This window comes from Neisseria uirgultaei (assembly GCF_962719845.1).
In the GTDB taxonomy this organism is placed as follows: domain Bacteria; phylum Pseudomonadota; class Gammaproteobacteria; order Burkholderiales; family Neisseriaceae; genus Neisseria; species Neisseria bergeri.
On the sequence record NZ_CAUIYF010000005.1, the window covers coordinates 1 to 57671 of the forward strand.

Annotated in this window: 51 protein-coding genes, 1 pseudogene and 1 riboswitch (1 of these 53 running past the window's edge); of the genes and pseudogenes, 31 read left to right on the forward strand and 21 right to left on the reverse strand. The window is 51.2% G+C overall.

The window, feature by feature from the left end; translation table 11 throughout:
• Positions 1 to 113 precede the first annotated feature (113 nt).
• The 4 genes and pseudogenes from Q9J32_RS04165 to Q9J32_RS04185 all read left to right on the forward strand — a co-directional run.
• Positions 114 to 1400: a YadA-like family protein gene (locus tag Q9J32_RS04165; protein ID WP_304675365.1), complete on the forward strand. Its 1287-nt coding sequence runs from the start codon at positions 114 to 116 to the stop codon at positions 1398 to 1400.
• Between the two features lie 254 nt (positions 1401 to 1654).
• Positions 1655 to 2575, forward strand: coding sequence for a glycosyltransferase family 2 protein (locus tag Q9J32_RS04175; protein WP_304675366.1), 921 nt, complete (start codon positions 1655 to 1657; stop codon positions 2573 to 2575).
• 129 nt (positions 2576 to 2704) lie between these two features.
• A complete protein-coding gene (locus tag Q9J32_RS04180; RefSeq protein ID WP_304675368.1) occupies positions 2705 to 4366 on the forward strand; it encodes an electron transfer flavoprotein-ubiquinone oxidoreductase in 1662 nt (553 codons plus the stop codon).
• 77 nt (positions 4367 to 4443) lie between these two features.
• A pseudogene (locus tag Q9J32_RS04185) lies at positions 4444 to 4506 on the forward strand (transposase); the annotation flags it as partial.
• A 147-nt stretch (positions 4507 to 4653) separates the two neighbouring features.
• Here Q9J32_RS04185 and Q9J32_RS04190 read toward each other — a convergent pair.
• From Q9J32_RS04190 to gcvT, 10 genes are all read right to left on the reverse strand, one after another.
• Positions 4654 to 5148: a nitrous oxide reductase accessory protein NosL gene (locus Q9J32_RS04190; protein WP_301883922.1), complete on the reverse strand. Its 495-nt coding sequence runs from the start codon at positions 5146 to 5148 to the stop codon at positions 4654 to 4656.
• The gene (locus Q9J32_RS04195; RefSeq protein WP_003709598.1) at positions 5145 to 5975 is read right to left on the reverse strand and encodes an ABC transporter permease; all 831 of its coding nucleotides are present in this window, start codon (positions 5973 to 5975) and stop codon (positions 5145 to 5147) included. Before Q9J32_RS04195 ends, Q9J32_RS04190 begins: the two co-directional genes overlap by 4 nt.
• Entirely contained in the window at positions 5972 to 6868 is an 897-nt protein-coding gene (locus Q9J32_RS04200) for an ABC transporter ATP-binding protein (RefSeq protein WP_003709597.1), read from the reverse strand. The genes Q9J32_RS04195 and Q9J32_RS04200 overlap by 4 nt, the downstream gene beginning before the upstream one ends.
• A gap of 57 nt (positions 6869 to 6925) precedes the next feature.
• The gene (locus Q9J32_RS04205; protein ID WP_301883927.1) at positions 6926 to 8281 is read right to left on the reverse strand and encodes a nitrous oxide reductase family maturation protein NosD; all 1356 of its coding nucleotides are present in this window, start codon (positions 8279 to 8281) and stop codon (positions 6926 to 6928) included.
• A 172-nt stretch (positions 8282 to 8453) separates the two neighbouring features.
• Entirely contained in the window at positions 8454 to 10415 is a 1962-nt protein-coding gene (nosZ, locus tag Q9J32_RS04210; RefSeq protein WP_301883930.1) for a TAT-dependent nitrous-oxide reductase, read from the reverse strand.
• Between the two features lie 126 nt (positions 10416 to 10541).
• Entirely contained in the window at positions 10542 to 12848 is a 2307-nt protein-coding gene (locus tag Q9J32_RS04215; RefSeq protein ID WP_301883933.1) for a NosR/NirI family protein, read from the reverse strand.
• Positions 12849 to 13095: 247 nt separating this feature from the next.
• Positions 13096 to 14343, reverse strand: a complete 1248-nt coding sequence (gene hemA, locus Q9J32_RS04220) for a glutamyl-tRNA reductase (protein WP_301883935.1) — start codon at positions 14341 to 14343, stop codon at positions 13096 to 13098.
• Between the two features lie 145 nt (positions 14344 to 14488).
• A complete protein-coding gene (gene gcvH, locus Q9J32_RS04225; RefSeq protein ID WP_301884161.1) occupies positions 14489 to 14875 on the reverse strand; it encodes a glycine cleavage system protein GcvH in 387 nt (128 codons plus the stop codon).
• Between the two features lie 51 nt (positions 14876 to 14926).
• Positions 14927 to 15466 (reverse strand): hypothetical protein, encoded by a 540-nt coding sequence (locus Q9J32_RS04230; RefSeq protein WP_308446880.1) that lies wholly within the window; start codon positions 15464 to 15466, stop codon positions 14927 to 14929.
• A 147-nt stretch (positions 15467 to 15613) separates the two neighbouring features.
• The gene (gcvT, locus tag Q9J32_RS04235; protein WP_301883939.1) at positions 15614 to 16714 is read right to left on the reverse strand and encodes a glycine cleavage system aminomethyltransferase GcvT; all 1101 of its coding nucleotides are present in this window, start codon (positions 16712 to 16714) and stop codon (positions 15614 to 15616) included.
• A 212-nt stretch (positions 16715 to 16926) separates the two neighbouring features.
• A riboswitch (glycine riboswitch) is annotated at positions 16927 to 17023 on the reverse strand.
• Between the two features lie 202 nt (positions 17024 to 17225).
• On the opposite strand from gcvT, the gene Q9J32_RS04240 reads away from it, so the two are divergent.
• The 12 genes from Q9J32_RS04240 (at position 17226) to nqrM (ending at position 28350) form a co-directional block, all read left to right on the forward strand.
• On the forward strand, positions 17226 to 17708 hold the full coding sequence (locus Q9J32_RS04240; RefSeq protein ID WP_107818519.1) for an Lrp/AsnC family transcriptional regulator: 483 nt from the start codon (positions 17226 to 17228) through the stop codon (positions 17706 to 17708).
• A gap of 42 nt (positions 17709 to 17750) precedes the next feature.
• Positions 17751 to 18356: a DUF1415 domain-containing protein gene (locus Q9J32_RS04245; RefSeq protein WP_107818518.1), complete on the forward strand. Its 606-nt coding sequence runs from the start codon at positions 17751 to 17753 to the stop codon at positions 18354 to 18356.
• A complete protein-coding gene (locus Q9J32_RS04250) occupies positions 18353 to 18712 on the forward strand; it encodes a YbaN family protein (protein ID WP_107818517.1) in 360 nt (119 codons plus the stop codon). Before Q9J32_RS04245 ends, Q9J32_RS04250 begins: the two co-directional genes overlap by 4 nt.
• 348 nt (positions 18713 to 19060) lie before the next feature.
• Positions 19061 to 20482: a sodium:proton antiporter gene (locus tag Q9J32_RS04255; protein ID WP_301883942.1), complete on the forward strand. Its 1422-nt coding sequence runs from the start codon at positions 19061 to 19063 to the stop codon at positions 20480 to 20482.
• Between the two features lie 244 nt (positions 20483 to 20726).
• Complete coding sequence (locus Q9J32_RS04260) at positions 20727 to 22070, forward strand: Na(+)-translocating NADH-quinone reductase subunit A (RefSeq protein WP_301883945.1); 1344 nt, start codon at positions 20727 to 20729, stop codon at positions 22068 to 22070.
• 2 nt (positions 22071 to 22072) lie between these two features.
• On the forward strand, positions 22073 to 23305 hold the full coding sequence (locus Q9J32_RS04265; protein ID WP_301883948.1) for an NADH:ubiquinone reductase (Na(+)-transporting) subunit B: 1233 nt from the start codon (positions 22073 to 22075) through the stop codon (positions 23303 to 23305).
• On the forward strand, positions 23298 to 24074 hold the full coding sequence (locus Q9J32_RS04270) for a Na(+)-translocating NADH-quinone reductase subunit C (RefSeq protein WP_301883949.1): 777 nt from the start codon (positions 23298 to 23300) through the stop codon (positions 24072 to 24074). Before Q9J32_RS04265 ends, Q9J32_RS04270 begins: the two co-directional genes overlap by 8 nt.
• On the forward strand, positions 24074 to 24700 hold the full coding sequence (locus Q9J32_RS04275) for an NADH:ubiquinone reductase (Na(+)-transporting) subunit D (RefSeq protein ID WP_002214361.1): 627 nt from the start codon (positions 24074 to 24076) through the stop codon (positions 24698 to 24700). Before Q9J32_RS04270 ends, Q9J32_RS04275 begins: the two co-directional genes overlap by 1 nt.
• A gap of 3 nt (positions 24701 to 24703) precedes the next feature.
• Positions 24704 to 25297: an NADH:ubiquinone reductase (Na(+)-transporting) subunit E gene (gene nqrE / locus Q9J32_RS04280; protein ID WP_002223986.1), complete on the forward strand. Its 594-nt coding sequence runs from the start codon at positions 24704 to 24706 to the stop codon at positions 25295 to 25297.
• Positions 25298 to 25310: 13 nt separating this feature from the next.
• The gene (gene nqrF / locus Q9J32_RS04285) at positions 25311 to 26528 is read left to right on the forward strand and encodes an NADH:ubiquinone reductase (Na(+)-transporting) subunit F (protein ID WP_301883954.1); all 1218 of its coding nucleotides are present in this window, start codon (positions 25311 to 25313) and stop codon (positions 26526 to 26528) included.
• Between the two features lie 525 nt (positions 26529 to 27053).
• Positions 27054 to 28109, forward strand: coding sequence for an FAD:protein FMN transferase (locus Q9J32_RS04290; protein ID WP_301883956.1), 1056 nt, complete (start codon positions 27054 to 27056; stop codon positions 28107 to 28109).
• Positions 28110 to 28134: 25 nt separating this feature from the next.
• Complete coding sequence (gene nqrM / locus Q9J32_RS04295) at positions 28135 to 28350, forward strand: (Na+)-NQR maturation NqrM (protein ID WP_301883957.1); 216 nt, start codon at positions 28135 to 28137, stop codon at positions 28348 to 28350.
• Between the two features lie 123 nt (positions 28351 to 28473).
• On the opposite strand, the gene grpE is transcribed toward nqrM, so the two are convergent.
• The gene (gene grpE / locus Q9J32_RS04300) at positions 28474 to 29061 is read right to left on the reverse strand and encodes a nucleotide exchange factor GrpE (RefSeq protein WP_301883958.1); all 588 of its coding nucleotides are present in this window, start codon (positions 29059 to 29061) and stop codon (positions 28474 to 28476) included.
• Positions 29062 to 29244: 183 nt separating this feature from the next.
• On the opposite strand from grpE, the gene cysE reads away from it, so the two are divergent.
• On the forward strand, positions 29245 to 30063 hold the full coding sequence (gene cysE, locus Q9J32_RS04305; protein ID WP_003675836.1) for a serine O-acetyltransferase: 819 nt from the start codon (positions 29245 to 29247) through the stop codon (positions 30061 to 30063).
• 45 nt (positions 30064 to 30108) lie between these two features.
• Here the strand turns inward: cysE and ubiB are convergent, their stop codons facing one another.
• From ubiB to Q9J32_RS04330, 5 genes are all read right to left on the reverse strand, one after another.
• Positions 30109 to 31620, reverse strand: a complete 1512-nt coding sequence (gene ubiB, locus Q9J32_RS04310) for a ubiquinone biosynthesis regulatory protein kinase UbiB (protein WP_301883962.1) — start codon at positions 31618 to 31620, stop codon at positions 30109 to 30111.
• A gap of 34 nt (positions 31621 to 31654) precedes the next feature.
• Positions 31655 to 32119 carry a peptidase gene (locus tag Q9J32_RS04315; RefSeq protein WP_301883965.1) on the reverse strand — a complete coding sequence of 155 codons (465 nt, stop codon included), beginning with the start codon at positions 32117 to 32119 and terminating at the stop codon, positions 31655 to 31657.
• Positions 32116 to 32262 carry a hypothetical protein gene (locus tag Q9J32_RS04320; protein ID WP_003709540.1) on the reverse strand — a complete coding sequence of 49 codons (147 nt, stop codon included), beginning with the start codon at positions 32260 to 32262 and terminating at the stop codon, positions 32116 to 32118. Before Q9J32_RS04320 ends, Q9J32_RS04315 begins: the two co-directional genes overlap by 4 nt.
• A 16-nt stretch (positions 32263 to 32278) precedes the next feature.
• Entirely contained in the window at positions 32279 to 32617 is a 339-nt protein-coding gene (gene erpA / locus Q9J32_RS04325) for an iron-sulfur cluster insertion protein ErpA (protein WP_002219692.1), read from the reverse strand.
• 132 nt (positions 32618 to 32749) lie between these two features.
• The gene (locus Q9J32_RS04330) at positions 32750 to 33436 is read right to left on the reverse strand and encodes a S24 family peptidase (protein WP_301883969.1); all 687 of its coding nucleotides are present in this window, start codon (positions 33434 to 33436) and stop codon (positions 32750 to 32752) included.
• A 186-nt stretch (positions 33437 to 33622) separates the two neighbouring features.
• On the opposite strand from Q9J32_RS04330, the gene Q9J32_RS04335 reads away from it, so the two are divergent.
• From Q9J32_RS04335 to Q9J32_RS04385, 11 genes are all read left to right on the forward strand, one after another.
• On the forward strand, positions 33623 to 33895 hold the full coding sequence (locus tag Q9J32_RS04335) for a hypothetical protein (RefSeq protein WP_003709535.1): 273 nt from the start codon (positions 33623 to 33625) through the stop codon (positions 33893 to 33895).
• Between the two features lie 207 nt (positions 33896 to 34102).
• Entirely contained in the window at positions 34103 to 36031 is a 1929-nt protein-coding gene (gene dnaK, locus Q9J32_RS04340) for a molecular chaperone DnaK (protein ID WP_301817850.1), read from the forward strand.
• 366 nt (positions 36032 to 36397) lie between these two features.
• Positions 36398 to 38317, forward strand: coding sequence for a TonB-dependent receptor (locus Q9J32_RS04345; RefSeq protein WP_301883970.1), 1920 nt, complete (start codon positions 36398 to 36400; stop codon positions 38315 to 38317).
• 57 nt (positions 38318 to 38374) lie between these two features.
• A complete protein-coding gene (locus Q9J32_RS04350; protein ID WP_301817848.1) occupies positions 38375 to 39352 on the forward strand; it encodes an ABC transporter substrate-binding protein in 978 nt (325 codons plus the stop codon).
• A 591-nt stretch (positions 39353 to 39943) separates the two neighbouring features.
• Positions 39944 to 40591, forward strand: a complete 648-nt coding sequence (locus Q9J32_RS04355) for a DarT ssDNA thymidine ADP-ribosyltransferase family protein (protein ID WP_301817847.1) — start codon at positions 39944 to 39946, stop codon at positions 40589 to 40591.
• Between the two features lie 2 nt (positions 40592 to 40593).
• On the forward strand, positions 40594 to 41301 hold the full coding sequence (locus tag Q9J32_RS04360; protein ID WP_301817846.1) for a DarT1-associated NADAR antitoxin family protein: 708 nt from the start codon (positions 40594 to 40596) through the stop codon (positions 41299 to 41301).
• A 218-nt stretch (positions 41302 to 41519) separates the two neighbouring features.
• On the forward strand, positions 41520 to 42317 hold the full coding sequence (locus Q9J32_RS04365) for an ABC transporter permease (RefSeq protein WP_301817875.1): 798 nt from the start codon (positions 41520 to 41522) through the stop codon (positions 42315 to 42317).
• Entirely contained in the window at positions 42317 to 43009 is a 693-nt protein-coding gene (locus tag Q9J32_RS04370; protein ID WP_301817874.1) for an ATP-binding cassette domain-containing protein, read from the forward strand. Before Q9J32_RS04365 ends, Q9J32_RS04370 begins: the two co-directional genes overlap by 1 nt.
• Before the next feature lie 296 nt (positions 43010 to 43305).
• On the forward strand, positions 43306 to 43920 hold the full coding sequence (locus Q9J32_RS04375; protein ID WP_032804110.1) for a CadD family cadmium resistance transporter: 615 nt from the start codon (positions 43306 to 43308) through the stop codon (positions 43918 to 43920).
• A gap of 336 nt (positions 43921 to 44256) precedes the next feature.
• Positions 44257 to 44544, forward strand: a complete 288-nt coding sequence (locus Q9J32_RS04380) for a barstar family protein (protein ID WP_003712505.1) — start codon at positions 44257 to 44259, stop codon at positions 44542 to 44544.
• A 94-nt stretch (positions 44545 to 44638) separates the two neighbouring features.
• Complete coding sequence (locus tag Q9J32_RS04385; protein WP_301817845.1) at positions 44639 to 45736, forward strand: NnrS family protein; 1098 nt, start codon at positions 44639 to 44641, stop codon at positions 45734 to 45736.
• 46 nt (positions 45737 to 45782) lie between these two features.
• Here the strand turns inward: Q9J32_RS04385 and Q9J32_RS04390 are convergent, their stop codons facing one another.
• Complete coding sequence (locus Q9J32_RS04390) at positions 45783 to 47972, reverse strand: primosomal protein N' (protein WP_301884163.1); 2190 nt, start codon at positions 47970 to 47972, stop codon at positions 45783 to 45785.
• 41 nt (positions 47973 to 48013) lie between these two features.
• A complete protein-coding gene (locus Q9J32_RS04395; protein WP_304675370.1) occupies positions 48014 to 48682 on the reverse strand; it encodes a hypothetical protein in 669 nt (222 codons plus the stop codon).
• 254 nt (positions 48683 to 48936) lie between these two features.
• Between Q9J32_RS04395 and Q9J32_RS04400 the strand changes: the two genes are divergently transcribed.
• The gene (locus tag Q9J32_RS04400; RefSeq protein ID WP_304675113.1) at positions 48937 to 49728 is read left to right on the forward strand and encodes a DsbC family protein; all 792 of its coding nucleotides are present in this window, start codon (positions 48937 to 48939) and stop codon (positions 49726 to 49728) included.
• 274 nt (positions 49729 to 50002) lie between these two features.
• Here the strand turns inward: Q9J32_RS04400 and Q9J32_RS04405 are convergent, their stop codons facing one another.
• Positions 50003 to 51937: a MacB family efflux pump subunit gene (locus tag Q9J32_RS04405; protein WP_025457861.1), complete on the reverse strand. Its 1935-nt coding sequence runs from the start codon at positions 51935 to 51937 to the stop codon at positions 50003 to 50005.
• A gap of 70 nt (positions 51938 to 52007) precedes the next feature.
• Positions 52008 to 53183, reverse strand: a complete 1176-nt coding sequence (locus tag Q9J32_RS04410) for a MacA family efflux pump subunit (protein ID WP_301884166.1) — start codon at positions 53181 to 53183, stop codon at positions 52008 to 52010.
• A 225-nt stretch (positions 53184 to 53408) separates the two neighbouring features.
• On the opposite strand from Q9J32_RS04410, the gene Q9J32_RS04415 reads away from it, so the two are divergent.
• Together Q9J32_RS04415 and adhP are read left to right on the forward strand one after the other, a co-directional pair.
• Positions 53409 to 53798 (forward strand): type IV pilin protein, encoded by a 390-nt coding sequence (locus tag Q9J32_RS04415; RefSeq protein WP_301883983.1) that lies wholly within the window; start codon positions 53409 to 53411, stop codon positions 53796 to 53798.
• A gap of 280 nt (positions 53799 to 54078) precedes the next feature.
• Positions 54079 to 55125 (forward strand): alcohol dehydrogenase AdhP, encoded by a 1047-nt coding sequence (gene adhP / locus Q9J32_RS04420; protein WP_301883991.1) that lies wholly within the window; start codon positions 54079 to 54081, stop codon positions 55123 to 55125.
• Positions 55126 to 55442: 317 nt separating this feature from the next.
• Here adhP and smc read toward each other — a convergent pair whose 3' ends face one another.
• A protein-coding gene (gene smc / locus Q9J32_RS04425; RefSeq protein ID WP_301883993.1) for a chromosome segregation protein SMC crosses the window boundary here: on the reverse strand, positions 55443 to 57671 show its 3' portion. The gene runs 1257 nt beyond the window's last position; 2229 of the gene's 3486 nt are visible here — the last part of the coding sequence; its start codon lies beyond the right edge, outside the window; it ends in the stop codon at positions 55443 to 55445.

Here is a 57671-nt window from a genome sequence, read left to right on the forward strand (position 1 = left end):
AAAAAAAAAAAAAAAAAAAAATGGATAAAATAATACAACGTATTATTTACAGAGTAAGGGTCTGAATATATAATCGGAGGATTACGTTAGCGTTAACTCTAATTGGTACAATCATGACCCACTCCGACAAAAAACATACGGCAATATCCAAACTCATCCTCACAGCAGCAGCCACAGGAATCGGCATATCCGCCATACCATACGCTCAGGCTGACGACAATAAGGTAACGACGGTTGGAAAGCTGGTTATAAACCCAATAACTGATGATGGCAACAATAAAAAAAATGTTGGCAATTGGAATTCGGGTACATATGAAATTGAGGAGACCATCATCGGCTATAACGGCGGTGGCACCTTGATTACCGAGATTGCAAATGGTGAGATTGGTTTGGGATCGACTGATGCGGTTACCGGAGGTCAACTGTATTCCTACGTACCTGAAAAGATTGAGAAAAAGCTTGAGGAATTTATTCAAGGTTTACCTGATAAAGTTGATTCTGAATCAGACGTTAAAATTGAATATTCATCCGATAATGAACGACTAACCCTAACCCTTTCCGACAAATCGAAAGAGAAAATGAAAGGCGATAAAGGCGAAAACGGCAAATCTGCCTACGAAATCTGGAAAGAACAGAACACAACCCTTGACGACACATCCGAAGCCGCCTTCCTGAAATCCCTTAAAGGCGAACAGGGTGAGAAAGGTGCACAAGGCGATAAAGGTGAACAGGGCGATAAAGGCGATAAAGGCGATAAAGGCGAACGCGGCCTACAAGGCGAACGCGGCCTCCAGGGTGAACGCGGCCTACAAGGCGATAAAGGTGAGCAAGGCGAACGCGGCGCTAATGGCGAAAACGGCAAATCCGCCTATGAAATCTGGAAATCTTTAGATACTGAAAAACGTGCTAATAAAACAGAACAAGACTTTATCGACTCCCTCGGGGGGGGATTTACCCGAACCGAAGAATCGGACGGTACCATGCTGACCGCCAAAGGTACAATTACTAATGAACGCCCCAATGGCGAAGTCCGTATAAGCGGCTTGGCGGCAGGCAGGATTTCTCCATCAAGCTCAGACGCAGTCAACGGCGCACAGTTGTTTGAGGTGCATGAACGGATTTCCTCTATAGAGCAAAAAGTCGACAAGTTGGATAAATCAATGAACGGCGGTATCGCCAAAGCAGGAGCGGTTGCACTCCTTCCTCAACCGACTTATGCAGGACACTCGATGGTATCCGCTTCTACGGCACACTACAATGGTGAACAGGCTCTTGCAATCGGTTACTCCAGCCTCTCAGATAACGGCAAAGTAATCCTGAAGGCAGGTGCTTCGTTCAATTTCTCCGGCAACAATACCAAAAAACCGTTATTTGGAGCGGCTGTCGGCTATCAATGGTGATCTTCCGCCATCAATACCTATTGGAACACAGCCTATAGTAAAAATGCCGCACTTGCAGATAAGTGCGGCATTTTGGATTTTGTATGCAGGCCATATCCTAAAGTTGCCCATCTGCATACTTCGCCTTTTATAGTGGATTAAATTTAAACCAGTACAGCGTTGCCTTGCCTTGCCGTACTATCTGTACTGTCTGCGGCTTCGTCGCCTTGTCCTGATTTAAATTTAATCCACTATACAACAAATTAAGGATTCAGATGTACTCCAACGATAAAGCAACCTCCGATAATCTACCCAGTATCAGCTTCATCCTGCCCGTCTATAATGTTGCACCCTATATCCCCCGCGCGCTCGAAAGCATATTGCTTCAAACGGTACGCAAAGAAATTATTTTGATAGATGACGGTTCGACAGATGGCAGTGCGGAAATCCTGGCGAAATATATGCACCAATATCCCTTTATTACCGTTGTCAGCAGCCAAAACAGGGGCGTGGCGGCGGCACGCAATGCCGGATTAAAACTTGCAACGGGGGATTTCATCATGTTCTTAGACCCTGATGACGAACTTTACCCCATAGATTTCGGTTTGTGGGCAAGACTTGCTCAAGATAACGGACTTCAAGCGATTAAAGGCGTATATCTCCGTCCTCCTTATGAAGAGGGGAAAAATATGTTGAGGTGTAAGCCCGTTTTTCAATTTAAAGAACAGCACAATGGGAAAATCTCATCTATGCAGGGGATATTGATGCAGAGTCTGCCTCATCACTGGCCTCTACACAATATGTGCTTTATGATTGACCGTCGCCACCTTGTCGCTACGGGCGTTACCTATCGCAACGGTATGCGTTTTGGGGAAGATATGGTTTTCATCTCTGAATTTCTGCTTGCAGGCGGAAAAGTCTTGGAGGTTGACATTCCCTTTTTTATTTACCACCGCAGAGAAGGAAGTCTGACAACCGCCCTACCCGACCACAGGCTGACCGATTACCTTCACAATCTGCTTACCTACCTCGTACCGCTGATGGAAAGGCAGACCGATTCAAGATACGCAGAAACTGTCCGTCAAATCCTACTGATTGAATTCGATAAAGTTGGCAGAATTGTCAAAAATATCCCTGAACTGAAGAAAGAATATGACAGCCTCTTTACGCAACTGCCGGATAAAAAATATCTTTGACCATATGGGGGCAAATGCCGTCTGAATGCCTGAGAAGCTATTTCAGACGGCATTGTTTTATTTGGTAAGCAACTGTCTGCGTTGTATAATTGCCCGTTTTATAATCGATAATAAATCATAGGAACCGCCATGACAGAATCCATCACCCGCGACAGTATGCAATACGATGTCGTGATTGTCGGCGCAGGCCCGTCGGGTTTGTCCGCCGCCATCAAACTCAAGCAGCTTGCCGAACAAAACGGGCGCGAAATCAGCGTTTGCGTGGTGGAGAAAGGTTCGGAGGCGGGCGCGCATTCGCTGGCGGGCGCGGTTGTCGATCCGATTGCGTTGAATGAGCTAATTCCCGAATGGAAAGAAAAAGGCGCGCCGCTGACGCGCACGGTAACGCAGGACAAGGTGTTGTTCCTGACGGAGAAAAAAGCCTTCAATCTGCCAGTTACTCCTAATTTCGACAATCATGGCAACTACATCGCCAGCTTGGGCGAAGTCGTGCGCTGGTTGGCGGAGCAGGCGGAAAATATGGGCGTGGAAATCTATCCGGGCTTTGCCGCCGCCGAAGTGCTGTATCACGAAGACGGCTCGGTCAAAGGTATTGCGACCGGCAATATGGGTGTGGGCAAAGACGGCGAGCCGACCGATTCATTCCAGCCCGGCATGGAGCTTTGGGCGCAGCAAACCCTGTTTGCCGAAGGCTGCCGAGGTTCGCTTTCCAAGCAAATCATCGAACGCTTCCAACTCGACCAAAACAGCCAGCCGCAAACTTACGGCTTGGGCATTAAAGAAGTTTGGGAAGTGCCGTCTGAACAGCATCAGCCCGGCTTGGTGGTACACAGCGCGGGCTGGCCGCTGGACAGCAAAACCTACGGCGGCGCGTTTGTTTACCATTTCGACGACAACAAAGTCGCCGTCGGCTTCGTGGTCGGTTTGGACTATCAAAACCCGTATCTGTCTCCGTTTGAAGAGTTCCAGCGTTTCAAAACCCATCCTGAAATCCGCAAAACCTTTGAAGGCGGCCGCCGTATTGCTTACGGCGCGCGTTCGCTGATTGAAGGCGGTTTGCAAAGCCTGCCGAAGCTTTCGTTCAAAGGCGGCGTTTTAATCGGCGATGCGGCGGGTTTTCTGAATATGCCGCGCATCAAAGGCATCCATACCGCGATGAAGTCTGCCATGCTTGCCGCCGAAGCCGTGTTCCCCTTGTTGGAAAACCTTGAAGAAGTGGAAAGCTTCGACAGTGGCAAAGAAGCGGCGGATTATCAGCAACGTTTTGAACAAAGCTGGCTGTATCAAGAGCTTTACGCCGCGCGCAATGTCCGTCCGTCATTCAAATGGGGCGTTTACCTCGGCTCGCTTTATACAGGCATCGACCAGATGATTTTCAGAGGCAAGGCCCCGTGGACTTTGAAACATCACGGCAAAGACAACGAGCAGCTCAAAAAAGCCGCCGAATGCAAGCCGATTGATTATCCGAAACCCGACGGCGTGTTGACCTTTGACCGCTTAAGCAGCGTCTTCCTCGCCAATCTCGCGCACGAAGAAAACCAGCCCGACCATTTGGTGTTGAACAATCCGCAAACGATGATAGATGTGAACTATAAAGAATACGCCTCACCCGAAACGCGCTATTGTCCGGCCGGCGTGTATGAAATCGTCGAAGAAAACGGCAGCCCGCGCCTGCAAATCAACGCCGCCAACTGCGTTCACTGCAAAACGTGCGACATCAAAGACCCGACGCAAAACATCACTTGGATTTGTCCCGAAGGTGCGAGCGGGCCGAATTACGGCGGGATGTAAACCTTATTCCACCGTTACGCCCGGTCAGGAATAAGGAATGGGGCAGTTGTTCAAACCTGCCCCGTTTGAACCCATAATATAGTGGATTAAATTTAAATCAGAACAAGGCGACGAAGCCGCAGACAGTACAAATAGTACGGAACCGATTCACTTGGTGCTTCAGCACCTTAGAGAATCGTTCTCTTTGAGCTAAGGTGAGGCAACGCTGTACTGGTTTAAATTTAATCCACTATAAAAATGCCGTCTGAACCTTGGCTTCAACGTTCAGACGGCATTTTTGTTTGGATTTACTTGAAAATATAAGCATCAGGCATATCGTCGAAACCGACAACCTTACCGCCTTTATCCTTTGCAAATTTTTCAGCCTGCTCCTTGTTGCCGAACGGCAGCGCGTCTTCCGCACCCATACCGCCGATAAAGCCGCTGTCAATGACATAAAAGGCTTTTTTCGCATCTATCCACTCCGTGTCGGCATTGGGATTCGTCCAATCGGTAACATTACCCATATCGGTAACGTAAATCACGCGTATGCCTTTAGGCTCTTCGGGCAGTTTGGTATAGCCGAACATCTGCTTGATGGTGGAGAACCAAACGGGCTGATCGGGTTTGCCGTTCAAGAAAATCTGGGCTTTGGGGCCGTTGTGTTCGGTCAGGTTCATACTGCAATAGTGTCCGACCGAACGGTCGCTAATCTGCTGAGGTAAAGGAGGCGCCGCCTCTTCCGCCTGCCGGCAGGCACTTAAGGCGAAAACGGCAACAATTGCCAACAGGGTTTTTTTCATATTTGTCGCTTTCTAAAAATTCCGGCTGCCAAAACAAGCGGAATGATAACCCATAAAACCTGCGCGGTCAGCAAAACGGGGACGGTCAGGCTGATTTGTCCGCTCAAACCCGCCATACCCGCATACATAGCCGTATTTTCGTAACCGGTCAGGTTGAGCAGGCGGTAAATGTCGGTGGGATTGAACAGCAGCACCGTTTCAACGACGGGCGCGGTGATAACCTGTTTTGAGTCGGCAACCAGAATACCCAAAAGGGCCATATCGAAGATGACGACGAAAAACAACCACACACCGATGGAAATACCGGCCGCTGTCCCCCGTTCTTTGACTTTCGCACTGATCAAGTAACCCATAGACAGAAAAGCCGCACCGAGGATGACGCTGGCGGCAATCAACAGCGCAAAGGGTTTCCAAGCGGCGATGTCGAAACTGCCGTTGGCAAGTTGCAGCGTAATGCCTGCCAATCCGTAGCCTGCCGTGGTGGCGAGTGCGAGGATGATGAGATGTCCGACAAACTTGCCGGCAAGGATTTGGTTGCGCGAAATGGGATAACTCAACAGCAACGCCATCGTACCGCGCTCAATCTCCCCAATCAGTGCATCGTAGGAGAGCAGCATGGCAATCAGCGGAATCAGGAAAATAGACAGGCTCGACAGGCTGACGACGGTAACGGTCAGCGGATCGACCTTGACCGAACCGGTGGGCGAGCTGCCGAGAAAACCCAAAGAAAGGGCGAGTGCGGCAAGCAGGAGGGCGGCGGCAAGCACCCAGCGGTTACGCAGGCTGTCGCGGACTTCTTTGCCGGTAATAATCCAAACGGGGTTCATACGTCCTCCCTTTTCAAGAACTGTGCATACATTTCGTCAAGCGTCGGCGTGTGGATGTCGAGATAGGCAAGGTCGGACAGGCTGCCCAGCTCACCCAAAAGGTTCATGCGTTCTTCCGCCTGACATTGTGCCCGATAAGAAATGCCGTCTGAAAGCGGCTGCCAGCGGCTGCTCAAGGTGCGCGGTGCATTGAGGCGGATATTGACGGTCAGCGGCAGTCCGCTTTGAACGTGCAATTCGTCCATACTGCCGTCAGCAACCTTAACGCCGTTTTTCATCACGATAATGCGGTCGGCGTGCCCGTCCAACTCGGCAAGGGCGTGGGTACTGAGCAATACGGTCGCGCCGCGCCCGTTGAGTTCGCGCACGACTTCGTAAAACATTTGTCGTGATGCAGGGTCAAGGCCGGTTGTCGGTTCGTCAAACAGCAGGACTTTGGGTTCGCCCAGCAGGGCTTGTGCCAAGGCAAGGCGTTGGCGCATCCCTTTAGAATAAGTGCCGACGCGGCGGTGTGCCGCCTGGGAAATGCCGACACGCTCAAGCAGCCCTCGGTTCTGCGTGAGCGGCTGTTTTTTAAGTTTCGCGTAAAAATCCAGCGTTTCGATGCCGGTCAGCGAAGGGTGCAGCGCAACGGTTTCGGGCAGGTAGCCGATTTGGCTGCGAAGCCGCGCCCCCGCTTTGCTGCCGGTACGTTCGCCCAAAAGCATCACTTCGCCTTCGGTCGGGGTAATCAGCCCGAGTATCAGCTTCATAATGGTGGACTTGCCCGCGCCGTTGTGTCCGGCAAGCCCGACGCTTTCTCCTGCCTTCAAAACCAAATCGACTTGGTTGACGGCTTTTTGCGCCCCGAAGCGTTTGGTTACCTTCCTCAATTCGACATGATGTGTGGTCATGGTTGTTCCTTTTGTGTTTTCAGACGGCATTTGAATCCGGATGCCGTCTGAAGCAGACTAGTTCAAAGAACCGTTTTCCGCCCTGCCCCACTCCGACTGCCGCGTTTCGGCTTCTTTGAGCAGCTCGTCCTTCATCGCCTGATAACGGGTTTGAATTTTGGGGGCATAAGGCTTCATCAGCGGTTTGCTGTCCACCACGCCGCCGGGCAGAACGGCAGGAAACTGCGCCTGCGCCCATTTGACGATGCTGATTGCGGGACTGTTCATCAAGAGGCGCGATACGGGCGCGCGCCAGATGATTTGGTCGATGATGCCGTTGGGACGGTACGCGCTGTCGCCGAAGCCGTCGCCGTTCAAATCGAACGCGCTGTTGTCGCTCCAGTAGTTGCCGTGTCCGCCCTCGCTCCAGTCGAGAAAGCGCGTGCTGACGTATTTGACCTGGCTTTCGTTGTTGATAAAGGAATTGTCGTGCAGGGACGTGCCTTCGATGGCGGCGGTAAAGTGTATGCCGATTTGGCAGTTTTCAAAATGATTGGCGGACAGTTTGTCGTAGTTGGCATTGTAGGCAAAAACGCACTTGCCCGCCTTGTTGATAATGTTGTCGTGAATATCGGAATAGTTGACATAGTTGAGCATAATGCCCTGATCGCGGCTGCCGACGGCGATATTGTCAAACACTTTGAGCCGTTCGGAAAACATCAGCACATAGCCCATATTGTTGCCCACGGAAATATTGCCGCTGACTTCGCTGTCGTTGGTGTACATATAGTGGACGGCGAAACGCAAATCGCTGAAGCGGTTGTTTTTATAGGTGTTGTGCGTGCTGGTGTTGGAAAAAATGCCGTCCCGCCCTTTGGAAATGTCGTTGCCGACGACTTGCGCGCCGGGCGCGTTCCAAACGGTAACGCCGTTGCCGCGCTCATTCACGCGCAAAGTCGCGTCGCCGACGATTTTATTCTCGCGCACCATCGCATCGGCAGAACCGTGCAGATAGACACCGACCGAATTATCGAAAATATTGTTGTGTTCAATCAGGGTGCGCGGAGCGGTTTCTTCGAGATAAATACCGGCATCCATTGCTGGCAGGCTCATACCGGAACGGGTAACGGTCAGGTTGCGGAGCGTTACGTCTGGCGCATGTACGGCTATGGTGCGACCGCTCCTGTCCCCTTCGATGGTTGCAGAACGGTCGGCAGGCCCTTCAATCGTAATCGGTTTGTCGATATAAAGTTTGGTTTGATATACGCCGGAAGCCAGTTTGAGCGTATCGCCCGCCCGGGCGCGGGCAAAAATTTCGGCAAGGTTGTCTTGCGGGGAAACGTGGACGACGGCTGCCGATGCCGTCTGAAAAATGCTGCCGGCGGCAAGTATCAGCACGGCCTTCAGCCATATACGGAGCGCGGATGTGTGCATAGTGTCCCTCTGTTTCGTTCGGTATGGCCGAACAAAATAAAGCATCATTCAAATGTGCCTGTTTTTATAGCGAAACCGCCTGAAACGGTACGGCAAGCGGTTTGGCTATAAATGCCGTCTGAAGACCTGTTGCCTTCAGACGGCATTCTCCATATTCAGCCGTCAGACTGCATTATTTGGGATGAACAATCATCTGACCGGACATTTCCATGTGCAAGGCGTGGCAGAACCATTGGCAGTAGTACCAGTGCACGCCCGGACGGACGGCTTTGAAGGTTACGGAAGAAGTGGCTTGCGGGCCGATTTCCATAGCGATGCCGTAGCCTTCCAAAGTGAAGCCGTGGGTCAGGTCCTCGATGGTTTCGACGTTGGTAACGTATACGGTTACTTCGTCGCCTTGATTCACTTCAAACTGAGGGATACTGAATGCAGGCGCAACGGCAGTCATGTACACGCGTACTTTGTTGCCTTCGCGTACGACTTTGGCGGCTTTTTCCAGCTCGACACCGTCTTTTTTCGCCTGTTCCAAAGCATCCTGCCAGAACCAAGGGTCTTTACGGTCCCAAGTTTTGCCAGGGTTCAGTTTGGACGCGGCAACCAAACACAAGTCGTGCGGTTCGGCAAAAGTCGGATTATCGTGTACCAGACGCATTTCGTCGCCGGAGATGTCGATCAATTGGTCACACTCAGGTTTCAAAGGACCGGCATTCAAGAAGCGGTCTTTAGAGAATTTGTTCAAAGACACCAGCCATTGACCGTCGGCTTCTTTGGTTTCGCCCATGGTCGTATGGTTGTGGCCCGGTTGATAGTGAACGTCGAGTTTTTGTTTGATCGGATCGATTTTCTCGCCTTTGTAGGCTTTGATCGCATCGTCAATATTCCATTTCACCATTTGGCTGTCGATAAACAATGTCGTATAAGCATTGCCGCGACCGTCAAATGCAGTGTGTAACGGGCCGAGACCCAGTTGCGGTTCGGCCACGACCACATCGCGCTCTTTGATTTTGCCTGCAAACAAATCGTCCAGTTTGCTGACATCCAATACGGTAACGGTTGGAGACAGTTTACCGTTGAGCATGATGTATTTACCGTCAGGGCTTGCGTTACAGCCGTGAGGAGAGTTCGGCACAGGGATATAACGCGTGTATTTGGATTTGGCTTCAGCGCGACCGTCCAGCATTTTCACGCCGTTCACTTCTTTGAAGTCGCCCGCTTTGATGCCTTCTTCGATGGCTTTCAGGTCGAAAACGACGCACCAGTCCTGCTCGTTGGAAGACGCACCTTGTACGGTCAGCGCGCGCTCGGAGTTGTAGCAGGTGGCAAAAGAATATTTGCCTTGATAGTCGGCATCACCGTTGTCCAGGTTACCGTCAACCAATACTTGCCATGCGATCTCCATGGTTTCGCCGTCGATGGCGGTGTACACGGCATTCCAGGTTTTTGCATCATCCAATTTGCCTACGCCGCTAACAGGAGTAATGTGTTCGCCGTTGGCAAAGACATAACCGGTTTTCGGATAACGTTGCGGACGCAGACCGTGAATACCTGAGGCATTAGGGATGTCGATGATTTTGTCGGCCTTCATCACATCCAGACGCACGCGGCAGACGCGGTTGTTTGCCTTGTCGTTGGCATAGGCATAGCGGCCGTCATAAGTTTGGTCGGTAAACGACAAGTGCGGGTGGTGAAGGTCGCCGTTGGGATAGCAGCGCAGGCCGCTGTCTTGTAAGAATTTACGGGTTTCTTCGGTAATATTGCCGTTGAGGACTTTCAAGCTCTCATTGGTACGTCCCCAACCGGTCGCGCTGTCCATATTGAACACGGGGATACGCATCAGTTCGCGCATGGAAGGCAGACCAATCAGGCGCATCTCGCCGGACTGACCGCCGGAAAGGAAGCCGTAATATTGGTCGAGTTCGCCCGGACCGACTTCGGAAGACAGTTGACCTGGTTTGGCTTCACCATGCTCCTTGGCGGCAGGGGCGGCACCAGAAGCGGCAGCCTGTTCGCCGTCTTTAGAGCAACCCGCCAAACCCAACAGGCCCGCACCGGCAATACCTGCACCGGAAGCAGCGGCCGTACCTAAGAATGAACGACGGCTCAAGCCGTTTTGTTCTAATTTTTCGTCTGACATACAACACTCCTTGGATAAAATACGGCAAACCGGTTTTCAGACGGCAAGCCGATGGGAAAAATTTTATTATCCTTCCGGGGAAACCCTGCCTGCCTGACACTTTGGCTTCAGGCTTCCCCTGGATGCTTATTTTTCAGATTGCGCCGTTTCGGGTTTGACAAAATGGACAACCTGTTCCTGCGGCTGCTTGGAGACACTTTCCAATTCCCCTGATTTTGCAGCAGCCTGTTTTTGTTTTTTCTTATTCACTGCCACAACTTGCGGACAGCGCGTATCGTGGTGGTACATGACTTGACAATGCAGACACTGGATACATTCGTTCGGATGGATATCTCCCTCCGGGGCAATCGCTTGTACAGGGCATTCATGCGTACAAATTTGGCAGGGATTACCGCACATTTTATAACGTCTCAGCCAATCAAACACGCGGAATCTGCCCGGCAGCGCGATGCCCGCACCCAAAGGACACAGATAACGGCAGAAGAAACGTTCGATAAACAGCCCTGCAACCAAAAGAGCCACGGCAAAGGCGACAAACCACCACTCGCGTACAAATTTCAAGATAATCGCCGTTTTGAAGGGTTCGACTTCGGCAAATTTTTCCGCCGTACCCAAATCATACAGGGAGATTGCCAATAGTCCGAAGAAAATCAGGTACTTGATAACGCTCAAACGGGTATGCAGCATATGCGGCACGGTAATCTGTTTCACACCCAGTTTTTTGGCAATCCGGTTAGTCAATTCCTGTAATGAGCCGAACGGACACAACCAACCGCAAAACGTTCCCCTGTTCCACAGCAGCATAGTTGCAGCCGTGAACAGCCACAGGATGAACACAATCGGATCCATCAGGAAAAATTCCCAATGAAATTCGGTAAGGATGGCTGAAAACAGCGTCAGCGTATTGACGACCGAAAGCTGCGCCTGTGCATACCAGCCGATATAGAAGAGCGTGAAGGTCAAAAAGGCGAGGCGAAAGCGGTCGTACCATTTTTCGTAACGCACAATCCAGTCTTGGAACAAAAACACCAGTAACAATATGGTCAGTGCAATGCCGACAACGATAATCTGCCCCTGTTTCGCTTTCCAAATCTGTTTCCATAATTGATTGGATACACCGTTTTCAGATGCCGCATCTTCGGCAATGCCGTCTGAAGCGGCATCGGATGCCGCGGCAGGTACGGCTTCGACAGGCGCGCTGATTTCTACGGGCGGTGCTTTAGGATCATCGACATAATAACCCTGAGGCAGTTCGTAATCCAAATCGGCGGTAACGAAAGCTTTATCGTTCACGCTCAATACGCGCTGAACCATTAATTGCAGCCGCCACGGCTCCGCACCGTCAAACGCTACGCCTTCAGGGATGGTAAACCAAGAAACTTCTTTAAAACGCGGCGAACCGGCGGCAGACAGTGCAACTACGCGTTCGTGTTGGGCATCGGTAAAACGGAAGCTGTTCTCTCCCTGAATCATCTCGATACGGTCGAAAATACCGCCGCGCACATAACCCGAACCTTTCCAAGAATAACGGCCCTCTCCGGCAACCAAAACCGCCTGCTGCCCAGGTTTCAGCCGTTTTTGCAGATGCGCCCAGCCGTCCTCACCCAGCAAGCTTTTACCAATGGAAGGCTGGCTGACCAAGGCAACATACAAATCAATAAAGGTATCGTCAGGATCGCCCTGTTCGGCGTGATCGGCCACGCCGGCCTTGCCGCCTTTCTCAAACAGTTTGTTGATTTGATCGAGCGTGATGTGCAGATGGCCGACGGCCTTTTGTTTCAAAAGTTCGTCCCAAGACAAAATATCCTGCTTGTCGGGATTTGCCATACGGCGCGGACGGGTTTCTGCCGCAGGCGCGGCTTCCTGAACATCGGAAGCGGATGCCGTCTGAAGAGCCTTATCCGAACCCAAACGGTATTGGTTGGCAATGACCTTGTACGAACGCTGGATACTGTCGTTAATCACCATCAGCGTAACAGTCGCACCGCTGATAATGTCGCCCGGCGCCACGCCCGGAGTCGGCGGATTTTTAATAAAGTTCAGACCGATATATTTGTCGATGAATTTATCGACACGCGACTGCGGGATACCGATCAGCATAATCGGCTCGTGATGATCGACCAGTTTCGCCCCTGCTATCGTGCCGTCGTTTGCCAACGCCATCAGCGTATCGATCGGTTTGCTCGAATAACCGCGCGTATTAACCACATCGGTTGTAATATAGACCAAACCGAGCTGCTCGTCGCCTTTGTAAACGCGGGCGACCATGGGCTTACCTTCCGGTTTGCCGTAACGGTCCGCCCCCGGAAAGATTTCCAAAGGCTGTATTTTCGCCAGAAAATCAGGCAGACGCTCCGCATAAGCGGGCAGTGCCGCCGTCAAAAAGACAAAGGCGGCAAAAAACGCCGTTATCCGCGCCCGAAACGCAGACATACGCCGGATTGAAAAACAGGACATAGCTATCCCCGATATACCGATACTCTTTAATATTGATATTATATGAATCATCTATCGGCGATTTTTTGATGCAAATCAAATTTACAAATCTTAAAACCAATCCGCATACGGGATAATACTTTGTAATTACATCGATATAATGTGGGATTTCACGATGTTGTCAGGCGGCACAAAAATATGCCGTCTGAAACCCCTTCAGACGGCATCCTTTTCCGGCGCACCGTTATTTGTCCAAATGATAAATCTGCGCGACGGCATGAACCAAATCTTTATCTTCTTCCCCCGCCTTATTCAAGGTTTGGGTCGGCGAATGCAGCAGCTTGTTGGTCAGTTGGACGGACAGCCGTTCCAAAACCTCTTCTGCCGTTGCGCCTTTGGCAAGCTGTTTCATCGCATTTTCCAACACCTGCTTGCGCGCTTTCTCGCCCTCGTCCCGCAAGGCTTTAATCAAGGGGACACTCTGCCTGCCCTGCTGCTGCCGGACAAATTCGGCAACCTTCTCGGACACCAGCGTTTCGGCGGCGGCGGCGGCCTTCTGCCTTGCCTCCTTACCGCTTTGGACGATATTGACCATATCGTCCACCGTATAAAGATAGGCATCATTCAAATCGCCGACTTCCGCTTCAATATCGCGCGGCACGGCCAAGTCAAGCATGAACAACGGCATACTCTGCCTTTGTTTCAATGCACGCTCCACCATGCCTTTGCCGACAATAGGGAGCTGGCTTGCCGTTGAAGAAACCACCACGTCGTAATCGTGCAGAATGGCAGGCAGATCGGATAGCAGACACGGTTCGGCGTTGACACCGAGTTTGTCGCATAACTCCTGGGCACGCGCCAACGTCCGGTTGGCAACCGTCATCAATCTGGGGTTTTTAGCAGCAAAATAAGTGGCAACCAGCTCAATCATTTCGCCTGCGCCGATAAACAAGACATTCAAATCGCCGATGTCGGGGAAAATCTGCTCTGCCAACTTGACGGAAGCGGAAGCCATGGAAACCGAGTTTTCGCCGACGGCAGTATCGGTACGGACCTCTTTAGCAACGGAAAAGGTTTTTTGGAACAGGGCATTGAGTTTCTTACCCATACTTTCCTGCTCTTGAGCAACCCTGACGGCATCCTTAATCTGTCCTAAAATCTGCGGCTCGCCCAACACCATCGAATCCAGCCCGCAGGCGACGCGGAAAGCATGGCGCACGGTTTCCTGCATATCCAGCGTGTACAGATACGGACGGATTTCTTCAATTAGCAAACTGTGGTAACCGGCAAGCCATCGGATGATTTCTTCCGAATCGCCGACGCAGTAAAGCTCGGTGCGGTTGCAGGTAGAAAGGATTACCGCCTCCGTTGCCGCATTGCTTCGGGCAAGATTGCGGACAGCTTCAGGCAGGGTGGCGGCGGCAAACGCCAGCTTTTCCCGTATGCTTAAAGGTGCGGTTTGATGATTGAGTCCGACAGCGGTAAGTTGCATGAAAAAATCGGTAAAGATGAATATAGGCCGTTATTATAGCCTAACTGACCTTGAAGACACAGACAAAAACTGCACTTCCAAACGCATCCTTGCCGTCTGAAAGTGCAGTTCCTTAAATAAGGCATCCTATTATCAGGATGGGAATTTAATCTACTTCGCCTGCGTATTGTTCGGCAGTCAGCAGACCGTCGTAATCGGCAGGATTGGCAGGTTTGATTTTGAAGAACCAGCCTGCGCCGTAAGGGTCGCTGTTGGCAGTTTCCGGTGCGCTGGGCAAGTCATCGTTGACGGCAACGACTTCGCCTGCAATCGGCGCGTACACGTCAGATGCGGCTTTTACAGACTCAACCACACCGGCTTGTTCTTCGGCGGCAAGGTTCGCGCCGACTTCAGGCAGCTCGACAAACACGATGTCGCCCAACAGCTCTTGCGCGTGGTGGGTAATGCCGACGGTGATGGTACCGTCTTCTTCAAGGCACAGCCATTCATGGCTGGCAACGTATTTCAGTTCGGCCGGGATGTTGTTGCTCATGGTTTGATTCTCCATTGGTAGGGGGTTATTTTCAGACGGCATCTGCTCAGCTTAGCGTGCGCAGATACCTCGTGCGATTAATTCTTCCAAGCGTCCGTAATGGACGGCAATCATATTGTTTTTATCTTGTTCCAATTCTTGCTTTTGGGCGGAAGGAAGTTTAGGGGAGGCAGAATAATCCAAATACGCTTCGTTTATCTTGCGCTTGTTACTTGCCATTACGCCGCTTGCACGGAATACAACGATTTCTTGTTTGGACCTCATATTGTCTGCAACGACAACCTTCAGACCTTTGCTGCGGTAATCTGCACAAATGCCTGCAACAGCCGATACTTCATCCACTTCAACTGTGCCCGCATAACGGCTGAACGCAAACAGGGTAAATGATTTCGCTTGCGACAATGATTTCAGGTCGGAAGCACGGCTTCTACCCTTATTATCTTGCACGGCAATACTCAAATCATCATTCATGCGGACAATATCAAGAGCATATTCCCCGTCTATCACCACCTCGCCGGCAATCTTTCCATTGCCGCCAACGATTTTCATAAATATTGCAGTATGGGATTTTCCTTCTGTATCGAAAAACATCAATCCGCGCTCGTCGGCAGACGAAGCGCAGGCCGATAACATCAATAACAACAATAAACTGCCAAAGGTTGCTTTCATAGGGAACAACAATTCCTTAAAACCTGCTTTCAGACGGCATATGAAATGAAAATGCCGTCTGAACCGATATTAATCAAACTGTTTTTGACCGTTGCGGACGAACGGCAGCTTCAGTACGCGCACGTCCGCTTCTTTGCCGCGAATCAGCACTTTGGCGGTATCGCCGTCAAAATCTTTCGGTACGCGCGCGATGGCGATGGATTGTTTCAGGCTGGGCGAGAATACGCCGCTGGTGGTTTCGCCTTTGCCTTTGTCGGTCAACACTTCCATATGCGCGCGCAGGATGCCGCCTTTGTCGAGCAGCAAACCGACTTGTTTGACGGCAACGCCTTTTTCTTTCAATGCCAGCAAGGCGGCTTTGCCGACGAAGTCGCGGCTTTCGTCTTTCAAATCAACCGTCCAGCCCATGCCTGCTTCGAGCGGGCTGGTGTCATCGTCCATATCGTTGCCGTAGAGGTTCATGCCGGCTTCCATGCGCAGGGTGTCGCGCGCGCCGAGGCCGCAGGACTGTACGCCGGCTTGTTGCAAGGCTTTGAAGAATGCGACGGCTTCGGTGCCGGGCAGGATGACTTCGACGCCGTCTTCGCCGGTGTAACCGGTGCGGGCGACGAACCAGTCGTTGCCCAAATCCGCTCCTTGGAACGGTTTGAGGTTGTGGACGACATCCGCCCATTCGGGTTTGACGGTCAGGAGTTTTTCAATGGCTTTAGGACCTTGTACGGCAAGCATACCGAGGTCGTAGCGCGGATTGAAGGCAACGCCGAACTCTTGTCCGACTTTGTGGAATTGCTCCGTATCTTTCTCGCGGGTCGCGCCGTTGGATACGATGCGGTATTGGGTTTCGGCTTCGTTGGTACGGTAAACGATCAAGTCGTCAATCACGCCACCGTTGTCATTGAGCAGCGCGGAATAAAGGGCTTTGCCGACGAAGGCGAGTTTGGCAACGTCGTTGGCAATCAGTTTGCGGAAAAAGGCTTTGGCGTTCGCTCCGGCGACATCGGTAACGAGCATATGGGATACGTCGAACATACCTGCGTCGGTGCGCACGGCTTCGTGTTCGGCGATTTGCGAACCATAATGGATGGGCAGCTCCCAGCCGGCAAAATCGACCAGCTTCGCGCCTGCATCTTGATGGGCTTGATGAAATGGGGTGGTTTTCAGGGCAGTCATTCTCAGCTTCTCCGGATTTATTGTTCAGATGTCGTCCGCACAAGATGCGCGGAAGACCCTATCTGTCCTTGAACCTGAGATTTTCGGCCGTATCCGCTTGATGGCAAACCAGTCTGCTCACTGCTTTGCGCGGTTGTCTGAATGGTGGTTCAGACGGCCTTCTCCCCTTCGGTGGGCGTATCTTTGGGAAACGCCACTCTCCAGATGTTTTATTTCAATGTGCAGTCCCTGTTGCCTGAGCGATTTAAGGGCATCTGCGCCTTCGGCGGCTACGCGTAATCGGGTGTAGCTCTCTCCTGCACATTTCCCGATTATGTCTTGAATCGGCGGTTTGGGCAAGCCGTCTTAAAGAGATGCAAACCGACCGCCTCTGTTTCCACATGATTTTCCGAAAACAAAATTTGTCCCGGATGACGGTATAACTTTTTATATGTTAATATGGCCTCCATCTGTGCGGATTGCCGCAAACATACGGACAGACAATCCGAATTCCTTAAAACGGAACGCAAATATGCCCCAACTCACTTTAGACAAAACCGATATTAAAATCTTACAGGTTCTCCAGGAAAACGGCAGGCTGACCAATGTCGAACTGTCCGAACGTGTCGCACTTTCTCCTTCTCCGTGCCTGCGCCGTCTGAAGCAGTTGGAAGATGCCGGCATCGTCCGCCAATATGCCGCGCTGCTGTCTCCGGAATCCGTCAACTTGGGGCTTCAGGCATTTATCCGCGTTTCCATCAGCAAAGCAAAAGACGCGCGGGAAGACTTTGCCGCATCGGTTCGAAAATGGCCGGAAGTCTTGAGCTGCTTCGCCCTGACAGGGGAAACCGACTACCTGCTTCAGGCATTTTTTACCGATATGAACGCGTTTTCCCATTTTGTTTTGGATACGCTCCTGTCCCACCACGGCGTACAGGATGCGCAATCGAGCTTTGTTTTAAAAGAAATCAAACACACCACATCCCTGCCGCTCAACCACCTGCTGAAGGAATAATGTCCTTCCTTTCCCGCACATGCAATCTGCAAACACATTTACATGACAATAATGAATATCAATACTTCCGAAAATAAAGATGCTGTTGCCGAACACACCGGACAATGGTTGGAAAAAGCCGTCATCGGTCTGAACCTGTGTCCCTTTGCCAAAGCCCCCCACGTTAAAAACCTTGTCCGCATCGCAATCAGCGAAGCCAAACACCTTGACGGTTTTTTGGAAGACTTGGACGAAGAACTGCAGCGACTGGGCAATACGCCAGCCACCGAACTGGAAACCACCCTGCTGGTTCACCCGACCCTATTCCCCGATTTCGACGTATTCAACGATATGCTCGACATTGCCGATGCCGCCGTTGTCGAAAACGGCTTGGAAGGCATCGTCCAAATCGCGCCGTTCCATCCCCAATTCCGCTTTCAGAATACCGAACCCGACGACATCGGCAACTATACCAACCGTTCTCCCTATCCGACGCTGCACCTCATCCGCGAAGACAGCATTGCCAAAGCTGCGCAAGCCTTTCCCGACGCTTCGGCAATATTCGAACGCAATATCGCCCTGCTGGAAAAAATGGGGCATGAAGGTTGGGAAAAACTGGGGATTTCGCAATGTCCGTTTACCCGCAATAAACAGCAGGGTGAAAAATGATACGCTACCTGTTGATTGCCTGCGGCTGCATTTCCCTGCTGCTGGGGATAATCGGCATTTTTTTGCCGCTGTTGCCGACCACGCCGTTCGTACTGCTCTCCGCCGCCTGCTGGGCAAAGGCATCCCCGCGTTTTCACCGCTGGCTGCACCGGCACCGTTATTTCGGCCCGATGGTTCATAACTGGGAACAAAACGGCGCAGTACCGCGCAAAGCCAAGATTTTCGCCATCAGCATGATGACCGCATCCTGCCTGATGATGTTTTGGCAGTTCCCCCAACGCTGGTGGGTAGGCGCAATTTCATCGGTTTTCTGTTCCCTTGTCGCCATATGGATGTGGCGCAGACCCGAATCTTGAATGCCGTCTGAAAGGGATAAGGGCAAACAAACGGACGGGGCAAACCTGCTTCATTGCAAATATATGTTAAAATAAATTCATTTTTCGTTTTTGATAGATTATTTATTAAAGATATATATTTCTTTGTTTTAAATAAAATTATTTATCAAAAAGAACATATATTCCCAAGCACGGCCAATCCGCCTTCCGGTTTGGGAAACTGGTTTATCCTGATTATTTACTTTACAATCAACCGGAAAACTTTTTTCAAAAACAAACAGGCAGCACAGTCCGCCTATGTCCGGGCGGCACGGTGCCTGTATCACTCCCGCGCGCCGCGCAAGGCAGTGCTTGAATCGAGGAAACACGATGCGCCACCTACCCCTGTTTTCACTAATGCTTTTCCCGGCATCGGTTTACGCCGCAGATTTGGACGGCGCAAACCTAAACCTGCTGTGGGGCTTGCCCTTTGCCCTGATTTTGCTGTCTATCGCATTGGGTCCCTTGTTTTTTTCGCATACCTGGCATCACCATTACGGCAAAATTACCGCCTTTTGGACATTGCTCTTCCTCATCCCGTTCAGTTTGGTTTTTGGCGCGTCCGCCGGTATCCATACCGTCGCACACGCACTCGTTGAAGAATACATCCCCTTCATCCTGCTGCTGCTTGCCCTGTACACCATTTCAGGCGGCATTTTGGTTTGGGGCGACTTGAACGGCACACCCAAGCTCAACACCGCCCTGCTTGCCGTCGGTACGGCACTTGCCTCTATCATGGGAACGACTGGCGCGGCAATGCTGATGATTCGTCCGCTGCTGAAAGCCAACCAAAACCGTGTCCACCGCGTGCACATCGTCATCTTCTTCATTTTCCTGGTTGCAAACATCGGCGGCGGCCTGACACCTTTGGGCGACCCCCCGCTCTTCCTCGGCTTTCTTAAGGGTGTAGATTTTATGTGGACGGTCAAACATATGCTTGCCCCCGTCCTGATCAGCACCGCCGTCCTGTTGACCGCCTTCTATTTCATCGACAACCGTTTCTTCAAACAGGAAAGCATTGCACAAGATATGCCGGCACAACAGGAAAAACCCGAAAAAATCACCATCTTCGGAAAATGGAATTTTCTCCTGCTTGCGGGCGTGGTCGGCGCGGTTCTAATGTCCGGCCTTTGGAAACCCGAACACCCGGGATTTGAAATCCTCGGCAGCCGTTACGCCCTGCAAAACCTTGTCCGCGATGTCATCCTGATTACATTGACCGCCGTATCTATGGCAATCACGCCCAAACAAGTCCGCGCAGGCAACGAATTCAACTTTGAACCCATCGCCGAAGTGGGCAAACTCTTCCTCGGCATCTTCATCACCATCTTCCCCGTCCTGAGCATTCTGAAAGCAGGCGAGGCAGGCGCGCTGGGCGGGGTGGTATCGCTGGTTCACGATACGGCAGGTCATCCGATTAATACGATGTATTTCTGGATGAGCGGCATATTGTCGGCATTCTTGGATAACGCTCCCACTTATCTCGTGTTTTTCAATATGGCGGGCGGCGATGCCCAAGCCTTGATGACGGGTCCCCTGTTCCATACCCTGCTGGCGGTTTCTATGGGTTCGGTATTTATGGGCGCACTGACCTATATCGGCAACGCGCCGAACTTTATGGTCAAAGCCATTGCCGAACAGCGCGGCGTACCGATGCCGACTTTCTTCGGCTATATGATGTGGTCGGTTGCCTTCCTGATACCTGTCTTCATCATCCACACCCTTATCTTTTTCGTTTTCAAACTGCTGTAAACGCCATGCCGTCTGAACATTCAGACGGCATTTTAAATTTCAGCATAATCAAATCGATATTTCCCCCTTCCGACAATTTAAAACGGCTTCCGCAAGGAAAAAAGCGGCAAATCTGACAAACAGGTACAATTCCTGATAAAATCTAACACTTTGCTACATTAATTTATTCAATGCTTTTGATGCCCCGCGACACCGTATCAAAACACGCCGTTATTACCTTAACCATCACAAGTAATGCAAATCTATGATTAAAATCAAAAAAGGTCTAGACCTGCCCATCGCGGGCAGACCGGAGCAAGTCATTTATGACGGGCCGGCCATTACCGAAGCCGCGTTGCTTGGCGAAGAATATGCCGGTATGCGCCCCTCGATGAAAGTCAAGGAAGGCGATGCCGTCCAAAAAGGCCAAGTGCTGTTTGAAGACAAAAAGAATCCGGGCGTGGTGTTTACTGCGCCGGCTTCAGGCAAAATCGCTGCGATTCACCGTGGCGAAAAGCGCGTACTTCAGTCAGTCGTGATTGCCGTTGAAGGCAACGACGAAATCGAGTTCGAACGCTACGCACCTGAAGCGTTGGCAAAATTGAGCAGCGAAGAAGTACGCCGCAACCTGATTCAATCCGGTTTGTGGACTGCGCTGCGCACCCGTCCGTTCAGCAAAATTCCTGCCGTCGATGCCGAGCCGTTCGCCATCTTCGTCAATGCGATGGACACCAATCCGCTGGCCGCCGATCCTACGGTCATCATCAAAGAAGCCGCCGAAGACTTCAAACACGGCCTGTTGGTATTGAGCCGCCTGACCGAGCGTAAAATCCATGTGTGCAAAGCAGCCGGTGCAGACGTGCCGTCTGAAAACGCCGCCAATATCGAAACACATGAATTCGGCGGCCCGCATCCTGCCGGTTTGAGCGGCACGCACATTCATTTCATCGAGCCAGTCGGCGCGAATAAAACTGTTTGGACCATCAATTATCAAGATGTGATTGCCATCGGACGTTTGTTTGCGACAGGCCGTCTGAACACCGAGCGCGTGATTGCCTTGGGTGGTTCTCAAGTCAACAAACCGCGCCTCTTACGCACCGTTTTGGGTGCGAAGGTGTCGCAAATTACCGCCGGCGAATTGGTTGACGCAGACAACCGCGTGATTTCCGGCTCGGTATTGAACGGCGCGATTGCACAAGGCGCACACGATTACCTCGGCCGCTACCACAATCAGATTTCCGTTATCGAAGAAGGCCGCAGCAAAGAGCTGTTCGGCTGGGTTGCGCCGCAGCCGGACAAATACTCGATTACGCGTACGACCCTCGGCCATTTCCTGAAAAACAAACTCTTCAAGTTCACGACAGCCGTCAACGGCGGCGACCGCGCCATGGTACCGATCGGTACTTACGAGCGCGTGATGCCGCTGGACATCCTGCCTACCTTGCTTTTGCGCGATTTAATCGTCGGCGACACCGACAGCGCGCAGGCTTTGGGTTGCTTGGAATTGGACGAAGAAGACCTCGCTTTGTGCAGCTTCGTCTGCCCGGGCAAATACGAATACGGCCCGCTGTTGCGCAAGGTGCTGGAAACCATTGAGAAGGAAGGCTGATTATGGGCTTGAAACATTTTCTTGAAAAAATCGAACCGCACTTCCTGCCGGGCGGCAAACATGAAAAATGGTATGCCCTCTACGAAGCTGCGGCGACAATTTTCTATACATCCGGCGCGGTAACGCGCAAAGCGGCACACGTCCGCGACGCGCTCGACTCCAAGCGCATGATGATTTTGGTGTGGCTGGCTTTGTTCCCCGCCATGTTTTACGGTATGTACAACGTCGGCGTACAGGCGTTCGATGCGTTAACGCCCGATTTGCTGCAACAAAGCATCGCCAACGACTGGCATTACGCCCTTGCCGACGCTTTGGGCATCAATATGTCGTCTGAAGCGGGCGTGTCGGGCAAAATGCTGTTCGGCGCGATTTACTTTCTGCCGATTTACGCGACCGTATTTGTTGTGGGCGGCTTTTGGGAAGTCTTGTTCGCCACCGTCCGCAAACACGAAATCAACGAAGGTTTCTTTGTTACTTCGATTCTGTTTGCCTTAATCGTTCCGCCTACGCTGCCGCTGTGGCAGGCGGCTTTGGGCATTACCTTCGGCGTGGTGGTTGCAAAAGAGGTATTCGGCGGTACGGGTAAAAACTTTATGAACCCTGCGCTGGCAGGCCGCGCCTTCCTGTTCTTCGCCTACCCCGCCAACTTGAGCGGCGATGCGGTTTGGACGGCGGTTGACGGCTATTCCGGCGCAACCGCGCTGGCGCAATGGGCGGCACACGGTGCAGACGGCCTGAAAAACGCCGTAACCGGTCAAACCATCACTTGGATGGACGCATTTATCGGTAATGTGCCCGGCTCAATCGGAGAAGTATCCACTTTGGCACTCTTAATCGGCGGCGCGTTTATCGTGTTTGCCCGCATCGCTTCTTGGCGCATTATTGTCGGCGTGATGATCGGTATGATTGCGATGTCTTCGCTGTTCAACTTCATCGGTTCGGACACCAACGCTATGTTTGCTATGCCTTGGTACTGGCACTTGGTCGTCGGCGGCTTCGCCATCGGTATGCTGTTTATGGCGACCGACCCCGTTTCCGCTTCCTTTACCAATGTCGGCAAATGGTGGTACGGCGTGCTGATCGGCGTGATGTGCGTGTTAATCCGCGTGGTCAACCCTGCTTACCCCGAAGGCATGATGTTGGCGATTCTGTTTGCCAACCTGTTTGCCCCGATTTTCGACTATTTCGTCGCACAAGCGAACATCAAACGCAGAAAGGCGCGCAGCAATGGCTAAGAAATTCGATAAAGACAGCTTCAGCGGCACGCTGATTGTCGTGTTGGCGGTCAGCCTGATTTGCTCGGTCATCGTTGCCGGTGCGGTCGTCGGCTTGAAACCCATCCAAGAGAAACAAAAACTCCAAGACAAACAAGGCTATATTTTGAGCGTAGCCGGTTTGATGGATAAGGACACCGACATCGGCAAAACCTTTGCCGAGCGTATCGAGCAACGTGTCGTGGACTTGGCAACCGGCGAATATGTGAAAGACGCGCCGAAAGACTTCAGCGCGCGCATTGCCGGCAAAGACCCCGCGCAAAGTATCCAAATCAAACCTGAAGACGATTTGGCAGGCATCAAAAGCCGCGCCAAATACACTGAAGTTTACTTAGTAAAAGGCGAAGACGGCAAAATCGGGCAAATCATCCTGCCGATGCACGGCAACGGTTTGTGGTCGGTAATGTACGGTTTTGTCGCCATCCAACCCGACGGCAACACCATCAACGGCATCACTTATTACGAACAAGGCGAAACCCCGGGCTTGGGCGGCGAAATCGGCAATCCGTTGTGGCAGCAAAAATTCGTCGGCAAAAAACTGTTTGACGGACAAGGCAAACTCGCCCTGCACGTCGGCAAAGGCGCGGGTTCGGACAAAGAACACGGCGTAGATGCTCTCTCCGGCGCGTCGCTGACATCCAAAGGCGTGCAAGGTTCGTTCGCCTACTGGTTCGGCGAAAACGGCTATATCCCCTACCTGAACAAATTGAAATCAGCAGGAGCGCAATAATGGCTGATATGAAACGCTTGAAACATTTGATGTTTTCACCCTTTATCGACAACAACCCGATTGCCTTGCAGGTTTTGGGTATTTGTTCGGCTTTGGCGGTTACCACCAAACTTCAGACGGCCATCGTGATGGGTATTTCCGTAGCTTTGGTAACCGGTTTTTCCAGCTTCTTCATTTCGCTGGTACGCAACTACATCCCCAACAGCATCCGCATCATCGTGCAAATGGCGATTATCGCGTCGCTGGTTACGCTGGTCGACCAACTGCTTCAGGCATTTGCCTACGAATTGTCCAAACAGCTTTCCGTATTCGTCGGTCTGATTATTACCAACTGTATCGTGATGGGCCGCGCCGAAGCATTTGCGATGAAAGAGCCGCCGCTGGAAAGCCTGATCGACGGTATCGGCAACGGCGCGGGCTACGGGATGATGCTGCTTGTCGTCGCCACCGTCCGCGAACTGATTGGCTCGGGCAAACTCTTGGGCTACACCGTTTTCCAAACCGTGCAGGACGGCGGCTGGTATCAAACCAACGGCTTGTTCCTGCTCGCTCCCAGCGCGTTCTTCATCATCGGCTTTTTGATTTGGGGACTGCGTACTTGGAAACCCGAACAGGCGGAGGAATAAACTATGGAACACTATTTGAGCCTCTTCATCAAATCCGTCTTCATTGAAAATATGGCGCTATCCTTCTTTTTGGGTATGTGCACGTTTTTGGCGGTATCCAAAAAAGTATCCACCGCATTCGGTTTGGGTGTGGCGGTAATTTTCGTACTCGGGCTGTCCGTCCCTGCTAACCAACTCGTTTACTCGCTGCTCAAAGACGGCGCGATTGTCGAAGGCGTGGATTTGACCTTTTTGAAATTCATCACCTTCATCGGCGTGATTGCCGCTTTGGTGCAGATTTTGGAAATGTTCTTGGACAAATTCGTCCCCGCCCTCTATAACGCGTTGGGCATCTACCTGCCGCTGATTACCGTGAACTGCGCGATTTTCGGCGCCGTATCGTTTATGGCGCAACGCGAATACAACTTCGGCGAGTCCGTTGTATACGGCTTCGGCGCGGGCTTGGGCTGGATGTTGGCGATTGTCGCTTTGGCGGGCATTACCGAAAAAATGAAATATTCGGACGCTCCCAAAGGCCTCAAAGGCTTGGGCATTACCTTTATCGCCGCCGGCCTGATGGCGATGGCGTTTATGTCGTTCTCCGGCATCCAGTTATAAGAAAGGGACCGGTATGGAGATTATTTTAGGTATCGTGATGTTTACCGTCATCGTTTTGGTTTTGGCACTGATGATTCTGTTTGCCAAATCCAAACTGGTCAGCGAAGGCGACATCACCATCAAAGTCAACGGCGAAAAAGAGCTGACGATGCCCGCCGGCGGCAAACTCTTGGGCGCGCTTGCCAGCCAAGGTATTTTCGTTCCTTCCGCCTGTGGTGGCGGCGGCTCGTGCGGACAATGCCGCGTTGTCGTGAAAAGCGGCGGCGGCGACATTCTGCCGACCGAGTTGTCCCACATCAGCAAACGCGAAGCGCGCGAAGGCTGCCGGCTGTCGTGCCAAGTCAACGTCAAAACCGATATGGAGATTGAAGTACCCGAAGAAGTGTTCGGCGTGAAAAAATGGGAATGCACCGTCATTTCCAACGACAACAAAGCAACGTTCATTAAAGAACTCAAGCTTGCCATTCCCGAAGGCGAAGAAGTCCCCTTCCGTGCCGGCGGCTACATCCAAATCGAAGCCCCGCCGCACACCGTTGCCTACAAAGACTTTGACATTCCCAAGAAATATCACGAAGACTGGGACAAATACAATCTGTGGCAATACGTTTCCAAAGTGGACGAACCGATTTTGCGCGCCTACTCTATGGCTTCATACCCGGAAGAAAAAGGCATTATTATGCTGAACGTGCGTATCGCTACACCGCCGCCGTGCGTACCCGATGCGCCTCCGGGACAAATGTCGTCCTACATTTGGTCGCTCAAACCCGGCGACAAAGTTACGATTTCCGGCCCGTTCGGCGAATTCTTCGCCAAAGACACCGATGCCGAAATGGTATTCATCGGCGGCGGCGCAGGTATGGCTCCGATGCGTTCCCACATTTTCGACCAGCTGAAACGTTTGAACTCCAAACGCAAAATTACCTTCTGGTACGGTGCACGCTCCAAACGCGAAATGTTCTATGTTGAAGACTTCGACCAACTCGCGGCAGAGTTCCCGAACTTCACGTGGCACGTCGCCTTATCCGACCCGTTGCCGGAAGACAACTGGGACGGCTACACAGGCTTCATCCACAACGTAGTTTACGAAAACCACCTGAAAAACCATGAAGCACCGGAAGACTGCGAATTCTACATGTGTGGCCCGCCGATCATGAACCAGTCCGTCATCAAAATGCTCAAAGACTTGGGCGTGGAAGACGAAAACATCCTCTTGGACGATTTCGGCGGTTAAAACCCAACCTCAAATACAAAAGGAAGAAACTTCGGTTTCTTCCTTTTGTATCTGATACCGTCCGAACACCCTTCAGACGGCATCCGCCCATACCCGTATCAATATCGTTGAACTTCCATTTTTTACCCTGCGGCGGATGTGCGGTTAAATATTTTGGCGGGAAAGCAAAGAAGTATACTTCTTTTTAGTTATGGTTGATTCCATAACTGAAAAAGTATCGATAAACCCATTTTGCGAGGTACGGATAATGTCTGACAGCTTTGAAAACAGCCCCGAATACGATGATTGGATTGAATCGGGCGGTCGTGATGAAGATTACGAATACTACTACAACAAATGGCAACGCAGGACGCGCTGACCATTAAACCCTGACAAACCGGTTTATAAAACACCGGTTTGTTTTTTATTACCGCCCCTTAAACAACGGGTGATGCCGTCCGAACACCCTTCAGACGGCATCAACATAAAAACATATCGGCCGTTTTGCGATATAATTCAAGCCATTTACCAAAACCATCAAACACTATGCCGTCTGAAACACGCCTGCCGAACTTTATCCGCGCCTTGATATTTGCCCTGAGTTTTATCTTCCTGAACGCCTGTTCGGAACAAACCGCGCAAACCGTTACCCTGCAAGGCGAAACGATGGGCACGACCTATACCGTCAAATACCTTTCAAATAATCGGGACAAACTCCCCTCCCCCGCCGAAATACAAAAGCGCATCGATGACGCGCTTAAAGAAGTCAACCGGCAGATGTCCACTTACCAGCCTGATTCCGAAATCAGCCGGTTCAACCAACACACAGCCGGCAAGCCCCTCCGCATTTCAAGCGACTTCGCACACGTTACCGCCGAAGCCGTCCGCCTGAACCGCCTGACGCGCGGTGCGCTGGACGTAACCGTCGGCCCCTTGGTCAACCTTTGGGGATTCGGCCCCGACAAATCCGTTACCCGTGAACCGTCGCCGGAACAAATCAAACAGGCGGCATCTTATACGGGCATAGACAAAATCATTTTGAAACAAGGCAAAGATTACGACTCATTGAGCAAAACCCACCCCAAGGCCTATTTGGATTTATCTTCGATTGCCAAAGGCTTCGGTGTCGATAAAGTTGCGGGCGAACTGGAAAAATACGGCATTCAAAATTATCTGGTCGAAATCGGCGGCGAGTTGCACGGCAAAGGCAAAAACGCACGCGGCGAACCGTGGCGCATCGGTATCGAGCAGCCCAATATCGTCCAAGGCGGCAATACGCAGATTATCGTCCCGCTGAATAACCGTTCGCTTGCCACTTCCGGCGATTACCGTATTTTCCACGTCGATAAAAGCGGCAAACGCCTCTCCCATATCATTAATCCGAACAACAACCGACCCATCAGCCACAACCTCGCCTCCATCAGCGTGGTCGCAGACAGCGCGATGACGGCGGACGGCTTGTCCACAGGCTTATTCGTATTGGGAGAAACCGAGACCTTAAAGCTGGCAGAACAAGAAAAACTCGCTGTTTTCCTGATTGTCAGGGATAAGGACGGCTACCGCACCGCGATGTCTTCCGAATTTGCCAAACTGCTCCGCTAAACATACAAACCGATTAGGAAACACCATGAAAACCCTGCTCCTTACCTTCGGCATCTTCCTGACCGTCATCATCGGTATGGCGGTCGGCTATATTTTCTCCAAACGCACCATCAAAGGCAGTTGCGGCGGCATTACCGCCTTGGGTATGAAAAAAATGTGCGACTGCGACACGCCTTGCGACACCCTGCAAAAGAAACTGGATGAAGAAAAACAGACAGGCGGCATACGGGTTGACCGTTAACGCCGAAACAAAATGCCGTCTGAAGCCCGACAGGCGGGTTCAGACGGCATTGCCGCTTTACTTCAATCGGTTTATACGCAAAACGCGCTTCAGGAAATAAATCAGATTATTCCCCAGACGCCTTCAGGCTTCCTTCTGCGCCACCGTAACCATAGCCGGGCGCAACACACGGTCGGACAGGGTATAGCCCTTCTTCATCACGCCGACCACGGTATTGGTTTCCTGTTCGCTTGCCACCGCCTGCATCGCCTGGTGGATATTGGGATCAAGCTTATCGCCCGCTTTAGGATTGATTTCCTTGATTTGCGTGGCATCAAATGCTTTCTGCAACTCGTTCAAAGTCATCTGCACGCCCATTTTCAACGCATCAAAATTGCCGCTTTGATCCAAAAGTGCCATTTCCAGATAATCCTTAACCGGCAACATTTCTACGGCAAACTTCTGTCCGGCGAACTTGTGCGTATCGGCAATTTCCTGCTGATGGCGGCGGCGCAGGTTTTGCTCGTTTGCCAAAGCACGCAGCTGCTCGTCTTTCAACTGCGCTTCCAACTCGGCAATCCGCGCCTGCAAATCCTCATAAGTCGGCTCGGCAGAGACCGGCTCCTGCTCCCCTGCATCGTTTTCTGCTGTTTCGGCAGCCTCTACGGTTTCAACTGTTTCCACATTTTCAACCGCCTCTTCACTATTTTGCTGCTGCGTCTGTTCGCTCATATCGTATCCCTTAAAACAAATTGAAAATCAAAATCTGGTTATACCTGACGTAAGATAAGGACGTTGCCAAGAAACTTCAAGCAAAAGCAGAGAATTTCAAATTCATTTTCAAATCCCCTACCGAAAAAATGATATAGACGGTAAGATACTGCCGACCATATCGATTTTCAAACGTCATCACTCATGAAAAAAGACCATTTAAACACAGCCGGTTTCAACTTGTGGCAGACCATACGGGAGGAAACCGAAGCGGCAGCCGCAGCCGAACCCATGCTGGCCAGCTTCCTGCATCAAACTGTTTTACGGCACGAATCTCTAGACTCCGTCCTTTCCTACCACCTTTCCAGCAAACTCGGCAGCCCGATTATGGACGTGCGCGCGCTGTTTGAAATTTACCAGCAGGCATTGGGCAGCGATGAGCAAATCAGTAAATGCGTCGAGGCAGACCTGAAGGCCATCTACGAGCGTGACCCGGCATGCGACGAATACACGCTTCCGCTGCTATATTTCAAAGGTTTCCACGCCATTCAGGCACACCGCATCAACCACTGGCTATACTTAAACGGACGTAAAACGCTGGCCTATTTCCTGCAAAACCGGATGTCTGAAGTATTTGGGGTGGACATCCATCCCGCCGCGCATTTCGGACACGGACTGATGCTTGACCACGCCACCGGCTTTGTTGCCGGCGAGACTGCCGTTTTAGGCAACAACATTTCGATTCTACACGGCGTAACCTTAGGCGGTTCAGGCAAAGAAGGTGGCGACCGCCACCCTAAAATCGGCAACGGCGTGATGATCGGCGCAAACGCCTCGATATTGGGCAATATCCGTATCGGAGACAATGCCAAAATCGGGGCGGGCAGCGTTGTGGTTTCAGACGTACCGTCTTCCATCACTGTTGTCGGCGTACCCGCTAAACCCGTGGCACGCGCACCCAAAACACCGTCGGCCGATATGGATCAAAATATCCAATTTGCCGAAATCGACTTTATCATCTGAACAACTGTAAAAATGCCGTCTGAAATTTATTTCAGACGGCATTTCTTATTTCAAAAGCAAGATTAGCAGTAAAACAAACGCTATTGCCCCCAGCCACATGCTTTGCCGTTGCTGCACCTTGACTAAATGAATATAAGCATCACGCATTTCCTGCTGGCGGTTTTCATCAATCAACGCACTGATTTTGCGCGGCAATGAAGGGATGATTTGCGCCCAGTCGGGGGCTTCGTTTTTAAGGTTGCGCCAAAGGGCTTTGGGGCCGACTTGTTCGTTCATCCATTTTACCAAAAACGGTTTGGCGGTTTTCCATAAGTCTAAATCGGGATCGAGTTGGCGGCCCAAGCCTTCGATGTTGAGCAGCGTTTTTTGCAGCAGTACCAGCTGCGGCTGGATTTCGACGTTGAAGCGGCGGCTGACTTCAAACAGGCGCATCAGCACCAAGCCGAAGGAAATCTGCGAAATCGGTTTGTTGAACACCGGTTCGCAAACGGCGCGAACCGCGGCTTCCAATTCTTCCGCGCGCGTGTCAGCGGGCACCCAGCCCGATTCGATGTGGGCGGTGGCGACGCGGTGATAATCGCGGTTGAAGAAGGCGAGGAAGTTGATGGCGAGGTAGCGTTTGTCGTAATCGGTCAGCGTGCCGACAATGCCGAAATCAAGGGCGATGTAGCGATTGTCGGCAGCGACCAAAATATTGCCGGGATGCATATCGGCATGAAAAAAACCGTCGCGGAAGACTTGCGTGAAGAAGATTTCCACGCCGTAATCGGCAAGTTTGTGCAAATCGATGCCGTCTGCTTTGAGTTTGGCAATATCGGATACCGGCGTGCCGTCCATCCATTCGATGGTCAGTACGTCGCTGGTGCAGTAGTCGTAAAACACCTTAGGCACAATCAGCATATCACTGTTTTGGAAATTGCGTCCGAGCTGGCTGGCATTGGCGGCTTCGCGCATCAAGTCCAATTCGTCATGCAGGTATTTGTCGAATTCGGCCACCACTTCGCGCGGCTTCAAACGCTTGCCGTCGGCAAACAGACGCTCGACCCAAGCCGCGCCGAAGCGCATCAGCGACAAATCCTGTTCGATAAGGGGCAAAAGGTTGGGGCGCAAAACTTTGACCGCCACTTGTTCGCCCGAATGCAGGCGGGCTTTGTGTACCTGGGCGATGGACGCGCTGGCGACGGGTTCGGTTTCAAATTCCGCATACAGCTTTTCGATGGGCTGACCCAACGATTTTTCGATTTGTTCACGCGAAAGCCGCGCGTCAAAAGGCGGCACTTTGTCTTGCAGCTTTGCCAGTTCGACGGCGTAATCGTGCGGAATCAAATCGGGGCGTGTGGACAAAACCTGCCCGAACTTGATGAAAATCGGCCCCAGGCTTTCCAACGCAAGGCGAAGTCGGACGGGCGGCGGTTCATTTTTAAATCTGGAAGATTGCGGCATCATTTTCAGCAAACCGTATATCCAGCCGCGCCGGACCAATCCAGCACACAATCCCGCCAATCGGTAGTAATAAAGAGTCCCGACAATGACCGTCAGACGTTTCAACCATTTCATATATAAAATCCCGAATACAGCATTTATCGGACAATCAAAAAATCTTACCGAGCAGATAGCCCAAAAAGGCAATCAGCAGCCCGAAAACCAGCGGTTTGATATTGCGGGGCGGCGGTTCGGGTTGCGAAGGTGTGGGAATATCATCTTCCCGCCCGCCATGAAGTTCAAGATATTCGGGCATTTCCCCATTCGCGCCTTCTCCTTCGCCCTCCCCTTCCTCCGGCGGCACGACTGTTTCCAACTCCATATATCTCCGGGTAATAATATCCAAACCCAAATAGCTGAAATAATCGTGCAACTCTTCCCGTTTCGCCCAAGTGCATTTTTCCTCAACCAGCACTTGCGGTTTGGAATCGAGCGATTCAATCAATCCTTCCGCCTTTTCTTCGCCGAGATTCTCCTTAAGGCACTCCCGGATAAGCCCGCGATCCACTTGGGGCGGGTAGGAAACATATACATCGTACAAATCGTTTCGGTAATCTTTACTCATCTCAATCATAAGGGAACAAATACGCCTGATACCGTTCCGCCCGTTCCTTTCGGGAAACCCGATTCATCTTCAAACAATCGGATTATATGTGAATTCATCCCGATAATATATTTTCCAAAAGTAAAAATGCCGTCTGAACGTTCAGACGGCATCACACGAACCAAGCGGTCATACGGAAAACGACGATCCGCAACCGCAGGTCGTTTCCGCATTCGGATTGCGGATGACGAATTGCGAACCCTGCAAACTTTCCGTATAGTCAATTTCCGCACCGACCAGATATTGATAGCTCATCGGATCGACCAAAAAGACCAAACCGTTTTTCTCAATTTCAAAATCGTCGTCGTTTTTGATTTCGTCAAAAGTAAATCCGTACTGGAAACCCGAGCAGCCGCCGCCGTTGACAAAAACCCGCAATTTCAAATCGGGGTTGTTTTCTTCGGCAATCAAATCGGCAACTTTGGCACAGCAGCTGTCAGTAAAAATAATGGGGCTTTCATCCGACATGGTGTTATTCCTTAATATAGTATTTTCCGCATTCTCTCTCAAACCCCCTTCAAAGGCAAGCAGGGCTTCGCCTTTGAAAAAGGAATTGTTCCAATAGATAAGTTTGACCGCCTGCAATTTCAAGCCCCGGACTCAAACCGCCCTGCCGAACCACTCGACCCGCCCGATAATCTCCACATCATCGGTCAAGTCGTTCAAATTGATTTCAAAAGCAGGATAAGCCTCGTTTGCAGAAATCACATTGATAATCCCGCCGGGGACGATTTGCAGGCGTTTGACCAACAAGTTTTCATTAATCCGCAACACATACAGACCGTCCCTCGGCGTATTCTCGCTATGGTTGACCAAAATCGAATCCCCGTCATTCAAAACCCCCTCCATCGAATCCCCCTTGACGGAAATTACAGACAGGTTTTTCACATCACGGGTAACATAATTCTCAATCCAATGCCGTCTGAACGCCATTGTAAATACCGGTTCCTCATGATCGACAAACTGCCCGTATCCCGCAGCCGCCCGAATATCATATCTCGGCACGAAGACAAACTCGTCCGTATCAACTTCATTGCCCAAGGTATCGTAAGCAAGGGATTTTTTTGGGGCTTCATCCGGAAACGGATTACCCTCCCCCGTCAGCAGCCAATCGATACTACACCCCTTCAACTGCTTGATTTTTTTTAATGTTTCAGACTTCGGCAGGCCGCCTTCATTCCATATCCTGCTGAAGCCCGCAATCGTCATTTCAATATCGGATGCGATTTTTGCCTGCTTCGCTTCGCTTTTCCATAAAAAAACCAGTCTGTCTTTAAAGGTTTCCATAAATATCCTTCCGCTCCCCTTCATTCAATCATCTAAAGTAAACATAAAATATATTTTACCTTAGCTATCCAAAAAACGGAATAACTATGATAAACTAAATTTAAGTTATGATTTTTCTTAATTAATGCATAATTTTTCAGATTTTCCATAGGTTTGATCCTGAATTAACAGAAAAAGGATAGAAAAATGAAGAAAACCGGCAAATATCTTATCTATACTGCGGCATTTACCGCATTCTGCTTTGCCTTCCAAGAAAACCGTTCTGAAGCCAAACAGCCCGACATCACTTTATCCGCATCCCTGTGCGAACAATTCAATATGCTGAACGCCAAAGATATGGATGCAGAACAAGTCTCCCTTTCCAAAGAATGCGACATCATCGAGTCTTCACACGACTGGGAAAAAGAGTACGGCAACTTGAACGAACAGGAAATGCTCGCCGGCATCGTCTATGAATAAACCTGCCTGCCATTTGAAATACTATGCTCGAATGAATTGGAGCCAAATGTATTAAATCAAATATAAAACCAATATATTCATAAAGTTACATACTTATACCCGTACTGTGGCTTGAAACAGCCCGCCGCCCGCCCTATTTACAGCCCATCGGGACAAAATGTTCCAACATATTTCTCAAAATAAGCAAAATCAAATAGGAGTATCCACATGGCAAAAGTAATCGGTATCGACTTAGGTACAACCAACTCTTGTGTATCCATTTCTGAAAACGGTCAAACCAAAGTCATTGAAAACGCAGAAGGCGCACGCACCACGCCGTCCGTTATCGCTTATTTGGACGGCGGTGAAATCCTCGTCGGCGCACCGGCAAAACGCCAAGCGGTAACCAACGCTAAAAACACTATTTATGCCGCCAAACGTTTGATTGGTCATAAATTTGAAGATAAAGAAGTCCAACGCGACATCGAATCTATGCCTTTTGAAATCATCAAAGCCAACAACGGCGATGCGTGGGTGAAAGCACAAGGCAAAGAGCTGTCCCCGCCGCAAGTTTCCGCAGAAGTCCTGCGTAAAATGAAAGAAGCCGCCGAGGCTTACTTGGGCGAGAAAGTAACCGAAGCCGTGATTACCGTCCCGGCCTACTTCAACGACAGCCAACGTCAAGCGACTAAAGACGCAGGCCGCATCGCCGGTTTGGACGTAAAACGCATCATCAACGAGCCGACCGCTGCCGCTTTGGCATTCGGTATGGACAAAGGCGACAACAAAGACCGCAAAGTAGCCGTATATGACTTGGGCGGCGGCACTTTCGATATTTCCATCATCGAAATCGCCAACCTCGACGGCGACAAACAATTTGAAGTTTTGGCAACCAACGGCGACACCTTCTTGGGCGGCGAAGACTTCGACCAACGCTTGATTGACCACATCATCGCCGAGTTCAAAAAAGAACAAGGCATTGATTTGAAACAAGACGTGATGGCTTTGCAACGCCTGAAAGAAGCTGCCGAAAAAGCCAAAATCGAATTGTCCAGCGGTCAGCAAACCGAAATCAACCTGCCATACATCACCATGGACGCAACCGGTCCGAAACACTTGGCGATGAAAATTACCCGCGCCAAATTCGAGAGCCTGGTTGAAGACCTGATTGCCCGCTCTATCGAACCTTGCAAAATCGCATTGAAAGATGCCGGCTTGAGCACCGGCGACATCGACGACGTGATTTTGGTCGGCGGTCAGTCCCGTATGCCGAAAGTACAAGAAGCCGTTAGAGACTTCTTCGGCAAAGAACCGCGCAAAGACGTGAACCCTGACGAAGCCGTTGCCGTAGGCGCGGCGATTCAAGGCGAAGTATTGAGCGGCGGTCGCAGCGATGTATTGCTGCTGGACGTAACGCCCCTGTCTTTGGGTATCGAAACCATGGGCGGCGTGATGACCAAGCTGATTCAGAAGAACACCACCATCCCGACCAAAGCGTCGCAAGTGTTCTCTACCGCCGAAGACAACCAAAGCGCAGTAACCATCCATGTGCTGCAAGGCGAACGCGAACGCGCCTCCGCCAACAAATCTTTGGGTCAGTTCAACTTGGGCGACATCGCACCCGCACCGCGCGGCATGCCGCAAATCGAAGTAACCTTCGACATTGACGCCAATGGGATCCTGCACGTTTCCGCCAAAGACAAAGGCACAGGCAAAGCCGCCAACATCACCATCCAAGGTTCTTCAGGTTTGAGCGAAGAAGAAATCGAACGCATGGTGAAAGATGCCGAAGCCAATGCCGAGGAAGATAAAAAACTGACTGAATTGGTCGCTTCCCGCAACCAAGCCGAAGCCCTGATTCACTCCGTGAAAAAATCTTTGACCGACTACGGCGACAAACTCGACGCAGCCGAGAAAGAAAAAATCGAAGCCGCGCTGAAAGAAGCCGAAGAAGCCGTGAAAGGCGACGACAAAGCCGCCATCGATGCCAAAGCCGAAGCTTTGGGTGCAGCCAGCCAAAAACTGGGCGAAATGGTTTACGCGCAAGCGCAAGCCGAAGCCCAAACCAGCGAGGGCGCACAAGCGGACGCATCATCCCAAAAAGACGATGACGTGGTCGATGCGGACTTTACCGAAGTAAAAGACGACAAAAAATAATTAATGCCGTCTGAAAAAAGCGCGAACCGTTTGGTTCGCGCTTTTTTAGGCTGTGTTTTAATATAGTGCCGACAGGCATACTCGGCTTCAAGGTATTTAATAGGATAGGTTTCTACCCAACCGAAAAAATAATTTTCTTTTCCCTGACAAATAGTTGCAATCAACGGATTATTAAAATACAGCCTTTCTTATCAGCCGCTGCAAAAACGACAGTATGGCAACAGTTCCAAATCAATCTGCCGCAACGCTCCAAAAATCAAGTTTCAACCGATGTATCATGCTCTAGGCGTTTTTATATCATTTTCTTGTTTACTTAAAATATTTTTAATAGGATAATAAATAATTATTATTATCAAAGGCTGGAAAATGAAACCGAATCCGCTCCTATGGGCTTTGATGACCGTTTTTTCCGTTGCGCCATCTTGGGCAGAACAACTAGCAAATACTGAAGAAATACAATCCGTCAAAACCTTCTCCCCTCCCAAACTGATTGCACCGACCGCAGCGCAAGGCTATTTCCCAGAAAACCAATTCGACCGCACCGACCGCAGCGATTATTACTTTATTACTGAAAACATAGACCAAGCCTTCCGTCCGCTGAAGGCAAACAGCGGTTTTTACGGCAAAAGCTTTTACAACTCCATTACCACGCAAGCGCGTGGGGCGAATGTTTACGGCGTAGCCAACCTCAATCACACCAAGGCAAACGGCTACAAAGATGGCGGTGGGCGCGACACCGATTGGAAATACAGCCGCTTCAATCAGGCTTTGGTACTCGGTTTCGTGCCGTCTGAAAATCAAGAATACCGTCTCACTTATCTGCACGACGACATCAACAACGACCGCCAGCCGCAGTTCGTCAACGACGCATTGGACACCGAACGCCACATCTCCAAACTCAACGCACGTTGGGGCAATGCCGATTTAAGCAATACGGTCAGCGCGGAAGCAGCCGTAATCAAACTCAAACGCCGCGCCGACAATTACTCCCTGCGTCAAAACAATACGCAGCAGAAAGTGTTCGTAGAACTTGACCGCAAAGTGTACGACTTCTCGCTCAAACACGATGCAGATTTCGGCAAGTTCCACAACACCGCTGCCGTCAGCTACCGCAACGACAGCCAAAACGGCAAGCGCAACGCCCACACTCCCATGCGCGACTTTCTCAACAGCTACCGTTTCGCCGATGTGCACATCGACCGCTGGCGCATTGCCGATACCCTGTCTTACAAGTTTGACGACCGACACAAACTGGGCTTGGGTTTAAGCTACGAGCTCAACGAAGCGGACGTTCGCAAAAATACAGTGCAGCCCGCCCATCCGATGAACCGCAATCTCGCCTTCGCCTCAGCGCAGCAAATCTGGAAAACCCATTACGGCTACGACTTCAACGGTAAAGTGCGCCGTCATGCTTTGTCGGGCGAACTCAAATACGATTTCACGCCGTCTGAAACGCAAAAATACAGCGTTTCCCTCGCTCACTTAGAACGAATCGGCGACAACACCGAACGCTTCAACTCGCTTGCCGCCATCGTGCAAGACCGTACGAACGGCGCATTAACAAATTCCAAACCGGCCGCCGCCATCGCAGGCAATCCCCTGCTGAAAACTGAAAAACACAACCGCATCAAGCTCACCGCCGACAGCCGCAACGACTACTACAACGGCTACATGAACTCGTTGGCAGGCGCAGGCTGGAACGTGGGCGGCACGCTTGTGGCGGACAAAGTCAAAGACCTGATTATTTTTGACCGCGCACACGGACAAAGCGGCACGGCTTCCAAAGGCGGCGGCATCATCACACGCAACGTGGACGCACGATTGTTTACCGCGCAGGCCTACGCGCGTTACAACTTCAATCCGCATTGGGCGGCAGGCATCAAAGCCGCCTACAACTACGGACACAACGAAACCGACGGCAGACCTCTCTATCAAATCCGTCCGTTTGAAGCCGCCGTCCAAGCCGACTACAAAAACTACTTTACCTACGGCAGCTACAACATCGGCGCGGCGACACGCTTTGTCGCCAAACAAACGCGCGGCGATTTTGACGCGGCAAGCAGTCTGGGCATAGACAAACGCGAAGCCGCCAAAGGCTTTACCGTTGCCGATGTGTACGCAGGCGTAAACATCAAAGACAAATACGGCTTGCGCTTGGGCGTGAACAACGTGTTCAACAAAAAATACGCCGAACACATCAGCGGCGACCACGTCCTCGCCCTGTCGCCCAGCGTGGTGTATGCACCAGGCAGGACATATTGGTTGAGTTTGCATGCGGCTTTTTAAAATCAGGCCGTCTGAAAGAATGCCTGCATTGGCTTATTAAGAATTAGGAGATAAAAAATGGAACTGAAAAGACGCGATTTCTTAAAAATGACCGCCGCTCTGGCAGCCGCAGGCGTTTCGCCTTCTCTGCTTGCTGCCGGTAAAGAGCAATTTACCGTGTACGGCGCACCGGCGATGCCCAGCGTTACCATTGCCGTAGCGGCGTTGCAAGGTAAACTGGCGAAACAGGCGGACGTGTCGCTGAAAATCTGGCGTTCGCCCGACCAACTGCGTGCAGGCGTAGCAAGCGGACAATTTAAAGTCATGATGAGTCCGAGCAATGTCGGCGTAAACCTGCGCAACCAAGGGCAGAAAGTCGGCATGGTCAATATTTTGACCAACGGCATCACGCAGCTGATGTGCAAAGGCAGCGCGATTGCCTCGCCGCAGGATTTGATCGGCAAAAAAATCCTCGTGCCGTTTAAAAACGATATGCCTGACATCGTGCTGCAAGCCTTGTTGAAAAAACTGAAAATCGACGCACACAAAGTCGGCATCACTTACACAGCCACGCCGCCCGAAGCGGTGGGGCTGTTTTTAAGCAAAGACTACCACGCCGCCATCCTGCCTGAACCGATGGCAACCGCCAGCCTACTTAAAGGCAAAACCATGGGCGTAAACGTCGTGCGCGGCTTTGATTTGGTGAAAGCATGGGGACAAGCGTTTGACACCAAACCGCTGATTCCGATGGCAGGCATCATCGCCAACGAAGAATATTTCCACGCGCACAAAGCGCAGTTCGACCTCTTCCATCAGGATTTGAAAAACGCGCTCAACTGGATACTGGCCAACCGCCAAAGCGCAGCGAAAATCGGCAAAAACTACCTCCCCGCCCCCGAACCCGCCCTAGTCATGGGCTTGGACGGCGCGCGGCTGACGGTAACCAAAGGCAGCGAAGTGAAGAACGAGATTTTGAAGTTTTACGAAATCCTGATGCAGTTCAACCCGAAACTTTTGGGCGGCAAGCTGCCGGATAACGGGTTTTTCTTGGCTTAAAGGGAGGAGAGGTCGTCTGAAAATAGTGGAGTAGCCATGAAATCTGACTTGTCATTTTCAGACGGCCTATAAGGACATTATCAGCAGCGTAGGTCGGATTCTTGAATCCGACCTACTTTTTTCAGACGGCCTATCAGATAATAGTTAGAACAGTACACAAAGAGCCGTCATTCCCGCGCAGGCGGGAATCCAGTCTCTGATATTGCAGGAATATTTTAAAATTGCAGCAACGTCAAACCTCTGGATTCCCGCCTGCGCGGGAATGACGATCGGTGGTAACCGTGGATTGGGTTGTTAAACCAATAAAACCGTCGGATTGCCTGAAAAATTGGGTTATGAGCCAATCTACGCTTGCTGATTTATCATGTTTCAGACAATCTATTAGAGGATTATCTGCCATGGATGTTGGGTAGAAATCCCCATAATCTTTGGACTACCTAAAAAGTTGAGTCATAATCTAGCCTATGTTTGCGGGAAAGCCTAATTGTTAATGAAGATTTATCAGACGGAGTTGCTGGGGGAACGGGATAGGAGTTTGGGGTATGTGGATGGGTTGTTTGAATATCTTTTTAATATTTAAGGGAAAATTTTATGTCAATCGAAAATATATTACGAGAAAGACAGATTCAATATTTATGTCATTTCACAAGATTAGAGAATCTTGAGTCAATTTTAACTCATGGATTAATTCCCAGATCTAATTTGTATAATGCAGAATTTAACCCTAATCCCAGTTTATCTATTCATGGTATTTTTAATGATAGGTATCGAATTGATGGGAAGCCAGACGCAACGTCTCTGTCTATTTCATTTCCGAATAGTAGCATGTTTTATGGTTTACGCTGTTCTAATAGTTCTGTTAAGTGGGCTGTAATTGTTTTAAATGCACAGGTTTTGATAGATAAAGATTGTGCCTTTTACCATACTAACGCAGCTAATAGCAATGTAAATTCCATTCCTATCTCTAATTTTCAAGGAGAAGAAGCGTTAGAACAATTATTTAAAACAAATGGTAATAGACAAAATCTTTTGGAAAAAGATCCAACAGACGTTCAGGCAGAAGTTTTAGTATTTGATACGATCGAATCTGATTATATTTTAGGAGCGGTTCTAATGTCAGATGAAGATGTGAATTATTTTAAAGAAAAATTTAGTAAGCTGACTTTTTTCAAACATAGATACTGGGATGTATTTAGTGATAGATATTCTGCAAGAATAAATGGTTTTAAAGGATACTAGATATGGCAACTCGTCCAATTTTTATCTCTAAAACTGATGGAGATTTTTTGGTAAGAACAAAAAATATAGATTTTAAATGGTTTGCAGGCCAATCAGATTCTCAAAAACAAAAATCTATAGATTCTTTGCATTTAGAAGCTAAAAAACTTGAAGGAGTAGAGAGGATTCTTGAAATTTCGAGCAAATCCAAAAGTAAATTAGGTATTTCTTTAAGTGCTTTTAATCTGATGATTAAAAGTACAAAAGGTAAGCAAGTAAGTGTTGAATGTGTTTTCCAAAGCAGTAAAGTTTTTGAGGGAGATATTCAATATTTAGATTTGCTTGAAGTATCATCAAGAGAAGCAAAAAAAGACTCTAGACTAAAATCATCTGGAAGAGTAATAGCTTTTCGTACCTATGGAAAAAAAGATAAAGAATGGGGAACTGAACCTATTACAGCCTATTATGATTGGCTATATGTTAATGCTTTAAATCAACATACAGAATTTCATGAAGAGCTTCTTGAATATTCAGCATTTAGCGATATTGAATTTAATCCTGAAAAATCTCTTAATTGTCAGGCGTATTCGGTAGCGTTATTTTGCGCTTTATATAAGCGAAAGCTTTTGAAAGATGCCCTAAAATCTCAAAAAGATTTTTTGTCTTTATATCAAGATTACAAAATTGATAATTCTTCCACTTCAAAAAAACAGTTAGGAATATTTTTATAAATCATTTATAGCTTGCACCGTTTTTCTGCAATCTTAGGTTGGTTTGGTCGCAGTCGTAACCGACGAAACCCCGAAATCCCAAACCAAGGTCGTCTGAAAAACACTATTTGGGAAATCAAACCGTTTCGTTGGGTTACGGTGTTCCGTCTAACCCAATCAACCATTTTTTCAGACGACCCACCATCCCCAAACCATCCCCATCAACTAACACCCAAACCATGATTAAAACCGACAAAATCCGCAAACCGCAGCCTGCGGTGTTTTACATCATCGACTACCTTTGGAGCGGATTTGCCGGTCTGAGCGTGGCGATGATGGTGGTGGCGTTGTGGGCGTGGGGCAGCGCCATGTTCGGTGAGTTTATGCTGCCTGCGCCGGTGGAGGTGTTTCAAAAGTCTTTGGATTTATTGAAACATTTTCAGGAAAACGAAATCGGGATTTCGCTGTGGCGGTCGGTGGTGGGCATTTCGATTGCGTTGGTAGCGGGCTTGGCGGCGGGGCTGGTGGCGGGCAGTTTTAAGACGGCGATGGCGTTGCTTAAGCCTGTGATTACGATTTTGTTGGCGATGCCGCCGATTATTTGGGTGGTGATGGCTCTGTTTTGGTTCGGTTTCGGCAATCCGAGCGTGTTGTTTACCATCATTGTGTTGGTTGCACCGCTGACGTTTGCGAGTGCGGCAGTCGGGATGGCGAGCGTGAACAAGCAGCATGAGGAATTGTTTGACGCTTATAAATTAGGCCGTCTGAAAAAAATCCGCTATCTGTATATCCCGCATCTGACAGGCTATGTGATTTCCAGCATCGGCGTGGCGGTGGCGATGGGGGTGAAGGTGGTGATTATGGCGGAACTCTTGGGCGCGAGCGAAGGCGTGGGCGCGCGGATTGCGGACGCGAGGGCGATGCTGGAGACTTCGACGGTGATGGCTTATGTGGTGCTGGTTATCGTGTTTGTATCGCTGTTTGAATACCTGATTACCAAGCCTTTGGAAATTTTGTTTATGCCGTGGAGAAGATGATGCTCTGTCTTGAAAACGTGCGTTTTGAAATTCTCCGCGACCCCATCGTGCGCGATTTCAGTTTGAACCTGCAACACGGCGAAGTGAAAGCCTTGTTCGGGCCGAGCGGCTGCGGCAAGACAACGGTTTTGCGGCTGATTGCGGGCTTGGAAACGCCGAAATCGGGCACGATACGCAATACTTTCCGCAAAACGGGTTTTCTGTTTCAGGAAAACCGCCTGCCGGAAAACCTGACCGCGATGCAGAATATCGCGATTTTTATGGACAAACCCGATGAAGGCGAAATCATCGCGCTGGCGGCGAAAGTCGGGCTGACTGCGGGCGATTTGAACAAATATCCGACCGAATTGTCCGGCGGTATGGCGAAACGGGTGGCGTTTTTGCGCCTGCTGCTGTGCGGCTGCGACCTTGCCTTGCTGGACGAGCCGTTTGTCGGTTTGGACCGCGATTTACGCGATATTTTGGTTGCCATGCTGGTGGAAAAAATCGAGCGGCAGACTATGGCGTGTATGCTGGTAACACACGACCGCTTTGAAGCCGCACGCCTGAGCCATGAAATCATGCTGCTCTCCACTAAGGGCATGAACGTGCAAAACGTGATGACCCTGCCCACACCGCTGTCCGAACGCGATTCGGCTTTTGAAGAAACCGTGGTGGCAAGGGCGTTTCAGGGGATTCATTATTATGAATGATAAGGATTTGAGTGTCTGACGAATCGCCCTCTCCCTAACCCTCTCCCACAGGGAGAGGGGAACAGGTTTCTGAAAATCAGAGGGCGCAGGATTGAGAATCAGATGGCGGGTAAACCTGAAAATACTCGGACTTGACAGCCTAATCCCCTCTCCCTGTGGGAGAGGGCCAGGGAGAGGGTAAGCGAGCCGAAGGTTTGCCTCTTTGGTGGAAGGTACGAATCTGTTGTTCGAACGCGATTCGGTTTTTGAAAAAGCCGTGGTGCCAAGGGGGCAGGGGATTCATTATGAGGTGCTTTATGTTTTCGACTGTGATTACTGCTGCTGTTTTATATATTGCTACAGCAGTAGATTTGTTGGTAATACTATTAATATTTTTTGCTAGAGCAAATACTAGAAAAGAATATCGAGATATTTATATCGGACAATATTTAGGTTCTGTAATTTTAATATTAGTTAGTTTATTTCTAGCTTTTGTTTTAAATTATGTTCCGGAAAAATGGGTGTTGGGTTTATTAGGTTTAATACCGATTTACTTAGGTATTAAAGTTGCTATTTACGACGATTGTGAGGGCGAAAAAAGAGCTAAAAAAGAATTGGATGAAAAAGGGTTGTCAAAATTAGTCGGTATTGTTGCTTTGGTTACAGTTGCTAGTTGTGGTGCAGATAATATTGGACTTTTTGTTCCTTACTTTGTGACTTTAGATCTTGTCGACTTATTAGTTACTATTCTTGTATTTTTAATATTGATTTTTGTTTTAGTATATACAGCACAAAGATTGGCTAATATTTCAGGTGTTGGTGAAATCGTAGAGAAGTTTAGTCGTTGGATAATGGCTGTTATTTATATTGGTTTAGGATTATTTATTATTATTGAAAATAATACAATTCAAACAATAATATCAATAATATGAATGATAAGGGCATTTGAGTATCTGACGAACCTTGCGGTTCGTTGCCCTCTCCCTAACCCTCTCCCACGGGGAGAGGGAATCAGGTTGCTGAAAATTAGAGAGCGCAGGATTGGGAATCGGATGGTAGGCAAACCTGAAAATGTTCGGGCTCGACAGTTTAATCCCCTCTCCCCGTGGGAGAGGGCTAGGGAGAGGGCAAGCAAGCCGCAGACTTGCCTGTTTGATAAAAGATACGGATCTGTCCGCCCAATAAATCCATAATGGATTGCTATATATAACAACTGATTATTATATCTCTGCAATACAAATTGGAACTTGGAAATATGAGTATAACTTATGCAATTAGAGATTATCGGTAGTAAAATTTATACGGAACAAGATTTTCATAATCAAATTTCAAAAATATTTTCTATACAAGATTATTATGGGAACAATCTTGATGCTCTGTGGGATTTATTAAGCACAAATGTAGAACGACCGATTACTTTGGTATGGAAAGATGCTATGTTCTCAAAAAATCAATTAGAAAATATATTTATTGAAATAGTAAAGGTTCTAGAAAGAGTTAAGAAACAAGATGAAGATTATGGATTCGAAGAAAAATTTAATTATATTTTAGAGTAAGTAAACCCTAATTACATTACGTACACAGGCTTAAAACTCCCCAGAGCCAATGTAAGCAATCCGAAAGCATCTTCATGCAGAATCAAACCAAGCGATGAATAAATTTTTCACCCACCCCATGCGCCCGTTTTTCGTCGGTGCGACGGTGCTTGCCGTACTCGGCGCGTTGGTGTTTTTCATCAGCCCTGCCGCCGTTGTCCTGCACCGCCAAATTTTCTTGGAACTTATGCTGCCGGCGGCATACGGAGGTTTTTTGACTGCGGCTTTGTTGGACTGGACAGGTTTTTCGGGCAACCTGAAACCTGCCGCTACTTTGATGGCGGTGTTGTTGCTTGTTGCGGCTGTTTTATTGCCGTTTTTACCGCAACTTGCCGCATTCTTTGTAGCGGCTTATTGGCTGGTGTTGCTGCTGTTCTGCGCCTGGCTGATTTGGCTAGACCGAAACACCGACAACTTTGCCCTCTTAATGCTGCTTGCCGCGTTCACCGTTTTTCAGACGGCCTATGCCGTAAGCGGCGATTTGAACCTGTTGCGCGCGCAAGTGCATCTGAACATGGCAGCGGTCATGTTCGTGTCAGTTCGTGTCAGCGTCCTTTTGGGCGCGGAAGCCCTCAAAGAATGCCGTCTGAAAGATCCCGTATTTATCCCCAACGTCGTTTATAAAAACATCGCCATCACCTTCCTGCTGCTGCACGCCGCCGCCGAACTTTGGCTGCCCGCGCAGACCGCCGGTTTTACCGCGCTCGCCGTCGGCTTCATCCTGCTCGCCAAGCTGCGCGAACTGCACCATTACGAACTCCTGCGCAAACACTACGTCCGCACCTATTACCTGCTCCAGCTTTTTGCCGCCGCAGGCTATCTGTGGACAGGTGCGGTGAAACTGCAAAACCTGCCCGCCTCCGCCCCCCTGCACCTGATTACCCTCGGCGGCATGATGGGCGGCGTGATGATGGTGTGGCTGACCGCCGGACTGTGGCACAGCGGCTTTACCAAACTCGATTATCCCAAACTCTGCCGCATCGCCGTTCCCATCCTCTTCGCCGCCGCCGTCTCGCGCGCTGTTTTAATGAACGTGAACCCGATATTCTTCATCACACTCCCTGCAATTCTGACCGCTGCCGTGTTTGTGCTTTATCTCTTTACGTTCGTACCGATCTTTCGGGCGAATGCGTTTACAGACGATCCGGAATAAAAATGCCGTCTGAAACGGTTTTCAGACGGCATCGGATTGCCAATAATCAAGCCTCCTGCGGATCGACATCCACCGACCATCTGATTTTGCCGTCGCGGTTTTGCTGCAACACCTGCACCCACAAACTCACGGCGCGGTGCAAATCCTGTCGGGATGTCGATTCGAGGAAGATTTGCGCGCGTTCGCGTTCGGCTAGGCGCACCATCAGCATCGGGGCGGCACCGAACTGGGAGATGCTTTCAGGCAAAAGCGGGGCCAGGGTTTCTTTGGCGGCGTTGAGAAATTCCATCGCATCGGCAACGCGCGGCGCGTCGGCGCGGACGGCGGTCTGGAAACCGAAAGGCGGCATGGCGAACATTTGCCGCTCGTTCAATTCGTTTTCGGCAAACACGGCGTAGTCCTGCGCTTTGACGGCGGTGAAGACGGGATGTTCGGGCAGTTGGGTCTGTATCAACACCTTGCCGGGTTTGTCGGCGCGCCCCGCCCTGCCGGACACTTGCATCAGCTCGGCGAACAGCCTTTCCGGCGCGCGAAAGTCCGCGCTATACAGGCTGCCGTCGGCGTTCAATACGATAACGAGGTTGAGCCGCGCGAAATCATGGCCTTTGGCAAGCATCTGCGTGCCGACCAGAATATCGATTTCGTTGTCGGCAATGCGGCGGTACAAATCCGCCCAGTCGTTTTTGTGCGCGGTACTGTCCCTATCAACGCGGACGACGGCGGCCTTGGGCAGGAAGGCGCGCAGGGTTTCTTCGACGCGCTGCGTGCCGTGGCCGACGGCGGTCAGGTCTTGGTTGCCGCAGTCGGGGCATTTGAACGGGATGGGTTCGCGGTGGTCGCAGTGGTGGCAGCGCAGTTGGCGGGCGCGTTGGTGCAACACCATTTTGGCGGAACAATTCGGGCAGCCGAAGGTATGGCCGCAGTCACCGCAAAACAGCGCGGGTGCAAAGCCGCGCCGGTTGAGGTACACCAGCGACATGCCGCCTGCTTCAAAATTCTGTTTCAAAAGCTGTAAGGCTTGCGGCGAGAAGCCGTTGTCGAGTTTCAGACGGCCTACGTTGAGGATGTCCACTTGCGGCAGTTGTGCGGCGGTATGGGCGCGTTCGGTCAGTTGCAGCAAGCGGTACGCGCCGCTTTGCGCCTTTTGCCAACTCTCCAAACTGGGCGTGGCGCTACCCAACACGACGGGGCAGCCGCTCTGCTTCGCCCGCCACACCGCCAAATCGCGGGCGTGGTAGCGCAATTCGTTGTCCTGCTTGAACGAGCCGTCGTGTTCCTCATCGACCACAATCAGCCCGACATCATCCATCGGCGTGAACACCGCCAGCCTCGTGCCGATGACCAATTTCGCCTGCCCCAACATCGCGCACAAATAATCCTGCGTGCGCCTGCCTGCCGCCATCCGGCTGTGCAACACGGCAGTCGGCACGTCAGCAAAACGGTCTTCCACCCGTTTTAAAAGCTGCGGCGTGAGGTTGATTTCGGGCAACAGAAACAACACCTGCCGCCCCTGCGCCAACACTTTCGCCATCGCATCGAAATACACCTCGGTCTTGCCGCTGCCGGTGATGCCGTATAGCAGAAACGGCCGGAAGCATCCCAATGCCGTCTGAATTTCATCGGAAGCCTTCTGCTGGTCGGCATTTAATACAAATTCAGAGTGCGAAGCCTGCCCGTGGTACGACCTTAATATAGGATTCGCCGCTTCCATCGTTTCAATCCAACCCTGCTCCGCCCAATCCTCAATCAATTTCGCCGCCTGCGCGTTCACCTGCTTCAACGCCGCCATCGTCATCCCGCCTAACAGCAGCGCGTCCCACAAAGCCGCTTTTTTGTTGAACCGCGGCGGCGGCGGCGTTTGCGCCCTGCCTGCTTCGTTCAACGCATAAAACAACGGCGGCTGCGGCATTTCCACCGCACGCGTTTCCTTCAAACCCTGCGGCAGCGCGGCAAACACTGCCTGCCCCGTCGGATAGTGGTAATAACGCGACGTAAACGAGAGCAAATCACGCCAGCTTTCGGGCAGCGGCGGCTCGTCCGAAAAGGTCGTCTGAACGCCCAAAATCCGCGCCGCATCCATATCCGGAGCAATATCCGTTTCCCACACAATCCCGACCACGGTCTTGTTGCGGAAAGGCACAAGCACCCGCGCGCCCAGCGGCAGCGGCTCGGAATGGGAATAAGTCAAAAGGCCGTCTGAAAGCGGCACGTTTACAGCGATGCGGTGGTAGATCATGGTGTGTAAAAAATGTTTGAGGCCGTCTGAAAAAACGGAAGCTATTTGCACAAATACAAACAGTCTTTATCCAAGGTAAAGCCGTAACCCTGTTTCCACAAATCAAAATAAGGACGGAGAAAATCGCTGTCAGGTTTGGTGCGGTAAAGCGGGTATTGCAGATAGGCGGACAGGTAATAATCACAACTTACGGAATAATAGGCTTCGGACAACACTTGTTCGGGGCTGTTGTCATCTGTATTGCTCGTCTGCCATTCGCTGAATACCTCTCCCAACAAATCCTGAGTATCGTTAAACTCTTCCGCAGGCTCGCCCAAACGTATCTGTTTAATCGCTGCCAAGGCTGCAATCAGCTCTTCGTCTTCAACAAAGCGGGCAAATTCGCGCAACCCTTCCAACAAACGCTCACCCGTCTGTCTCACTTCTGCCTCATCTTGCGCAGGCGGACAGAAATAGCCGGGAATATAGCCGCCGTCGAGGATTTCTTGGTTGTGTTCGGCAGTGCTTTGATACACAGGCATGATGCGCGCCAGCAATTCCTGTCCCTTTTCCAAAGGTTCAAACACCGCAGCCACGCCTTCTCCGTCGGGCATAAAACCTTGAAACAAACCGTAGAAATAATCTTCCCAGCCATTATATTTATCTGCTGCCCGTGGCTCTTCGCCCAGCAGCTTAAACAGATATTCAGCGTATTCTTGTTGGTTCATCATTTTTCTCAAAGTGTCGGTAAAATCTTTCAGTTGCCCGCAGCAAATCTTTCAGACGACCTCAAGCGGCACTAAAGTCCGCTCAGCCATCTGTTTACAGCGATGCGGTGGTAGATTATACAAGCAGGCAAATCATTTTTTTGCGTATTTTAACAGCCGGAAGCTATTTTCAGACGATAAATTGAGCCTCGGCGCAATGCAGGCGCAACAGAGGTTTGATACAATGCCGCTTTTCCAACACGCGCAATCATCTTTATATGAAAACCAAGTTAATCAAAATCTTAACCCCCTTTACCGTCCTCCCGCTGCTGGCCTGCGGGCAAACGCCCGTTTCCAACGCCAACGCCGAACCCGCCGTCAAAGCCGAGTCCGCCGCCCCCGTACAAGGAAAAGTCGGCGAAGCCTTGAAAGCACGCCTCGAAAAAATTTACGAATCCCAAGGTCTGAAAGTCATCAGCGTCAGCGAAACACCGGTCAGAGGCATTTACGAAGTCGTCATCAGCGGAAGGCAGATTATCTACACCGATGCAAACGCCGATTATCTATTTTCCGGCGAACTTCTTGACATCAACAACCGGAAAAACCTCACCGAACAGCGTATGGCAGATTTGAACAAAATCGACTTCGCTTCCCTGCCTTTGGACAAAGCCATCAAAGAAGTACGCGGCAACGGCAAGCTGAAAGTCGCCGTCTTCTCCGACCCGGACTGTCCGTTCTGCAGACGCTTGGAACACGAGTTTGAAAAAATGACCGACGTGACGGTTTACAGCTTTATGATGCCCATTGCCGGCCTGCACCCCGATGCCGCGCGCAAGGCGCAAATCTTATGGTGTCAGCCCGACCGCGCCAAAGCGTGGACGGAATGGATGCGTAAAGGCAAATTCCCGGCCGGCGGCGGCATCTGCGACAACCCCGTCGCGGAAACTACTTCCTTGGGCGAACAGTTCGGCTTCAACGGCACACCGACCCTCGTCTTCCCCAACGGGCGCACCCAAAGCGGTTACAGCCCGATGCCCCAACTGGAGGAAATCATCCGCAAAAACCAATAATCCATCCGCAAAACAAAAGGCTTGGAAAATTCCAAGCCTTTTTTGCGGAAAATGCCGTCTGAAAACCAATCCGCACTGAAAGTTGGCAAGCCAACAAACACATCCTAACCCATTGAATGATTGAAAATAATAAATTGAACAATACGAAACACACCGCCGTCATTCCCACGCAAGTGGGAATCTAGAACGTAGAATCTAAGAAACCGTTTTGTCCGATAAGTTTCTGCTTCAAAATGACCGGTCCGGCAGCTTCAGACGGCATCTTTGTCCAACCTCAATCCTGTGCCAATGCGTCTATCGGATTGAGTTTGGCTGCTTTATTGGCAGGCATAAAGCCGAACGCGATGCCGATTCCGGTCGAACAGGCGACCGCCCCGATAACGGATGCCGCCGAAATGTCCATCGGGAAGTCGGTTACAAAGTGGTTGAACACGAGGCTGACGGCGGCGGACAAACCTACGCCGACCAAGCCTCCGATGATGCAGATTAACACCGCCTCAATCAAAAACTGCTGCAAAATATTGCCGCGCCGCGCGCCGATTGCCATCCGTATGCCGATTTCTTTGGTTCGCTCGGTAACGGACACCAGCATGATGTTCATCACGCCGATGCCGCCGACTACCAATGAAATCAGGGCGATGGAGGAAATCAGCAGCTTCATCGTGCCGGTGGTGCTTTCGACCATCTGCCTGATGCTGTCGCTGTTGTTCATGAAGAAGTCTTCCGTGCCGTGCCGCGCTTTGAGCAACTCGGTCAGCCCTTTTTCGGCAACCCGGGTATTGGCATTGTCTTTGATTTTGACGGTGATGGAGTTGGTGTGGCTCTCGCCTGTGATTTGGTGCATCACCGTCGTATAGGGCGACCAAAGCATCAGCACGTCGGAATTGCCGAAAGCGTTTTCGTCTTTTTTCATCACGCCGATGACGGTCAAGGGGCGTTTCCTGAACAAAATGGTTTTACCCAACGGATCCGAATCCGCAAAGAGTTTGTCTTTGACATTTTGGTCGATGACGACGACTTGCGCGTCTTCTTTCACATCGTTCTCATCAAACAGCCGCCCCGTTTCCAGCTTCAGCCCGCGCACGTCGAAATATTGTTCGCCCACGCCGTACAAAGAAGCGGTCAGGTCGGTATTGCGGTAAGTCAGCGTGCCGCCGCTCGAAGTCATAGGCGTGGCGGAAGCAACGTAGCTTTGTTTGGCGATGATTTTTGCATCGTCTATGGTCAGGGTTCTGATTTTGCCGCTGCGCCTGTCGCCGAAGCCGCGCCCGGGGAAGATGCTGATGGTGTTCGTCCCCATCGAACTGATGTCTTCGAGGATTTTTTTCTGCGAACCGTTGCCCAATGCGACGACGGAAACCACCGAAGCGATACCGATGATGATGCCCAGCATCGTCAGAAGCGAACGCATTTTGTGCGCCAATACTGCTTGCACCGACATTCTGAAGGCTTCGACAAACTGGTCGTAATAAAACGACCACGAGGCTTTTTCCTGAATCCTCCCGACCTTGCTTGTGGGGATTTCGGGATTTTTCGAGGTGTCGGAAATGATTTCGCCGTCCCGGATTTCGATGACGCGGTTGGCGTTGGCGGCAATGCCGGGGTCGTGCGTGACCATAATGACGGTATGCCCAGCTTCGTGCAGCCTGCGGATGATTTCCATCACGTTTTTGCCGCTGGCGGTATCGAGCGCGCCGGTCGGCTCGTCGGCGAAGATGATTTCTCCGCCGTTCATCAGGGCGCGGGCGATGGAGACGCGCTGCTGCTGTCCGCCCGAGAGTTCGCCGGGCTTGTTGCCCTCTTTGCTTGCCAAACCCAAATCCTGCAACAACTTCTCCGCCCGCGCGGAACGCTCTTTGCCGCCCGCGCCCATATACACGGCTGGCAGCGCGACGTTATCCCTTGCGGTCAGCGAGCTTAAGAGGTTGTAGCGTTGGAAGATGAAACCGAAGCGTTCGCGGCGCAATGCCGCCAGCTCGTCAGGCTGCATTTTGGCAGTTTCGATGCCGTCGATTCGGTACGAACCGGAACCGGCGGTATCCAAACAGCCGAGTATGTTCATCAGCGTGGACTTGCCCGAACCGGACTGCCCGATGATGGCGACAAAATCGCCCTTCTCTATCGACAGGCTGATGTCTTTCAAAATATGGACGCGGTTCTCGCCGCTGCCGAAATAGCGGTTGATGTTTTTACATTCGATCAAGCTCATAATGTTCCGTCAATCAGTATGATAAATGCCGTCTGAAACCGTTTCCGTGTTCAGACGGCATATTCGTTTATCAGCGCGGCGGTCCGCCCATGACGCGTTCGCTGCTTTCCTGTTGCTCGGCGGCGGTCATTTCGGAGATAACCACTTTGTCCCCCTCTTTCAAACCGCTTTTCACTTCGGTATTCATACTGTCTTTCATACCGGTCCGGATTTCGCGTTCCACTGCTTTGCCGTCTGCACCCAACACGCGTACGAACGCCTTGCCGCCGCGATTTTTCACGGTCAGTGACGGAATAATCAGCACATTTTTCACACCGTCGATTTCAACCGTATTCTGCGTCGTCATCCCCGTGGCGAGTTTGCCGTCCGGATTGGGCACAAACGAACGGGCATAATAATAGACCGCATTGGAAGCCGTATCCGTACTGCTGTTGTAGCCGCCCGACGACATCGTGGTCAGCCCGGGGTCGACGCTGTCGAGCTTCGCCTTAATCGGCGTATCCGGTTCGGACAAAATCGTAAACGAAATATCCTGCCCCGCCTTCACCTTGGTAATATCGCCCTCGGCAATCTGCATTTTGTTCAACATCATATCCAAATTGGCAAGCTGGATAATCGTCGGTGCGGACTGCGCCGCGTTCACAGTCTGCCCCTCTTCCACGGGAATCGCCACCACCGTGCCGTCCATCGTCGCAGTAATGCGCGTGTAGCCCAATTCCGACTCGGCGGTATTGATGGAAATTTTGCTCTGTCTGATTAGAGCCTTCAGCTCGGCAACATTGGCTTTGGCGGCGGCAAGCGCATCCTGCGCGCTTTCCAAATCTTCTTTAGAGGTCGCATCATCCTTCCACAACGCCGTCTGACGCTTATATTTCTTCTCCGCGCTGCCCAATGCAATCTGTGCCGACACCAGCTTCGCCTGATACGTTTCCAATTTGGATTTTTCCGTATTGAGCGTGTTGGTCTGCGTGGTCGAATTAATTTCCGCAATCAAATCGCCCTTTTTGACCTGTTGCCCGAGTTTGACATAAAGCTTCTTAATCTGCCCCGAAGCCTGCGCGCCGACCGATACCAGATTCGACGGCGAAATCTCCCCTGTTGCAGAAACCGTCCGGCTGATGTCGCCGCGCCTGACCGTTTCCGTAATATAAGAAACCTGCGGTTCGGGCTTCAGATAAGACCATCCGCCCCAAACCGCTGCCGCCGCGACTGCCGCAACAGCCGCCCATTTCATCATTTTTGCCATATTTTCAATTCTCTGTATGCGCCAATCCCATAAATCGGAAGCGGATTCTACCGCAAGTCCCTGCCCCATCCAAGGCGGCAAACTGCCGACGATAAAAATAACCATTTGTTTTAAATGGCTTATACAATCTGCTTTCCCGAAAATTTCAATCCGTTTACATATTCCGCCATTTCCGATACGGCGTTATAATGCCGTCCGCAAACAACCAAATGGAAACACATTGCTATGAAAAACGTTCAAAAAGGCTTTACGCTGACCGAGCTGCTGATTGCCGTCGCCATCCTCAGCATCCTGACGCTCATCGCCTACCCCTCCTATAAAACCTACACCCGCCGCATCCGCCTGTCGGAAGTCAAATCCACCCTGCTGATGAACGCGCAAAACTTGGAACGTTACTACCTCCAAAAAGGGACGTTTGAGAACTACGACGAAACCAAACTGAAACAAAACAAATATTTCGACATTACCTTAAGCAAAGTCAGCCCCGACCACTTCACCCTTCAGGCCGACCCCAATCGGGCGACCAACGAAGGCGAAACCTGCATCGTTACGCTCAACGACGGCGGCACGCTTTCCGCCGCCGGCAGCGGGCAGGACTGCCCGGACTTCGACTGACCCTCCGCCGAAGCCCCCAAACCCGTAAAAATGCCGTCCGGACACAGCTTCAGACGGCATCTTTACAGGTTTGCCCATCCGGTTTTTCAAACTTGAAACCTGCCGCCCCGCATCCGGCAACCTCCACGATGCCGCGCCTCTCCAGTTGTTATAATATAACATATAATCCATATTTTTCAACAACATACTATTTGACCCGCAAGGTGCGGAAGCGTATGCTTATCCTTATATCGGACAACATTCCGTTTACAGGTTTTTTACCTTGAAAAGGAGCGCAATCATGAAAATGCAGGCAGTTGTTGTGAATAAAAATGTAGCGGGCGATGTGGAAGTAGTCGAACGCGAGGTTCGCCCGTTGGAATACGGCGAGGCATTGGTCGAAGTCGAATATTGCGGCGTGTGCCATACCGACCTGCACGTTGCGGCAGGCGACTACGGCGATAAACCGGGCCGCGTGCTGGGACACGAGGGCATCGGTCTGGTTAAAGAAGTTGCCGACGGTGTGAAAAATCTGAAAGTCGGCGACCGCGTCAGCATCGCCTGGCTGTTCCAAAGCTGCGGCTCTTGCGAATACTGCAACACCGGCCGCGAAACCCTGTGCCGTTCCGTATTGAACGCGGGCTACACCGCCGACGGCGGTATGGCGACCCACTGCATCGTCAATGCGGATTATGCGGTCAAAGTCCCCGACGGACTCGACCCCGCCCAAGCGTCCAGCATCACTTGCGCCGGCGTTACCTGCTACAAAGCCGTGAAAGTGTCCGGCGTGCGTCCGGGACAGTGGATTGCCATCTACGGCGCGGGCGGTTTGGGCAACTTGGGTGTCCAATACGCGAAAAAAGTGTTCGGCGCGCACGTTGCCGCCATCGACATCAACGACGACAAGCTGGCGTTTGCCAAAGAAACCGGCGCGGATTTGGTTGTCAACGCCGCCAAAGAAGACGCTGCCAAAGTGATTCAGGAAAAAACCGGCGGCGCACACGCTGCGGTCGTAACCGCCGTATCTGCTGCCGCATTCAACTCTGCCGTGGATTGCGTCCGTGCGGGCGGACGTGTGGTTGCCGTCGGTCTGCCGCCGGAATCGATGGATTTGTCCATCCCGCGTTTGGTTTTGGACGGCATCGAAGTGGTCGGCTCGCTGGTCGGCACGCGCAAAGATTTGGAAGAAGCCTTCCAATTCGGCGCGGAAGGTTTGGTTGTGCCCAAAGTCCAACTGCGTGCTTTGGATGAAGCTCCGGCGATTTTCCAAGAAATGCGCGAAGGCAAAATCACTGGCCGTATGGTAATCGATATGAAAAAAGAATGCGGCTGCGGCCACCACCGCTGATTTGACGTGGCGGTACACATCGAAATGCCGTCTGAACACTGTTCAGACGGCATTTTTTATGGATTTGGATTTGATTTTAATCTGTTCTGTTTGAAATATAGTGAATTAACAAAAATCAGGACAAGGCGGCGAGCCGCAGACAGTACAGATAGTACGGAACCGATTCACTTGGTGCTTCAGCACCTTAGAGAATCGTTCTCTTTGAGCTAAGGCGAGGCAACGCTGTACCGGTTTAAATTTAATTCACTATACCGTCTGAAAACCCGTATCGCAACACGTCATTAAAAACGGCAAGATTCAGCCGTTCTGCAACCCGTTCAAACGGCTTCCGCCATTTCCAACGCCTGCTTGATGTCCACGGCGACGACGCGCGACACGCCTTTTTCCTGCATGGTTACGCCGACCAGCTGCTCTGCCATTTCCATGGTCAGGCGGTTGTGGGAGATGTAGAGGAACTGGGTTTGCGCCGACATTTCTTTGACCAGGTTGCAGAAACGCGAGGTATTGGCATCGTCCAGCGGGGCATCAACTTCGTCCAAAAGGCAGAACGGAGCAGGGTTGAGGCTGAACAGGGCGAACACGAGGCTCATGGCGGTAAGGGCTTTTTCGCCGCCGGAAAGGAGGTGGATGGTGCTGTTTTTCTTGCCGGGCGGACGCGCCATGATGGACACGCCGGCGGTCAGGAGGTCGTCGCCTATCATTTTGAGGGTGGCTTCGCCGCCGCCGAACAGGGTCGGGAAAAAGGTTTGGACTTTGCCGTTGACGGCGTCGAAGGTTTCTTTGAAACGCGCTTTGGTTTTGTCGTCGATTTGGGCGATGGCTTCTTCCAAAAGGGTAATAGCTGCCTGCACGTCTTCGCTCTGGCTGCGGTAGTAGCCGTCACGTTCGCGCGCTTCTTCGAGTTCTTGCAGGGCGGCGAGGTTGACCGCGCCAAGGGCTTCGATTTGTTGCGAGAGGCTGCCGATGCTGCTGTTCGATACTTTCGGCGATTCTTTCGCCAACGCTTCGAGCGCGTCCAAATCGGCGGCGCGTTCGGTCAGGTTTTGATGGTAACGTTTGGCGTTGATCAGGGCTTCCTGCTGCTGCAACAGGGCGGTTTGGGTCGCTGCCTGGAGCTGTGGCAGCTTGGTTTGCAGGGTTTGTACGCGGGCGTATTGCTCCCTGCCCTGCTCCTGAATCTGCGCGAGTTTTTCCTGTGCGGCGATGTATTCTTCGTCCAGCGTGTGCACGGCTTCGGTCAGCTCGTCGAGCTTGATGTGCTGCTCGTCGTTTTGGAACTCGGTTTCATAGGCGAGGGCAAGCTCTTGCTGGCGTTCCTGCCAGTCTAGGGTTTGCTGTTCGAGTCGGGCGATTTGCTGCCGGTAGTTTTGTTTTTGCTGGTTGAGCTTGTGGACGGCGACTTCGGCCAGCCCGTATTGGCGGTTGGCTTCCAACAGGGCAAGCTGCGCCTGTTTCAGACGGCCTTGCTGCTCTTGGCGGCTGTGCGCGGTGGTTTGCTGTTGGTGTTCGAGTTCGGCGGCAGCTTCCTGCAAAGTAATGATGTCGTCTGAAAGCCCGTCGGACGTGTGTTGCAACACGGTCTGTTCTTCCGCCAACTGCGCCAGCTCGCGCTCGATGTGTTCGCGGCGGATTTGCCCTTGGTTGGTGCGCGCCAAGAGTTCGGCAGCGCGTTGTTGCGCCTGACTGTATTGGCGCGTGTGCTGCTGTTGCTGCTGCATCAGGTTTTTGTGCTGCACTTCGGACGAGCGTACGGCAGCCTCCGCCTGTTTGAACGCGGCTTCAGCGGCGGAGAGTTCGGGGGCGAGGTTTTCCAGTTCGGACGCGATGCCGTCAAGGCGTGCTTTTTGGGCAATCAGGCTTTCCTGCGCGGGTTTGGCATAGAGCAGGACGCTGACTTTATCGACCTGATGGCCTTCGGGCGTGAGCCAAATTTGGTGTGCGCCCAAATCGCTTTGATGCGCGAGGGCGTAACTCAAATCGGGTGCGCACAATACGCCGTCGAGCCAGTGGTGCAATGCCGTCTGAAACGGCGGCTGCGCTTGGATTTGGTTCAGCAATGCCTGTACGGGCAGGGATTTTTTGATGCTGCCGGAGAGGTCGTCTGAAAGCCAGGCTGCCTGCCCCTGCGGCAACGGCACGGGGGGAACGAAGCCGTGCGGCACGGCGCGGGCGTGCAGGCGTTCGGCAAGGATGACGGACAAGGCGTGCTGCCACTCGGCGGGCGCGGTGATGTGTTGCCACAGCTGCGGCGCGGCGGCGTGGTCGGTTGCCTGCCAGAAGTCGGCGGCTTCCTGCTGTTGCGACAGGATTTGCGACAACGCCTGCTGCTGCGCCTGCAAGGTGATGTGTCGCTGCTTCAGGTTTTGGAAGCGGTTTGAGGCCGTCTGAAACGCCTCGCGGGCGGCGTGTAAGGCTTCTTCGGCGGCAATGATTTGTTCTTCGTAATGCTCTTGCTGGCTTTGCAACAAGGCGGCGGCTTCCTGCGCAGCGGCGGTTTCGGCTTCGTCGGGCAGGTTCAGGGCTTGGTTTTCCTGTTTCAGACGACC

What these genes read in the sequence shown, in the direction of transcription:
- nqrE (WP_002223986.1), top strand. Translation starts at nt 24,704, where the DNA reads ATGGAACACTATTTGAGCCTCTTCATCAAATCCGTCTTCATTGAAAAT.
- Q9J32_RS04375 (WP_032804110.1), top strand. Translation starts at nt 43,306, where the DNA reads ATGTTTTCGACTGTGATTACTGCTGCTGTTTTATATATTGCTACAGCA.
- gcvT (WP_301883939.1), bottom strand. Translation starts at nt 16,714, where the DNA reads ATGACTGCCCTGAAAACCACCCCATTTCATCAAGCCCATCAAGATGCA.
- Q9J32_RS04175 (WP_304675366.1), top strand. Translation starts at nt 1,655, where the DNA reads ATGTACTCCAACGATAAAGCAACCTCCGATAATCTACCCAGTATCAGC.
- Q9J32_RS04385 (WP_301817845.1), top strand. Translation starts at nt 44,639, where the DNA reads ATGAATAAATTTTTCACCCACCCCATGCGCCCGTTTTTCGTCGGTGCG.
- Q9J32_RS04405 (WP_025457861.1), bottom strand. Translation starts at nt 51,937, where the DNA reads ATGAGCTTGATCGAATGTAAAAACATCAACCGCTATTTCGGCAGCGGC.
- Q9J32_RS04370 (WP_301817874.1), top strand. Translation starts at nt 42,317, where the DNA reads ATGCTCTGTCTTGAAAACGTGCGTTTTGAAATTCTCCGCGACCCCATC.
- Q9J32_RS04200 (WP_003709597.1), bottom strand. Translation starts at nt 6,868, where the DNA reads ATGACCACACATCATGTCGAATTGAGGAAGGTAACCAAACGCTTCGGG.
- Q9J32_RS04400 (WP_304675113.1), top strand. Translation starts at nt 48,937, where the DNA reads ATGAAAACCAAGTTAATCAAAATCTTAACCCCCTTTACCGTCCTCCCG.
- Q9J32_RS04415 (WP_301883983.1), top strand. Translation starts at nt 53,409, where the DNA reads ATGAAAAACGTTCAAAAAGGCTTTACGCTGACCGAGCTGCTGATTGCC.
- Q9J32_RS04355 (WP_301817847.1), top strand. Translation starts at nt 39,944, where the DNA reads ATGTCAATCGAAAATATATTACGAGAAAGACAGATTCAATATTTATGT.
- Q9J32_RS04180 (WP_304675368.1), top strand. Translation starts at nt 2,705, where the DNA reads ATGACAGAATCCATCACCCGCGACAGTATGCAATACGATGTCGTGATT.
- Q9J32_RS04190 (WP_301883922.1), bottom strand. Translation starts at nt 5,148, where the DNA reads ATGAAAAAAACCCTGTTGGCAATTGTTGCCGTTTTCGCCTTAAGTGCC.
- grpE (WP_301883958.1), bottom strand. Translation starts at nt 29,061, where the DNA reads ATGAGCGAACAGACGCAGCAGCAAAATAGTGAAGAGGCGGTTGAAAAT.
- Q9J32_RS04260 (WP_301883945.1), top strand. Translation starts at nt 20,727, where the DNA reads ATGATTAAAATCAAAAAAGGTCTAGACCTGCCCATCGCGGGCAGACCG.
- nqrM (WP_301883957.1), top strand. Translation starts at nt 28,135, where the DNA reads ATGAAAACCCTGCTCCTTACCTTCGGCATCTTCCTGACCGTCATCATC.
- Q9J32_RS04315 (WP_301883965.1), bottom strand. Translation starts at nt 32,119, where the DNA reads ATGATTGAGATGAGTAAAGATTACCGAAACGATTTGTACGATGTATAT.
- Q9J32_RS04350 (WP_301817848.1), top strand. Translation starts at nt 38,375, where the DNA reads ATGGAACTGAAAAGACGCGATTTCTTAAAAATGACCGCCGCTCTGGCA.
- Q9J32_RS04390 (WP_301884163.1), bottom strand. Translation starts at nt 47,972, where the DNA reads ATGATCTACCACCGCATCGCTGTAAACGTGCCGCTTTCAGACGGCCTT.
- Q9J32_RS04365 (WP_301817875.1), top strand. Translation starts at nt 41,520, where the DNA reads ATGATTAAAACCGACAAAATCCGCAAACCGCAGCCTGCGGTGTTTTAC.
- erpA (WP_002219692.1), bottom strand. Translation starts at nt 32,617, where the DNA reads ATGTCGGATGAAAGCCCCATTATTTTTACTGACAGCTGCTGTGCCAAA.
- Q9J32_RS04245 (WP_107818518.1), top strand. Translation starts at nt 17,751, where the DNA reads ATGACAATAATGAATATCAATACTTCCGAAAATAAAGATGCTGTTGCC.
- Q9J32_RS04255 (WP_301883942.1), top strand. Translation starts at nt 19,061, where the DNA reads ATGCGCCACCTACCCCTGTTTTCACTAATGCTTTTCCCGGCATCGGTT.
- Q9J32_RS04250 (WP_107818517.1), top strand. Translation starts at nt 18,353, where the DNA reads ATGATACGCTACCTGTTGATTGCCTGCGGCTGCATTTCCCTGCTGCTG.
- Q9J32_RS04290 (WP_301883956.1), top strand. Translation starts at nt 27,054, where the DNA reads ATGCCGTCTGAAACACGCCTGCCGAACTTTATCCGCGCCTTGATATTT.
- Q9J32_RS04380 (WP_003712505.1), top strand. Translation starts at nt 44,257, where the DNA reads ATGCAATTAGAGATTATCGGTAGTAAAATTTATACGGAACAAGATTTT.
- Q9J32_RS04205 (WP_301883927.1), bottom strand. Translation starts at nt 8,281, where the DNA reads ATGCACACATCCGCGCTCCGTATATGGCTGAAGGCCGTGCTGATACTT.
- hemA (WP_301883935.1), bottom strand. Translation starts at nt 14,343, where the DNA reads ATGCAACTTACCGCTGTCGGACTCAATCATCAAACCGCACCTTTAAGC.
- Q9J32_RS04230 (WP_308446880.1), bottom strand. Translation starts at nt 15,466, where the DNA reads ATGTTTTTCGATACAGAAGGAAAATCCCATACTGCAATATTTATGAAA.
- Q9J32_RS04335 (WP_003709535.1), top strand. Translation starts at nt 33,623, where the DNA reads ATGAAGAAAACCGGCAAATATCTTATCTATACTGCGGCATTTACCGCA.
- Q9J32_RS04270 (WP_301883949.1), top strand. Translation starts at nt 23,298, where the DNA reads ATGGCTAAGAAATTCGATAAAGACAGCTTCAGCGGCACGCTGATTGTC.
- Q9J32_RS04195 (WP_003709598.1), bottom strand. Translation starts at nt 5,975, where the DNA reads ATGAACCCCGTTTGGATTATTACCGGCAAAGAAGTCCGCGACAGCCTG.
- ubiB (WP_301883962.1), bottom strand. Translation starts at nt 31,620, where the DNA reads ATGAAATGGTTGAAACGTCTGACGGTCATTGTCGGGACTCTTTATTAC.
- Q9J32_RS04330 (WP_301883969.1), bottom strand. Translation starts at nt 33,436, where the DNA reads ATGGAAACCTTTAAAGACAGACTGGTTTTTTTATGGAAAAGCGAAGCG.
- dnaK (WP_301817850.1), top strand. Translation starts at nt 34,103, where the DNA reads ATGGCAAAAGTAATCGGTATCGACTTAGGTACAACCAACTCTTGTGTA.
- Q9J32_RS04265 (WP_301883948.1), top strand. Translation starts at nt 22,073, where the DNA reads ATGGGCTTGAAACATTTTCTTGAAAAAATCGAACCGCACTTCCTGCCG.
- cysE (WP_003675836.1), top strand. Translation starts at nt 29,245, where the DNA reads ATGAAAAAAGACCATTTAAACACAGCCGGTTTCAACTTGTGGCAGACC.
- Q9J32_RS04165 (WP_304675365.1), top strand. Translation starts at nt 114, where the DNA reads ATGACCCACTCCGACAAAAAACATACGGCAATATCCAAACTCATCCTC.
- adhP (WP_301883991.1), top strand. Translation starts at nt 54,079, where the DNA reads ATGAAAATGCAGGCAGTTGTTGTGAATAAAAATGTAGCGGGCGATGTG.
- Q9J32_RS04345 (WP_301883970.1), top strand. Translation starts at nt 36,398, where the DNA reads ATGAAACCGAATCCGCTCCTATGGGCTTTGATGACCGTTTTTTCCGTT.
- Q9J32_RS04360 (WP_301817846.1), top strand. Translation starts at nt 40,594, where the DNA reads ATGGCAACTCGTCCAATTTTTATCTCTAAAACTGATGGAGATTTTTTG.
- nqrF (WP_301883954.1), top strand. Translation starts at nt 25,311, where the DNA reads ATGGAGATTATTTTAGGTATCGTGATGTTTACCGTCATCGTTTTGGTT.
- Q9J32_RS04395 (WP_304675370.1), bottom strand. Translation starts at nt 48,682, where the DNA reads ATGATGAACCAACAAGAATACGCTGAATATCTGTTTAAGCTGCTGGGC.
- Q9J32_RS04240 (WP_107818519.1), top strand. Translation starts at nt 17,226, where the DNA reads ATGCCCCAACTCACTTTAGACAAAACCGATATTAAAATCTTACAGGTT.
- Q9J32_RS04275 (WP_002214361.1), top strand. Translation starts at nt 24,074, where the DNA reads ATGGCTGATATGAAACGCTTGAAACATTTGATGTTTTCACCCTTTATC.
- nosZ (WP_301883930.1), bottom strand. Translation starts at nt 10,415, where the DNA reads ATGTCAGACGAAAAATTAGAACAAAACGGCTTGAGCCGTCGTTCATTC.
- Q9J32_RS04320 (WP_003709540.1), bottom strand. Translation starts at nt 32,262, where the DNA reads ATGCCGTCTGAACGTTCAGACGGCATTTTTACTTTTGGAAAATATATT.
- Q9J32_RS04410 (WP_301884166.1), bottom strand. Translation starts at nt 53,183, where the DNA reads ATGGCAAAAATGATGAAATGGGCGGCTGTTGCGGCAGTCGCGGCGGCA.
- Q9J32_RS04215 (WP_301883933.1), bottom strand. Translation starts at nt 12,848, where the DNA reads ATGTCTGCGTTTCGGGCGCGGATAACGGCGTTTTTTGCCGCCTTTGTC.
- gcvH (WP_301884161.1), bottom strand. Translation starts at nt 14,875, where the DNA reads ATGAGCAACAACATCCCGGCCGAACTGAAATACGTTGCCAGCCATGAA.